The following is a 57,671-nucleotide window of genomic DNA, read 5'->3' as shown; positions in this document are numbered from 1 at the left end:
CGTACGAAGAGATTAGTATGAAATGGTTTAATACTAACATTATGGAGTAAAAGATATTAGAATTCGTGAAAGCGCCTTTTATTGGGCGCTCTCACTTTAAAAGGAGGAGGCTGGTCTCATGATTTTTTTACAAAACATCGTCGGCATTTTCAGTGAACATGGACTTGCCTTTTTAAAAGCTACATGGACAACAATCGCGATAACAGCTATTTCCTTGTTGTTTGCGTTGATTATTGGACTTATTTTTGCTAGTTTTAAGATTTCTTCAAACAAGATCCTGAATTGGATTGCTGATATTTACATAGGGGTTATTAGAGGAACGCCTCTCATTGTTCAAATTATGTTTCTATATTACGGCTTGGCCAATATTATTAACTTAGACAGCTTCACAGCGGGGGCATTGGCATTGGGAGTCCATTCCGGTGCTTACATTGCAGAAATTTTTAGAGGTTCCGTACAATCAATTGATCGTGGACAAATGGAAGCGGCAAGATCTTTAGGGATGCCTTATTCGCTTGCTATGAGGAGAATTATTTTCCCTCAAGCTTTCAAAAGATCTATTCCGTCCTTGGCAAATCAATTCATTATTGGCTTAAAAGATTCTTCTCTTGTAGCTTATATTGCGGTAACAGATTTATATAACACAGCCCTTGGAGTACAAGGAGAAAACTATATGCCATTTGAAACTTACTTTGTTGTTGGGATTTATTATTTAATCATCGTGCTTATTTTCACTTGGATTGCAAAACGACTTGAGCAGAAAATGGATGTTAGCAAGCCTAAGGAGGTTAGTATTGCATGATTGAAATTCGTAATCTTTCAAAATCCTATGGTAAGCTTGAAGTTTTAAAGAATATTAACTTAAGTATTAATGAGAAAGAAGTAGTTGTTTTGATTGGTGCAAGTGGTTCAGGTAAAAGTACGTTACTACGATGCCTAAATTATTTAGAAGTTGCACAAAGCGGTGAAATTATCATTGATTCTGATAAAATAGATATAGCTAAAACGGATTTAAACAAAGTAAGAGAAAAAGTGGGAATGGTGTTCCAGCACTTTAATCTTTTCCCACATAAAACAGTCATTGAGAATATTATCGAAGCGCCAATTTATGTTAGAAAAAAGTCAAAAAGTGAAGCAAGTGCAAAAGCAATGGAGTTACTTAAAAAGGTAGGCTTAGAGGATAAGGCTAACTTCTATCCAGAACAGTTATCGGGCGGGCAAAAGCAGAGGGTTGCAATTGCAAGAGCTTTAGCAATGGAACCAAAAGTAATGCTTTTTGATGAGCCAACTTCTGCTTTAGATCCAGAATTAGTTGGTGAAGTTCTTCAGGTTATGAAGGACCTCGCAAATGATGGGATGACAATGGTAATCGTAACACACGAAATGGGATTTGCGAAAGAAGTAGCAGATCGAGTCATCATGCTTGCAGACGGAAATATTATTGAAGAAGGACATCCAAGTGACATCTTTTCAAATCCAAAACATGAAAGAACACAAAGATTTCTGAATCAAATATTGTAATAATAGAAAATCTACCTTCAATTTTATTGGAAGGTAGATTTTTTCGCTTATTAGATATGTTATGCAAACTGTACTATTAAAGGGAATTTCTTTAGTAGCCAGTGCCTCTTATTCTTGAAGGACAATCCTTTGTATTTAGTTAAAAAAACTTAGGATGGTTTGGGCAAGGAGAAAAATGTTTAATGCAATGATAACTAAAGCAATGATCCATGCAACAAAAGTTGTAATTCTATGATTGACGAGATTACCCATAATTTTTTTCTTGCTTGTAAAAATAATTAAGGGTATTAAAGCAAAAGGAATACCAAAAGACAAGATAATTTGGCTGATGACAAGTGCAAGTGTTGAATCTACACCAATGGCAATAATAATGAGAGGAGGAATAATGGTAATTGTTCGTCTTATATAAATAGGAATCCGGCGATTAATGTATCCTTGCATAATAACATCACCTGACATCGTACCAACTGTTGAACTCGCAATTCCAGAAAATAATAACGCAATGCCAAATAAAATCGCTGAAAATGGTCCAATAATTTCACCTAAATAAGTAAATGCCATGTCTAGACTGGATATACTTAGCCCATTTTCGAAAAACAATGCTGCTGCGACAATGAGCATACTTGCATTTACTGTACCTGCAATGACCATTGCAATTAAAATATCGATGAATTCGAAGCGAAAAATGCTCTTCTTCTCAAGCTCATTACGGCCAATAATTCTTTTTTGTGTTAAGGAGGAATGAAGATAGATAGCATGTGGCATAACGGTTGCTCCTAAAATTCCTGCAGCTAACATTACACTGTCAACACCTTCAAATTTAGGTGTGAAGAGTCCATGTAAAACAGCATTTGCATTTGGATGGGCAAAAAATACTTGTAATCCAAAAGCAATAACAACGATAAATACCATCCCTGCTATTCCTGCCTCAAGTGTTCTGACACCACGACGTTGTAGTTCTAGAATAATGAAAGATCCTATTGCAGAGATGATGGCTGCAGTAAATAATGGTATCCCAAATAACAAGTACAAGCCTAATGCCGCCCCTATAAACTCAGCAAGATCTGTAGCAATTACAACGAGTTCTCCTTGAATCCACATTGCAATCGAAACAGGCTTAGGCATATTTTCTTTTGATATTTCAGGTAGATTTTTACCAGTAGCAATTCCCAATTTTGCAGATAATGATTGAATGAGGATCGCCATTAAATTTGAAAAAAGGACAACCCAAAGGAGTAAATAGCCATAATCAGACCCAGCACTAATATTTGTAGCAAAATTCCCAGGATCGATATAAGCAACACCAGCTATAAAGGCGGGTCCGAGAAACATCCAAAATCTCCCTAACCTAGTTGGAGAAGAAGTGGCCTCTTCAAATTCCTTATACTCTGCATTGACGCGTTTTCCCCCGCTTTTATTCATAAACAACACCTCCAATTTTTCTATAGGGAATAAAAGTTTCCTTAAGGAAAATATATGCGCATTTTTTCATTTTGTCTATACATTTAGAAAATAAAAAAAGAATTACCTATTCTAATTGAGTGGTAATTCTTCCCTATATCCGTTTATTCGTTTTATGCATCCTTAAGGCGAATGAATGATCATACAAGAGAAAATTTCTTATTAAATGCAGATGGTTACGAAAAGGTTACTATAAAAAATTGCAATGAAGGGAGAGCCTACGATGGAGGATTTTCGAAGAGAGGTTGGTATTAAGGCATCCCTTTTATTATGATTAAATTGCTGTAAAACATGTGCTTTTTATAAAATAAAACTGACAATGATACCAGAAAGAATACTTACAAGTGTAGCACCATATAAAAGTTTCAACCCAAAACGGGCAACGACATTCCCTTGCTGTTCATTCAGCCCTTTGACTGCCCCAGCAATAATACCGATGGATGAGAAGTTGGCGAATGAAACTAGAAATACAGAAAGAATGCCCATTGTTCGTTCACTAAATTGGTAATCCCCACCGGATAAATCCAACATCGCGACAAATTCATTCGTCACCAGTTTAGTTGCCATTATTGCTCCTGCATCAACCGCCTCTGATAAAGGAATTCCCATTATGAAGGCAATTGGAGCAAAAAGATAGCCTAGTAAACGTTGAAAGGAAATAGTGAATAATAACTCAAATACATTATTGAATGCTGCTACTAAAGCAATAAACCCAATCAACATGACCCCAACGATAATGGCAACCTTAAAACCATCAAGGATATACTCACCAATCATTTCGAAAAATGATTGTTTTTCCGTTGCTTGTATTTCTAGAATATCTTCATTTGGTTTTACCTCATAGGGATTAACTATAGAAGCTATAATAAAACCGCCGAATAAATTTAAAACTAGGGCTGTGACAACATATTTTGGATCCAGCATTGTCATATACGCACCAACTATAGACATGGATACAGTTGACATTGCTGAAGCACAAAGCGTATAGAGACGTTGTTTTGAAAGCATCCCCAGTTGTTTTTTTAGCGTGATAAAAACCTCAGATTGTCCCACCATCAACGAGGCAACCGCATTATAAGATTCCAGCTTCCCCATTCCATTCACTTTACTTAATAAATATCCAATCCCCCTCATGATGAATGGCAGAATCTTTAAATATTGAAGGATCCCAATTAATACGGAAATAAACACAATTGGTAGTAATACGGTTAAAAAGAATGGTGCTTCTCCCTCATTGGCAATGCCACCAAATACAAAGGTAACGCCTTCAGCTGCATATTCGAGCAACTTGTTAAAAATAGCTGCAATCCCCTTGATGATGATTAAGCCGAATTCTGTATTTAATAGTAATAGTGATAAAAGGATTTGGATGACAATCATCGTGATAATGGGTTTGAATTTTATTTTTTTACGATTCGAACTTACTACCCAAGCCAAAAATAATACAACAAGAATACCCAAGATAGAAATAACATATTGCATATATGTAACCTCCTGATGAATTTAAACAATATGTGCAAGCTTCCAGTATAGTTATCGCTAGAATTTGTAATTGTTATCGATATTTTGCCCAAGAACCTTAAATTTATATTAATAAAAATTTATTTTGCTTTTCTTCATTTCCGATTTATACCCAATACTAAAAAACCCTTGTCACCATTAGAAATGACAAGGGTATAAATTACTTTTTTAATTTAACTATAAGATCATTACTTCACTTCGAAAGGATGTGAAACTTTTATCTTTGTATAGCAGGCGTCTTGCGTCTTTTTATTGTAGTAGTATTTTCTTGACCTGCATTTTTAGGGACCATGAAGAAAATTGAAAGAAGTGCTAATACTCCAAAAATAACGTTAGTAATAATACCCCAAGTTGCACCGACATCGACATTATTTGCTGACATGACGCTATAAACGGTAGCGGAAATGGCGACACCAAACGAACTTCCTAGTGAACTTGCCATTTTATAAATACCAGCAGCTTCTCCTACTTTATTAGATGGTGCATTTGAAACCGAAGTATCCGTAGATGGAGTTGCATATATCCCTAAACCAAGACCAAATAACGCGTAACCGATAAAGACAGCAATTGTATATGGTAAATCCGGTAAGAATGTAAAGCCCATTATTGCTACACCAATTGTCGTAATAACTGTTCCCCATAGCATTGGTTTTTTGGCTCCAACTTTTTGTAAGATTTTCTCTCCAACCCGAATCATGGCTAAAACAGCCACTAAGTAACCAAGGGATAACATACCTGCTTGGAAGGAGCTAAAGCCTCTTCCCATTTGTACATACGTATTAGCGACAACCATTGTACCTGCAATGGCATTTAGTAAGAAGTTCGAGAATGTTGCACCAGCATAGGGTTTGTTTTTAAATAAAGAGAAATCGATGAGTACAACATCTTTACTTTTCTCCACTTTAATGAAGACAATAACGCCAACGATTACCACGGCAGCTAAAATAGCAGATGTAAGACTTGTCCAACCTAAATCTGAGCCAAAACTAATTAAAACGTTTAAAGCAAGCATTACTACAATAAAAATCATTAACCCAGCATAATCAAATTTGAATTTTCCTGAGGTTTCAGCTCTACTTTCAGGAGCTTCTTTAATTAAAAATAAACCTATAATAGCTATAATAATGGAGAAAATGAAAATCCATCTCCAACCTAAGTATGTTGCAATTAAACCACCAGCAAATGAACATACACCAGACCCACCCCAAGAACCAATAGACCAGTAACTTAATGCACGTTGACGATCTGCTCCTTCATAATAAGTTTTGACTAAAGCAATGGTTGCAGGCATAATACAGGCTGCTGATAAACCCTGTAAAATACGGCCTATAATTAGAAGAGTTGCTCCATTTGCTATGACTAAACATAAAGATCCAATGATACTCAATATAAAACCTATATTGGTAATCCTTTTACGACCTACCTTATCAGCTAAACCTCCCATCGCCACAATAAATAGACCTGAGAATAATGCTGATAAACTGATTGCAATGTTTAACGTGCCAAGGGAAATACCTAAATCTTCTTGAACAGCAGGGACAATATTTACCAATGATTGCGCGAATAACCAGAATGTAATAACACCAAATACGATCCCTGTTATTAATTTGTTTGTACCTTTATAAGTATTTTCCATTGTGCTGCCTCCTGATTAAGACTCGAATAACTTACTATTCCTTAGAAAGATTACTTTTATAACAATTAATGATTAACAATGACTGGTGTTTTTCCATTTTGTTGATAATTTAAAAAAGCCCCCTTTTTAAAAGGAGACTTTGTTTGTATATTTTGTTTTGCCAGCACATGAATTCCATCAACTGAATTGAGTTAGAAAAATGCTTTTCGTATTTCAAAAAAGTGAATAGCATTGGCAGATAAATATGAATAGAACGACCATTCTCCGGCAATTGTTTCATCAAAGATTTCTAGGGAAGGGTAACTTAAACGTGTTATATAGTCTATTATTTCTTTATCAATTCCGTGCTGACTATTATATTCCCACCACATCTTATATAATGCACCGTGATCTTTATCAAAAATAAATTTTTTAATTTGATACTCTCCGCGAGGAATCCCTTTTATTGTAAGCCGTATTTCTTTCATTAACTTTTGAAGAAATGTATCTTCTATTGATAAAAATGGATTGGTAATGGTCGTGTTCATTAGGACTAGCTGATAGCCTAATTCGTTTTCTGTCATGATATATAATGGTCCACTAGCGATGATATTACCGCGTAATCTGTTGAGAAAAGATATAGCAAAAAATGTTGGTCGTTTACCGTTAAAATAGTGGAACATTTCCATTCCTTCTAATGGGATGCTATTAATATCTAAGCTCTTTTCATGGGTTTCTGTGTTAATCCAAAACCCGAGCATTTCAATTTGATCTGAAACACTAAATGAATCGTTAAAAACTAAAGCCCCACGAAAGAAGGTACCGTTAGTATAACGAGTATTCCCCGAAATAGTATTCCAAGAAATTAAATGAAGTGGTTTCTCTATATAATTATGTTTTAAAAATCGCTTTAATTTCTCGGTCTTTTCTTTAATAAAACCCTTAGCTAAATCAAAGTTTGTATCACCAAGTTCCTTATAATCAACTACTTCATGTGTATTAGCTTGAAATGCAATAAAATCCATATGATCACTTTGATGTAATACCCAATTATATTGACTATTAATTGTAGAACTTTTAAAAGAGAAGGGTAAAAAAAGTCCTATTCGAAGGTTTGGAATATTCGATTTTAGCATTTTGTATATTTTAAGATAAAACGTTTCAAACTCCTTGTTATTAGAGGTATTGTCTAAAACATCAGTGACCATAATGCACCAAGATTCAACATAATTATATCCAAATAATATGACGCAATGCTTAATGAACCTGTGGAGCTTTTCTAAATAAGCATCTTCTTCTTGGGCAATCTGATTATATCTAACTTGTACATATAAAGATAAATGATGGGACTTTAAAAATTCAATAGCCTCATCTGAATTATAGTAAGGAGAAGTAGTGGGAATTAACTCATCTGTTTCTACTTCAGGAGCAATCGATCTCCCAGACAATAGTTTATGTATCCCAATATATTTGATCTGTAACTCGTCTTTAGCTAGTAAAATTTGATTTCTTATACTTTCTTTTTGTAATTCTCTTAGCTCACCGACCATTAATACATTATCGGGGTGATTTAACTTCTGCCTTTTTGGAGATTGAATATCGATGGTAATGGATTCAAAATTGGTTTCTACATCACTAATTGTTTTTGAATCTTCCCCTTTTTCCATTAAAAGTCTTAGTTTTATTAAAATATCAGGTGAACTCAAGAATGTTTCCTTATCATCTAAAAGATAATCCTCGACTAAATTCACTTGCTCTTTTGCATTTTTCTCGCGATATGAAAAGGGAGTTTCCCCATATACCTCTTTAAATAAGTTTGTAAATGATTTTGCATTAGGGAACCCATTTTTTAATGCGATATAAGTAATGGAATCTTTCGTATATATTAAATCTTGTAAACTGTGTTTTAGTCTGACATTCATGATATATCGGGTAAAGCCAATTCCTAATTGTTTTTTAAAGTAACGGGAAAAGTAACTAAAGGATAAATAGAACCTATTTGCTACTTCTTCTAGGGTAAGTGGTTCATCATAATGTTGCTCGATGAATGAAATAATGGCTTTTAGTCGACTATCCTCCATATCTATATCAACTTCAGTTGTTTCATTATCTTTAAATCGTCTAATTAAGATAAGTAAAATTTTTGAAACTCTTTCACTCATCTCTAGTTTATAACCTTCTTCTTTACGAAAATGGATGATTGATATTTCGGCAAGAAGCTTTCGTAACTCTGTAATTGTATTTTCTTTGCCACGGCTTATTTCAGGTGAAAATAAATTGAATTTATAAAAACGATATTCGGGATAAAAGTGGGAAAGAAAAGAATCGGGGATACTTATTTTCAACACAGTATTTTTCGTAATACCGCGAATTTCATAAGGCTGGTTGCGGTTGATTACAAATAAGTGATCTTCACTTAACTGATGCAAGGATTGATCTGTCTCTATAGCTAGTTGACCATTCAAAACAAGGAGTATTTCAAGGCCAGAGTATATGGTAGGAGATGAGTATTCTATATTTTGGATGAGTAGTTGAATATCACTTATTGACGACATAATATATCCCTCCTAACTTTAGTTTAACTACCTGAAGTCACAATTATTACTATAATAAATTAAAAAAGAAAAATGTCGAAGGCACAAACATAGTAAAATAATAGATAGCTATTGATTTTCAAAATGTGGTACTCATTTTAAGCTTTTTATAAAAGGGATGTATATATACTTTTATCGAAGAGCTGTCTATCTTTTTATAAGGACGTGAAGGAATGTCTGCCTTGAAGAAGTATTTCAAGATTAATTTATTAACACAAATGACTTTACTAATTATTGTCGTGATTCTTACTACTGCTATATTGGTGGGTGTACTTTTTTCTTTCATGTTAGATGACCTTGTAGAAAAATACATGGGAGAGCAAGCCTTGATCGTTGCGGAACTTGCTGCACAAAATGAGGAAATTATTCAAGCTTTTGAAGATGAAAATCCTTCTGTAGTCATTCAAAGAATTTCGGAGCAGATTCAACGAACGACAAATGCTGATTATGTTACGATTGCAAATCGACAAAGCATTCGATACTCCCACCCGAATCCTGAAAATATTGGAAAACCAACTGCTACAAGTAATAAACCCGTATTTGAACAGGGAAAACCTATTATATATAGTGGGAACGGAATATCAGGTCCCGCGATTAAAGCAAAGGCCCCGATCTTTAATAAGCAAGGGGAAATTATAGGTGTTTCCTCGGTAGGATTCTTGAATAATAATGTTGAAAAGGAAATAGAAAATTATCGGAATAAACTATTTCAACTAGCTATTATTCCATTGTTCATAGGGCTAATTGGAGCTATTTTAATTGCCAGACGGCTAAAAAAATTGACATTCGGTTTAGAGCCTGAAGAAATTTCCTTTATGTTTAAAGAAAAAGAGGCAACGCTTGAATCGATTCCTGATGCGACAATTACAGTGAATAGAGATAAAAAAATTACGTCAATGAATAAACGGGCTAGGGAATTATTTAACAATGAATCGTTAATGATTGATTCTGTTATTACAGATCTGAGATTGAACTATTATATCGATGAAGTCATTAAATCCAACCACTCTCAAACAAATAAAAAATTACTAATTAGTAAAAACCTTTACGTACTAGATGCCTCGCCTATATCTGGTTTTGAACGAGTCAAAGGTGTTGTTTTGACAATTCGCCCACTGTCAGAAATTAAGCAGCTGACAAATGAATTCTCCAAAATTAGTGAATTTACAGAGGATATGCGTGCACAAAATCATGAATTTTTAAACAAGTTAAATACAATTTACGGTTTATTAACACTCAAGGAATATGATCGTGCATTAAAAATTGTTTCTAATGAGGTAAGTGAACGACAGGATATTATTTCATTTTTAATCACATAAGTGAAAGATCCATTAATTGCTGCATGTTTATTAGGAAAAGTGAATCGTGCAAAAGAGTTACATGTACAGCTTACAATTGACCAAGATAGTCGATTAGATTCTGTATTCGACGAAGCAAAATCGAACCATTTTGTACCATTGATTGGAAATGTAATTGAAAATGCGGTAGAAGCTGCGAGAATACATAGTGGTAAAAATGCCCATGTTAAGGTATCGTTTACAGATTTAGGGAAGGACATTATTTTTGATATTGAAGATAATGGTCAGGGGATTCCTGTTGAATTAGAGGAGCTTATTTTTCAAACAGGTTTTACATCAAAAAAAGGTGATAATCACGGATTAGGTTTAGCCATTGTAAAAAATGCGCTGGAAGTCTTAAATGGTCAAATTTATATAGATACAAGTGAGCTTGGGGGAGCAAGATTTACGATTGTTATTCCGCAAGAAAGTTGGGCTCATATAGATGAAGGGAGGAGTAAAAATGACGAATGATGCGACAATTAATGTAATCATTGTTGAGGATGATTTGGAAGCGGTCAACATATATAAACACTTTACAAATGAATTAGAAGGATTTCATGTAATTGCTACGGCAAGTTCTGGCTCTCAGACTTTGCAACTACTAGATATGACCCAACCACATTTAATCTTATTGGACGTTTTTTTACCGGATATGAATGGGATTGAGCTCTTACGAGAAATTCGTAAAAAATATCGTGGAATTGATGTCATTATGATTACAGCAGCTAACGATACAGAGACAGTAAGTGGGGCAATTCGCGGTGGAGCATTTGGATACCTTATTAAACCAATTATTATTGATAAACTAATTGAAACGTTAAATAGATTTAAATCTGTCAGAGAAAAATTGCATAGAAATGATGTCATGAATCAGGAGCATGTCGACCAATTATTTCAATCCAACCAAAAGGACTTCCCTGGCGAGGCCAAGAAAAAAGAGCTATATCCAAAAGGAATTGATAAACATACATTAAAATTGGTAAGAGATCACATTCAGGTATTAGAAAATAGCGTAAGTGCAGATGAATTAAGTCAAATAGTGGGTATCAGTTATTCAACGATGCGACGTTATTTAGAATATCTTGTTTCCTTAAATGTAATGGAAGTGGAAAATGGTTACGGTAATGTCGGAAGACCTGAAAGAAAGTATAAGCGCATTAAATAAGTAGTAAGAGCAGAGCAAATATTAAGTGTATATTCTAAAAGGAAAAGGTTGTCTAGATTGTTTTACTTCTGGACAGCCTTTTTCTATTTTGCGTGGAAAATATGAAAAAAATGATAGTAATAAAAATAATAGATAATACATTCAAAAATATCTCCCTTTATCGAAAAAGTGCTAATATTTCAAAATAAACGTTTAAGCGTTTTCAAAATGAATATTTTGGGATTTCAGAAATAGGAGGGGTATGTATGTTATCATTTTTAGGATTTGCTATGGTAGCGGTATTCATGTATTTAATTATGGCAAAGCGTTTATCTGCTTTAGTAGCCATCATGTTTATACCGATTTTATTCGCTATATTTGGAGGCTTTTTCACAGAATTAGGTCCTATGATGGAAGAGGGCGTAAGGAATGTCGCGATGACAGCAATCATGATTATGTTTGCTATTCTATACTTTGGGATTATGATTGATACGGGATTATTTGATCCATTAATTAGGAAAATTCTACAGTTTGTAAAGGGAGACCCTTTAAAAATCGTTATGGGGACAGCTGTTTTATCGATGATGGTTGCTCTAGATGGGGACGGTACAACGACATACATAATTACAGTTTCGTCATTATTGCCTTTATATAAGCGATTAGGGATGAATCGTTTAGTGTTGGCAACAACAGCAATGCTTTCTATGGGTGTTATGAATATGACGCCTTGGGGAGGAGCATCTGCAATGGCCATGGCTTCTCTTGGCTTGGATTCTTCAGAAGTGTTTATCCCAATGATTCCAGTTATGGGGTTCGGACTTATTTGGGTACTTGTAGCGGCATATCTTTTAGGTAAGATGGAACGCAAGCGTATCGGAGTTATTGAGCTTAAAGATTCTGAAACTGCAAAATTAGATGAAAGTCTAACAGGAACACTGGAATATAAACGACCTAAATTGGTTTGGTTTAACTTAGCTTTAACAGTTACATTAATGGTTTGCTTAATTTTAGACTTTATGTCATTAGGTGTTTTATTTATGCTTGCATTGGGTATTGCCCTTTTAGTCAATTATCCAAACTTAAAATTACAGCAGGAACGATTACTTTCACACTCTAGAAATGCTTTAGCAGTCGTTTCAATTGTTATCGCTGCTGGGATCTTCTCTGGTATTATGACGGGAACAGGAATGATTGACGCAATGTCGGAAACATTAGTTGCTATTATTCCGCCAGCACTAGGGCCTTATATGGCAATTATAGTTGCATTTGTAAGTGCACCGTTCACATTTTTCATGTCGAATAATGCGTTTTACTTTGGGATTCTTCCGATTTTGGCACAAACGGCCGAAGCTTACGGCATTACTGCAGCAGAAATTGGACGTGCAGCACTAATCGGGCAACCTGTACACGTATTAAGTCCGCTAGTAGCTGCTGCCCATTTAATGATTGGGTTAGTCGGCACTGAATTTGGTGAATTACAACGTTTTGCAATGAAATGGGCTTTCGGAACAGTAACGGTTATGACGATTGCCGCCTTAATCTTAGGTGTTATCTCAATTGGATAAACATCAATTTGTATGATAAGACTATACTCAATAGGTCTCATAATTAACTTTGAAAATATGCTGGGGCAAGACTAAAAAACGCCATTTTTCTTTAATAGAAGAATGGCGTTTTTTGTCGTAAATAGAGTCGTGAAAAATTGCTATAATCTATAACTTTAATAATGAAATAGATTAAGTGTTTTGCCAAAGCAGGTTAAGAGTGCAGGTGCTCGATCATGGGAGTGAGACATAGGCAATAGTGTTTTCGCTCCCCACACAAGCCGCAAGACCACATCAAAACAAGTCTTGGGGGCCAACAAAACGTTAGTCATATTGGAATGTGGCATTTTGCGTCCAGATTCTTGTATAAGGTCCAATCACTTATAATTTGATCTTCTAATCTATCTTGAATACTTGCGCGGGTTACAGGGGGGGAGGCCCCAGTTTCTGGAGAATAGCAAAACCTTCCTATTACCATGAGGACACCGACTTCTTATAAGATGGATGGCTCCACAATCAAAGTTAATGATTTACACATCCCGTTTTATCAGATTGGAATTACCAACATATAAAAATTAAAGTCCTCTCACCCTGATTAGAGGGGGAGTAAGGAGTATCCAGGCAAAATAACTGGAAAAGAAAAGTAAATAAAAGAGCTGTTTACAAAACCGTCTACTTGTTCACAAAACCGTATACTTGTTTACCTAACCGTATACTTGTTTACAAGTATGTTTACTTAATTGTTTACAAGTAAACAAAAAGTAAACAATTTGTCTACAAAACTGTTTACTTGTAAACAAACCTGTACACATCCAGTGATACCAACATGTAAACGGATTTGTTGTTAAAGATTACAGAAATGTTTACAAAAAGTTGTAGTTTACGTAATGTTTACATTTATATTAATTTGGGTAAAAGTAATTGAAGAATCTAGTATTCTCTTATAACCTTTAATTAGTAATAACAGATTTACAGAACGACCATAAAAAATGAAAAGGGATGATTCGATGATTATTTCTAGAACTGCTGCTGTAGATGTTGGAAATGACTCTGTTAAAGCGATTTTTGGAGAATTAGATTATGAATTAAATATTCCTAATATTGTGGCAATTGATACTGAAGATCGCCCGGTAATCGGAATTGAGGAACTTGATAATAAAAATCCCCTGGATGGGATTCATATCAAGGTGCACTCACCTGCACTGAAAGATAATAATACAATTTACCGTATTGGTAATTTAGCAACAAAGAGTAGTAATGCAACGGAATTAGATCCGGGAAGTGAAAAGTCAGAAGAAGATCAACCATTAGTAATGCTTTTTGCAACTTTGGCATTGGATGCGGTTAGGGATGAAAATAAAACCACGTTCCCGCGAGTAAAAAATGTAATTGATGCAAATTACACACTTGGTACAGGCCTTCCCCTTCGTGAAGTAAAGGAAGGAAAGGACGCTGGATACCGATCAAAATTGGTTGGTTCTGTCCACCAAGTTGAGTTCCTCGTTACACCAAAATATCAAGGTTTAAAAGTGAATATTAAATTTAACGAAGTAAAAGTTTATCCTGAAGGGTTTGCAGCTTATATTAACCTTGTAATGGACAATCAACTCAAAATCATTAATAAGGATTTAATCGATAAAAGAATTATCATTCAGGATATTGGTGGATTATCAACAGATATCGCTGTCATTAAGAACCGTAATGTTGATGATGATAAGGCACAAGGTTTTAATCTTGGAGTATCAGAGTCATTAGAAGCGATAAGGGAAGAGATTAGATCAAAACATGGCATTGAACTAGACAGTCGACGTGATGTTGTAGAAATTATTACGAGAAAAAATGACCGAAATCATATTATGGTTAAAGGTAGTCGTACAAGTGTCCATGATATTACGGATCGCATCCTCCTTGAATTAGCAAAAAAACAATACCGCTTACTACGCAATGTATGGCAAAAAAACTCGCAAACGGAGATCTGTTACTTTGTTGGTGGAGGAGCTAACGTTTTAAAAGAATATCTTAAAACATTAAATAATAATCTAGATGGTTACAATATCGATTTCTTTGAAGATGAGAAAGAGAGTATTTGGATGATGGCTAATGCTTATTACAAACTCATTACTGATTTTGTTAGAAAAACAGAAAAAACAGAGAAATCTAAACCAGTTCAAGAACCTGTGAAAAATTAAATAAGGTGATCATATGAAAAGCTCAGCTTCTAATGAAATTAAGAGGGGGCAAGCCATTTCTTTTCGTGTCCCTTCTGATACACCTGATCACCTTGTAAAGCATTTACAAAAGCTGAAGGAATCAGAAAGAAGGAATTTTTCAAGCAAAATTGCCGAATTTGTGATGCGAGGGGTCAGTCAATCCTTTTCAACAGAAAGGGAAACAATTACCGTTCCTCTGCCACACAAATTAAGCAAAGCACAAAGGGATTGGTTAAAGCATGAGCATTCAGAGGCCTTATTAGGAGCTATTTTATATCAACTACTAATGGACCCAGTTCGTGCAACATCCTTGCTTGCATCTTTAAACAGCAATTCAATAGACATTAACGAAGCCTTGTATTTGCAAGAAGATATTCCTAATAAAGAGTTTCCTATGGAGGAAGTATCGGAAGTAGACGATTATCTACAATCTGTAGAGGAAACAGCTGTAACCGAGGATACAGATTTCTTAGAAGATGATTTAGACTCTTTTGATTGGGCCCAAGCTACACAAAACCAAATAATTGACGCTGAAGAGGAACCTGAGCCCACTATTATGGAAGATGATTTAGATAATCTGTTGGGGGATTTCCTTAAAAAAATGAATAAGTAAAAACGTATCATTTAAGAGTAATGGACACTCCATTACTCTTTTTTTAATATTACGTGACTCCTGCATTAGAGGCCTAAAATTATGTACTAATGGCAGAGGAGAGCAATCAGATAAGCAAATAATAGTTCACCTTAAAATAAGGCTTCTAAGTACGTCAAAGGGCAAAATTTGAGCTGCTATATGGTTTAAGTGGCTCAAGGAATTAGAGGAGTAGGAGTATTACACTTTTTAGTAAGACAGAGTTAACCTATGAATGACACAAAGGTTGTGTATGTATTTTGGGATTTATAGCGGTATAGGTCAATGAATTCTCATTAATATATCCAATTTACAAAAGGTATCCCAATTTTGTCATAATTGTTACTCATAAACTATGTTATTCATAAATATTATAAAAAGTATGAATATAATATTAAAGAAGTTAATCCTACTGATGATAACTCAGATGAAGATCTAAGATAGTTGAAAGAAGTAAATAAGTTAATAAAAAGGGATTTATTTGGAAATTGGGTTACCAAATAAATCCCTATATCATTGTAAAAAAATATTTACTTACACACATTATTCTGGAAAGTGGAATGCATATATGAAGTTGATAAATTCATCAAAAGGAAGAGAAGATTCTCCTTCTCGTTCGCCGTTTCCAGCAACACTAGTTTGTATATCTTTGCCCCAAATTTGTAGACTGTCATTATTAGGGTTATAAAAATAAACACGAACTTTACCGGTAGGGTCTGGTACGATTCTTTGAATAAGAACTGCGTGAGCCCCAAGCACTTGACCGGAACGGTTATAAATGGTAATTCCAGCGGGCTGAGGAAGTCCCTGATTAATTTCCGGATTATGAATTGGATGATAATAACGTTGGAAATTCGCTATAAAGTTGAAGTCATTATAGACATCTGAAAAACCGGTCCATATTCCTTTTTTATGAAAGGTAGGGTTGATCCATTTATGTGGATCTACACCACGACCATCAGCAGCTTTTAACATTTCGAAGTAAATAGAGTCTAGGTGTGGAACTAACAATAAAGAAATTGCATCAATATGAACTTCATCTTCAAGGGGAACAGGTGACAGCGTTTCAGAGGAGATCGGTCTACCTTCAAAATGAATAGTCACATTTGCAGTCTTTAAAAATTCATTAAGCATTTTTACTAACATAACAGGCTCTTTCTGAGACCAAAAACTTAGTGCTCTTGTCGATTGGCATGTAGGGTTAAAACCTTGACCAATTCCTAACGGCGTGCCTAGAATATTAATCATTTCTGAAACAATTAAAGACCTTATGGCTTGTGTATTCGTTAAGTTATAAGCAGTGACAAGTCTAATTTCAATCTTTTCGTGAATTGGGGTTTTAATCATTTCCTCAATTTCTTTTATGAGTTCACTTGTGAAAATATCCCTCTGCAAGAAACGGAGTAATCCATAAATGCTTCTGCGCGTTTTTTTCGTAACTGAAGTAGTAATGAGTGAAGATATAAAGGGTAGATTTGACTGTAAATTTTCCTTAGCTTTTTCGTCCTCGGCAAGCATGTGCTTTAGCAAGTGTGGCCGTTCTTCATTAATAAAGTGTAAAAAAATGACGTGAAATATAGAAACAAGCCCTGTATTTACCATAGAGGAACGCAATTGTTCAGCTTCTTTAATAAGTATTGAATCGCTACAAGTTTTGATTTTTATTGCATAATTTTCTTCAGTACCCGTGGCTAGATTAGATGGTGAATAAACCGCCTTTTCATAATCCTTTAATCTAGAGTCAGCCTCTTTAAGCCCACTAGCTAATTTTCTTGCACTTGCTATGAGTTTTAAAATTTTATTTGTCACAATGGGCCTTTGAACAGCCAGATTATCAACCTCACGATAGAGGTTTTCAAATACCCGGGATGAAAAACAATGCTCTGAAATAAATCTTAAAACCTCAGACGCCTGTTCATCTTTATAAAGTTGAGTTACCCGGTTTTCCTCTGTTTCTTTCATTAGAAGCAAATCAATGTTTAAAGCTAACACTTTCGTTAAAAACTCAGTTGCCTGAAGTGCTGTCATATCTGGATGTTCATATTCTCCTTTGGCGATCGCAAGTATCCTAAGTTCACTTAATACTTCTGCCACCGCTGTAGCACCTCCAGCTTGGAGAGTACCTCTAACAAGTGGAGGATTGAGCTTATTAACATCTTCCCACGGTTTACCTACAAATAATCCTGCTTTGTCAAAGAGATGAGCATATCCATAAATTTTTTCCAAACCAAAAGGCTCTTTAAGAAGGGATGAGGCTTCATCCAATACAACTTGTTGAAATAATTTTTTACTCATAAAGGGAGCTTGCCATAACTGTTGAAAGGCTTTTTGAAATGCATTCTCTGAAGATAATAAGTAAAGTCCCATATGTCCATCCTCCTTTCACCATAATTCCTTCTACACTTTTATTATGGAGTCTAATCAACAAATTAATAACAAAATTGTTTAATTTTAGTATATGGAGTTTGCATATTTTTTTTTCGGACATTTAACTTGAGGAAATAAAGATTTCTATTGTTAGAATATTTAAAATTTTAAATAATGTACCATGAAATCAATATTATTTCAAATATATAATAGCTTAATTAGTAAAAAAAAAGACCACGAATAATATCGGGTCTTTTGTATCGTTCTCGTATTAAAAATGTATGAGCGGCGTAGCTAATTTATTTATTCCCAAACGTAATTTTTTCCCCAACTATCTTTAGCCAAAGTCTCAACCGTTTCAACTAGCTTATCTTCTACCATAAATGTATCACCTTGTTCGTATGGATTGTAGTGGTAAGCGTACATTCTTGCTACAAACTCATGGAACGGTAGGGAAGATTCACCCTCCAATTCACCAAAGCCTGAAACACTAGCCTTGATACCTTGCCCCCAATTTTGAGTACTGTCATTGTTCGGGTTATAGAAATAAATTCGAATATCATTATTTGGATCTTTATCAATTCTTTGAATTGAAACAGCGTGAAGACCAAGTAATTCACCATGAACATTTGTAATAAAAATACCCACTGGATTTGGATAAATTAACTGATATCCTTCATTATAATCTGGGTGATGTGTTGCATAGAATAGTTTTACAAACGCTGAATAATTGGAAACTTGTAATGTAAACGGATCGATTGCATTAATAAAACCACTTGGAATCCATTCACCGTAAAATTCGCGGTTAACCCATTTATGTCCATCTTCTCCACGTAGAAGAGTACGTTTCATCATTTCGTTATAAATTTTATCAAGGTGTGGCACCAGAAGCACAGAAATCGGATCTAAGTCTTGATTGATTTCATTAGCAACCCCACCAATTAAAAGTGTAGAATTAATTGTTTCGCCTTCAAATGTCATTTCAATACCATTATCGCGCGCTGCACTATTAATGAAACTTAATAGTCTTTCAATATCATATTGTGACCAAAGTGAAATTGCTCTAGCTGATTGGCATATTGGGTTTGTACCTTGTCCAACACCAAGCGGTTGGCCAAGAACGCTTATTAATCCCGCAACAAGAACACCATTAATACTAATTCCACTCTGCTCATCTACAAATTTTGATAAAGCTTTGCGTACCTCAGCATGGACTGGAAGCTCAAATAATTGGCGAATACCTGGGATCACAGGTTCAATATTTAACACTCCTCGATCTAGCATTTTGCCAAGTCCATAGATTGATTGTCTTGTCTCAGGGTAAATCGAGATTTGAATCATATCATGAATTAGTTTGTTATGATCATTAAAACCAGAAATTCCCTTTTCCGTCAAAGCAAGTGCAGTTGGAATAATTTCATGATTTTTGCGATTAAGGAAGCGAATTAGAACTGCATGATAAGGTGAAACAAGTCCTGTTTCTTTCATAGAGTCAGCAAAAATTTTTGCTTCAGCTATTAACTCTTCCTCACTTGCTTGCTCGAGTCTTAGTCTGTATTCACGTTGATCGGAAGTTTCTAGACTAAGTGGTGTTGGTGCATTTGTAGCACGTCCAAATTTTTCAAGGATCCCAACAGTATTATCATCAATTCCAGAATTCTTCAATTGCTCAGATGTTTGAATCATATCCAAAACTCTGTTTGTAGTAATAGGACGTTGAACAGTTAGTCGTTCAATTTCTTGTACCATTTGATCAGCTACTGCTTTAAATGAAAGTTCTTGTCCAAGATAGCTTAATAGATTAAATGCTCGAATCTCATGATCTTCCGGCTCATTTGATTCATCTTGTGTTTCAATAAGAGTTAATAAGTCAAGATTTAAAGCCAGTACTTCATTTAAGAATTTACTTGCATCTTCAGCGGTAAATTCCTCATGTTTATATGTTTCTTTTGCGATAGCAAGTATACGCATTTCACTTAATAGTTCGATAATTGAATAGATGGTTTTAACTCTTAATGAACCACCTACAAATTGTGGTTGTAATTTTGTTAAGTCTTCCCATTCTCCATCTTTAAATACCCCAGCTTGATCAAACAAATGAGCGTATTTAAAAATAATTGATACTCCTTCACTAGTAGCAGCAAGATCCGTTGCAAAATGGAAAATGTCTGTTTGATATAGGCTTTTTGCGAAAGGTTTTGCTTGTTCTAATGTTTTTAGTGCAGATTCAAATTTATTTTCTAAAAGAGTGATTTGCTTATTAGCAGTTTTTCTCTTTGAACTAGTACTTGTCGTTCTTCTACGAGTTGTAGTACTTGTCTTTCTGTCCTTTGTTGCAGTACTCATTCTTCCATTCACTCCTTATACGTAGAAATTATGTTTTTCATATTTTACTAGAAGATCTCTCAATACTTCGCTATCCTCACCTAGGAAATAGATAGAGCCGTAGTGATTACCAAAACCTACTCGTTCAGAAACTTTCGATGTAGTAGGAATAAACATATTATGTTTTAGGAAATAAGGGTGTTCTTTTAACTCAGTAGGTATTTCTAAACGTGAAATTACATTCACTTTTGGGTAAATCATTAAGTTACCAGAGTGCCCTTTTGCAGAAACGACTTCTTCAGGGAAAAATTTATTTAATACTTCTTCAGGCGTTTCAGGGTCACAGCATAGTACTTGTGCTTGATAAGGGCTGAAGCCATAAACTCTTTCGATATGCTCAAAAATATGGCCACCAGGAATACGATTTGCTACCTCGCCGAAGTATAAAGTTCCTTCAGGTGTCACGAAAAACTCTGGGTGTAAAAGTCCGTATTTCACTTCAAAGCCTTCTACTAGCTTTTCAATTGCCTCTTTAATTTGAGGTCTCCATTTTTCAAGTGACGGAGAAGCTGGAACAAAGTTAGAGTGTCCAAGCTTTACATATTCTGTAATGTTTAGGAATTTTACTTTACCGTTATGGATAAAAGCCTCACATGAAAACTCTTGACCTTCTAGATGGCTTTCCATTAGTAAAGGAAATTCAGAATCGTCTATTTGCTCAATTTCTTCTGGTTTTTTAATCATATAATGACCTACTGTACCAGCTTTATCGAATGGTTTAACGTGAATTGGCTCAAAAGTTTCTCCCTCGAGCTTCATAAATGCTTGGTTAATTCGTTTGAAGAAACGGTAAATATCCTCTTTATTATAAGCTTCTTCAAAGACCCCTACTCGAAGTCCTGCTAAATGTGCTCTACGCTTCATTAAGCCTTTATCTCTCAATAGAAGGGATTTATTAAATACTTTAGGATCATCCCATATTAATGAATTAATCATGCCAGCCCATTCTACTGTTTCTTCATAAATCGGGACAGCAACTGATACATTTAATTCTTTTAATATTTCATAAAGCTCAAATGATTGTTCAATTGGAACATCAAATGTCCATGGAATTAATTTGATATTATTTTTTTCTGCAAAAGTAGTAAATTCAGGTGGACCAACAACAACAAATGGACGATCCAACTTATCGATTGCTTCAATTGCTTGTAGACTCCACCCTAGCAGTACTGTTGTTTTTTCTTGATTCTCTCTCATCTCTACAATTCTCCCAGCCTTTGAAATATTTTTATAATTGTTAAAACTTTTAGTAAAATGAATCTTGCAAACAACTTTATTTTACTAAAAATAATAATAATTCAAATTGTTTCGACAAAAATAGAGATTTTTCTCACGATTTTTAACAAATGAAATATTTTCTTTATATTATCTTAATGTTTAAAAATTACCTACGGTGGTAATATAAGGGGGCAATATTCTGATTTTATTGACAAAGGTTAGAAATAATTATGCGAAGGGGTTAATTTCATTGTTGATGCAAAAGGGAGAAAGTTTAAAGGCAAGCTTAATTGAAGAAGTGTATACTACTAGCAATTGGTTTAATAGGCTAAGAGAATATTTTCCAGAGAGGGAAATGAAGTCTAAACAACATTTCGAACTACTTTTTCAAGAAAAACAGGCAACGTATCAATTAATGGAAGGACCAGACTTTATCGTTGTTTATTTTGAACAACAGGATTATATTTTCATCGATTATATTTTAGTAACAGGTGGTCGAGGAAAAGGTGTTGGTACTAAGGTCCTTAGCGAAATAAAAAGTAAGGGGAAAGCAATTATTTTAGAAGTAGAGCCAATTTCTCCTTTAGATCCTGATTCTGAAAAAAGAATTAGGTTTTATCAACGACATGATTTTTTAAGAATGGATAGTATCAATTATGAGAGAATCCATATGATAACGAATGAGTTAAATGTAATGGATATTTACTGCTGGTCGCCAGCGGGTGTTTCAGAAGAATGGGTGCTGGAACAAATGAAAGAAATTTATACTGAAGTTCATGCGTTTAAGACGTACGAAGTATATGGGAAAGAACCTCAACCTGCATCTGAAGTTCTAAAGTTAAAAGAAGAAGCAGCTATTCAATAATTTAGGTGGTCTATGGCCTCTGGAAAGTGACTGAACCAATTCATTTTAATGGGGAATTATAGTTTCCATACAGATTGGGAAAACTTTTCAAAAAGGAGGTCAAAAAGAAGTGAAAAAGTACTTTTTAATGTTCCTGTTAATGTCATCACTTTTCGGGTTAGTAGGTTGTGGGAATGATGAAGCACCTCGAGAAGACGAAGATGTTGAAGATGTTGAAGAGGAAGATGAAATTGGCGACGATGAAGTTGATGATGAGTAGATCATTGTCCAAATTTAAAGGCTGTATTTTGTGAAGTTTAAAATCCAATTAAAGAACTGTGTTTTCTATGTTTTAGTATCAGACTAGAAAGCACAGTTTTTATTCTATTTACATATAACGCGAATGGTTCAAAGGATTTTTTAAGTCTTTATACTAAATTCCCTTATAGATATTAGGTTATAGCTATATTTTGATTATTTCTATTAACCAAAAGTAAAAAATAGTAAAATGTGATGTATAATAATGCTGATAAATAGTTCTTTTTAAGTACATTAAACTTATTACTAAATATCTAGAAAGGAGTTTTGTATGTCCAACTTAGACATTACATATATTAGTGAATTAAAAATAGGACAAGTAATACCAAGCGATATTTATTTTAATAAAACTTTGCTAATAAAGGCTGGAACTAAAATAGATGATGCACTACTTCAAAATCTCCATAACTGGGGAATAACAAGGCTTAGTAGTCTTTATACGAAAAATGAAACTCCTGAAGTTTCTAAGCCACAGATTAAAAAAAAGGAAAAGATCTTCTACTCAAAAGAGTTATTTGATATTAAAAAGTTATTTTATGAAAGTTTGCAATATGTCGTTAGTGAAACACGATATGGTTTAATATTGAATGGTGATGCACAAATAACATGGCTTGAAAATTTATTTATCTCTTCTTTATTAAATAGTCAAGTTTCAATCGCATTATTATCTCTAAAGAAGAAAGACCCATATAGTTATTTCCATTCCTTCGATGTCTTCTTACTTGGTTCACTTCTTGCAGAGATGTCTGGTATCCGTGATATTCGTTCATTTGCTATTGGGTGTTTGCTTCATGATATTGGAAAACTTCAAATTAGTAATGAGTTATTACAAAAAGAAGGTAAGCTATCAAAAGCAGAATTTGATGAAATTCAAAAGCATCCACTTTACGGTGTGGATTTTATGGAGGAAAACAACCTTTCTAGCTCCTATAGGGATTTAGTTAAATCCCACCATGAACGTCTAGACGGTACAGGTTATCCAGAAGGATTAACAGAAAGCTTCCTTTCAGAAGAGGTAAGATTACTGGCGGTAGTCGATACCTATTCTGCACTGACATTACAACGCTCGTACAGAGGGGCATTTTCATCTATTAAAGCTTTTGAGTTATTGTTAGGTAAACATCATAAGTACGATAAAAAGTTTGTTATTAATTTAATGGAATTAGTTAATATTTATCCGACTGATAGTATTGTAAGATTATCAAATGGGAAAAAGGCAAAAATTAAATCAGTACATGAAAACCAGCCGTATTTCCCGTTCTTAGAGGAAATTGGAACTAAGAGAATTTATCAATTACCATTGAACTTTTCAGTAACGATTAGCCGCTTTATTGAGTGGGATCAAGTCAGTGACCTAGAAGCAGATGATGATCTTAATAAAAAGGAGATATATTGGAGCTACTTTATTAACCATATCTCTGCTGGAAATATGGAGGAAGCGATGAATTACTATCGCTTAATAACCGAGGGTATGGAATTAAATAATATATTTATTGATGTTATCATACGAATGATCAAAGAAATTGAAACAAAAAGAGTTGAAGGTGAACTCTCAACTGGTGAAGAACACGACGCTTTCCTGAAAATTAAAGATATATTAGTTGAAACATTTAATAAATAATTCTTCACGACTCATTGCTTGTATAAATGCTTTGGGTCTTTTTTTATTAAAAAATATATCTGTCATCCATGGAGAGGTTATTTATATGATGGAAATCCAATAAACATGAAGACCAAAAACTCCGGCATAAATAAAAAATGCACCAACTAATAACATTAGAAAAAGTGTTTGAAATCTAGGCTTACTTTTTTTATAAACAAAAAAGGAAATAAACATTAAGGAAATAGATAACAAAAGTTTTACTAAAAGGAATAGTACAGAACTATTCTCCCATAATTCCTCCATGAGTGGATTCAATTCTTCAATTATATTGTGTAGCAAGCCGTAGCTAGTAATAACCCCATCAAACAAATTTAGAATAGCAACAAGAACGCTAAATAGTATAATCAAACTTTTATTTTTCATTGTCCCACCATAAGAAATTAGAATAATCCAATCATTTACCTTTTTGGTAGTTTTTAATCATATGAAATAAATAAATAGGGGTGGGGTTGAAAAAGATTGAATTACAATATGACATTTGAAAGGGTTTGTTACATCTTTACCATTTCAATTACAAATTTTACAAATGACGAAAAGGTGACACTAAATAGGTGTTAAAACGTCTATATAGTATGTTCATAAATAATTTATTAAGAATACATGTATTCAAATAGGTAAATGTAACTAAAATAAATGGAGTAAAGGCCTATTAGTACATAAGGAGCGTTTTGGAAAATAAAAAATAAAGGTGTCAATATGAAAAACATCATTCTTAAAAAGTTAGAAGAAATAGAAGAGAAGTTTCAAGTAAAAATTCTGTACGCTGCGGAATGTGGAAGCCGTGCTTGGGGAGTTCACTCGAAGGAGAGTGATTATGATGTACGTTTTATTTATATACATCAACCAGATTATTATCTCTCTATTGACCCCCAAGGAGTGGGTTCAAAAAGAGATGTAATCGAATTACCAATTAGTGAAAACTTAGATATCAATGGTTGGGAAATTACTAAAGCCTTACGTCTATTTAGAAAAAGTAACCCGTCCTTATTTGAGTGGTTGAATAGTAGCATCATTTACTATCAAAAGTATTCATTTGTAAACCTTATACGTGCTTTAGAATGTGAAGTGTTTGAGCCAGTAACTATGTTAACTCATTATTTGAACATGGCTAAAAGAAATTATGAGAAGTATTTGCAAGGTTCAGAAGTGCAAACAAAATTATACTTAAATGTATTAAGGCCGATCCTAGCGTGTAAATGGATTGTAGAATATGGGAAAGTTCCACCAATAAGGTTTAATGAATTATTAGATCGGATTATCCCTGAGAGTTTGCTGAAATTGGAAATTAATTTTTTACTAAGAAGGAAAATGTCTGGAGAAGGATCTAATATACAACCATCCATAAAAATAATTAACAATTTTTTAAAAGAAGAAATTAACTGTCTAGAACTTTATATTAAAACACTTTCAAGTAAAAATGGAAACCCTACTGAAAAACTAAATGCCTTATATAGAGCCACTCTGAAAGAGGTATGGAATTACGATTTGAAAAAAAGCTAAACATCCCACTAAAAATCATAAGTGGGATGTTTTAATTCTTCGTTAAGTTCCAAATGTGCACCAGACAATTTCGAACTAATGCACTTGATGTTCTTCTTTTAGTTCAGTAATAGCAACTTCAGATCTCTCTTCTAGAGAACGTCTTAAGTGAACTGTTGCTGTTTTTCCATCATCATGAAGCTTATCAATCCAAACTGAAACGCCATTATAACTTACTTCATATTCTGCTGGAGATGCGACAATCTCTTGGGCGCGTTGAAACTCCATCCCTTTGCCCTCCTATTTACGTTTATTCTTAGCAACAAGGTTTCTAAGTTCTGTTAATTCTTGGGAAATTTCTTCTTCTACTTTATTAGGAGCAATTTTTTGGTTTTTTGGTGTTTGAGGTAATGTATTTTTATTATTGCTATGACTTTTATTATCGTCTCTTCCCATATTTTATTCTCCTTTCAAGATGGTTCCGTCTTAATATGGCATAGAAGCAGGTTTTTTATCACGAAAAATACATAGTATAAATGTAGTATTTCTTCTTTTTTTGGTGATTTGTGGGGGTCGTGGGGTAAGTAATATTTTGGATAATATTCATATAGTTTTCGTTTAAACTCACCATATCTATTGCATACTTCCTTTAGGAGGAGATTCAGGTGAGTTTAGCAAATGTATTAACAATTATTGGATTCTTTTTTTGGGCAATTATTTTTGCAATTTTAGTCATAATTGGAATATATCTATATCTTATCGATCGTAATCAGAAGCAACATCCTGTACTACGGAATTATCCAGTCATTGGACGGGTTCGCTATTTACTAGAAACGATTGGTCCAGAATTGCGCCAGTATTTTTTTAATAATGACCTTGAAGGAAAGCCAATATCTCGAAATGACTATCAACATATAGTTAAAAAGTCAAAATATAAACGAGATGTCATTGGATATGGTTCAGTCAAAGATTTTGAAGAAGCAGGTTTTTATATTAGGAACTCCATGTTTCCAAAACTTGCAGAAGAATTAACGATGGATCGTAATGAACTCGTCACAACAAATCGTTATCTACTCATAAAGGAACCTTTATTTACACAAAGAAAAGAAAAATTAGAGGCAAATAAGTCTGTTGCTTATTTGTTGGATGACCGAGATGCAATTGTGATTGGTAAGAATACAAGAAATCCGTTTATTGTAAAAGGGCAAATTGGTATGTCTGCCATGAGTTATGGATCCCTTGGTGAAAGAGCTATTACAACGCTTTCGAAAGGGTTAGGAATGGCCAAAGGAACTTGGATGAATACGGGAGAAGGTGGTCTTTCTGAATACCATTTAAAAGGCGGAGTAGACATTATCATGCAGATTGGCCCTGGATTATTCGGAGTGAGGGATTACGAAGGGAACTTTAGTTGGGATGCGTTGAAGGAAAAGAGTGAGATTCCTCAAATTAAAGCATTCGAATTAAAACTTGCACAAGGAGCAAAAATTCGTGGTGGCCATATAGATGCAGAGAAAGTGACAGAGGAAATTGCCAAAATACGAATGGTAGAGCCTTTTAAATCAATAGATAGCCCCAATCGTTTTCGTGAATTCCAGGACTTCCCATCAATGTTCGAATTTATCGAGCAGATTCGAGAACACACAGGTAAACCTGTTGGGATGAAAATTGTAATAGGTAGTAGTAAGGAAGCAGATGACTTAGCCAAACATATTAAGGATTCTGGTAAGGGACCAGACTTTATTACATTAGATGGTGGCGAAGGAGGTACAGGAGCTTCTTACCAGGAGCTAGCTGATAGCGTAGGATTACCTATCAAATCAGCACTACCACTTTTGGACAATGCATTAAGGAAGCATGGCGTACGTGATCAAGTTAAAATTATAGCGTCTGGAAAATTATATTCACCAGATCGAATTGCCATTGCACTATCTATGGGGGCGGATCTCGTCAATATTGCAAGAGGGTTTATGATCACTGTAGGCTGTATTCAAGCATTAAAATGCCATTCCAATGGATGTCCTGTTGGTGTTGCTACAACAGATCCTGATTTGCAAAAAGCTCTTGTAATTGATGAGAAAAAATATCGAACAGCTAATTATGTAATATCAATGCGGGAGGGATTATACCGAATCGCTGCAGCTGCTGGTTTAGATTCTCCTGCTCATTTTAAAGCCGAACATGTTGTGTATAAGGATGAAAAAGGGAAAGTATGGTCTCTTGAAGAAATTTATCAATCCATAGTTTCAAATGGCTAATAGAACATTAGTAAGGGGACGTCTGAAAATACATAGACGCCCCCTTTATAATATTTAACGTTGGAAATATTCTTTAAAAGGGAATTTCCACTTACAAAACAGTATCAAATTTATGCCTTTTTAATTATATTAAAATTATCATTCAATAAAGCCCAATTTTGTGGGAATGGATAGCCTAAAGCCCAATAACTAATCCCACGAAGTTTGTATTCCTTGGCCATATCAAACTTAGCTTGTGCGCTTCTTGCATCTTCAAACCACACTTCATGCCCTTGACCTTGCTCATTAATATAGCGGAAAAATGGAGATTCTGCTGTTTTATTATATTGAATAGTAGCCCCATACCTAGTAGCGCGGCGGATTGCTTCCTGTGGGCTAAATGTTTCTGCATACTGTCCTTGTTGATGAGGCAGACGCCAATCACGAGCATAAATTTGGAATCCCAAATAGATCTTCTCAGCAGGCATGACGGATAAAGCATATTCCACAACTCTTCTCATTTGATTGATTGGAGAAATTGCCTGAGGTGAAGCTCCTCTCCATCCCCATTCATAGGTCATCAATATTACAAAATCAACAATTCGACCATGTGCCTCATAGTCATGTGCTGTATAAAGCAGTCCTTCTAGTTCACTACCATACTTAGGGGCAACTGCAGTTGACACAAAATAACCCTCATTATGGAATCGTTCTACCGCAAGCTTAAGAAATTCATTGTAATTTTCTCGATCCTCAGGTGGAACATATTCAAAGTCAATATTTATTCCCTTATATCCTTTTTCCTCCATTATTTTAATGCAGTTTGTAATAAGGTTTTCGCGATTCTCAGCACTAGAAAGTACAGCATGAGCTAAGTTTGTTCCAGCCGATGTGGAGGATAAATTAGTGATCACCATCATAGGAACGGCCCTTTTGTCTACTGCCGCAGCAATCATCAGGTCATCATCAAAAGGTTCTAAGCTTCCATCCTCCTTAATGAGATAAGCAAAGGGACTGAAATAGGTGAGTAAATGGCCAATTGCATTAACTGACTCAGCAGCTGCTTCATCCTCTTGATAAGTATAAGCGTTCACTTCAATCATCGGTTTTGGGTGTGGAACTACTAATTGCAAACCAGGATAAATCATATTTGGGTTTTGAATATGATTTTCACTCATAAGGGATTGTGCTGTAACTCCATAAAGGGAGGCTATTTGCCATAGTGATTCTCCAGGTTGAACCATATGAATGATGGGTGGAATGAATAGTACTGCTCCTGGAGATAAAAGGTTAGGGTTTGAAATATTGTTAGCTTGTAAGACGGCATTTACGGATACACTAAACTGCCGTGCAATTGACCAAATTGTATCGACGCGTTTTACAGTGTACATGGAACCTGGTACAGGAATAACAATTGATTGCCCAAGCAATAATTGATTTGGATTCGGTAACTGATTAACTTGTTGTATAGCATTTACGTTTATATGATAACGCATTGCAATTTCCCAAAGTGTTTCACCGCTGCTAACAACATGGATAAGCAAAAAATACCTCCTTTGAATATGGTTATTACTGTAATATATGTGAAGTCCATTAAGATAATCCATTAAAATCATATGGGGAGGTTTTAGGCTTCCTTCGTACACTTCAAAAAAAGTATTATAATTAAACGTAGCTTAAACCATTAAGGAGTTTTTAGAAGATGAAATTAAGAGAGCAAATTGAAAAATACATACCGTATAATGCCCAGGAAATAAAGGAGCAAGAAGTGATTTTACGATATATGGACAAATTTGATAATTTACTAACAAGGGATAATGAATTTGCCCACTTTACCGCTTCCGCTTGGATTGTGAATGAAGAAAGAACAAAGGTGCTTATGATTTATCATAATATTTATCAATCATGGTCTTGGACTGGGGGGCATGCAGATGGTGATGGGGATTTACTTCATGTGGCTTTAAAAGAAGTAAACGAAGAAACAGGTTTAACAAACATTAAGCCTCTATCTGAAGAAATCTATTCTATTGAAATTTTAGGCGTCCCTGCCCATGAAAAAAAGGGGAAGCATGTGGCAACCCATGTGCATTTAAATGTAACATATTTAATTGAGGCAAATGAATCTGAATTGACGAAGATTAAACCAGATGAAAACAGTGATATCAAGTGGTGGGGATTAGAAGAGGCAATTGAGGCGAGTACCGAACCAGAAATGCGCGTTGTTTATCGAAAGCTTAATAACAAATTAAAGGGCTTCTAAATTTCTGAAGAACTATGCATTCAAGAAGTCTTTTTAATTTCAAAATCATAAATTTCTTATTCTTAGACAACCTATTGTAGATGAATAAGGAAGGTGTGATAGTAATGCTTAGCAACTATGAAGTTGGAGATGTTGTTTATGTTTTTATTCGAAATCCACACATTCAGGATGTAGCAAATATTCAAGAAGCAGCAGTTGTAAAGGATCCTGAAAACCCGGAACAATTAGCTGTTTTTGTATATGAAACGTATTATCCATTAACATCTGATATGGCAATCTATTCAAGTCAATCTGAGGCAGAAGAAGCTTATCGTCAATTTTTTGGAGAAGACACAGCATGAAAGGTCCATTTATACCGCAGCTTGTTTACTTCGAACCTACAGCTTTAGATTATCCACTTGGAGTAGAATTAAAGAATAAATTTGAGGATTTGGGGATTGAAATACGTTATACAACTTCCCATAATCAAGTTCGAAATCTCCCTGGAGACAATGATTTTCAGAAATACCGAATAGCGAAATCTACTCTAGTAGTAGGTATCCGAAAAACACTTAAGTTTGATACATCAAAGCCTTCAGCAGAGTATGCTATTCCATTTGCTACAGGGTGTATGGGGCACTGCCATTATTGTTATTTGCAAACTACAATGGGGAGTAAACCTTATATTCGCACATACGTGAATGTTGAAGATATACTTGACGCGGCTGATCAATATATGGCAGAACGTGCGCCAGAAATTACACGTTTTGAAGCTTCGTGTACATCAGATATTGTAGGTATTGACCATTTAACACATACGTTAAAAAGGGCAATTGAACATTTTGGTCAATCTGAATATGGAAGATTACGCTTTGTAACAAAGTTTCATCATGTGGATCATTTACTAGATGCAAAACATAATGGGAAAACAAGATTCCGTTTTAGTGTCAATGCTGATTATGTCATTAAACACTTTGAACCTGGAACATCTCCCCTTGCAAAACGAATTGAAGCAGCTGGGAAAGTGGCAAGGGCTGGGTATCCACTAGGATTTATCGTGGCACCTATTTATCTCCACACGGGATGGCAAGAAGGATATTATCATATGTTTGAACGCCTAGATGCGGAATTGCCACAAGATGCGCGGGACGATATCACCTTTGAATTCATCCAACATAGATTTACTAAGCCTGCAAAAAGGGTAATAGAAAAGAACTACCCGATGACGAAGTTAGAATTGGATGAAACCGCAAGACGTTATAAATGGGGAAAGTATGGTATAGGGAAATATATTTATCAAAAAGATGAAGAGGAAGAAATTAAAGAACATCTGTATCGGTATATGGAGAAGTTTTTTCCAAAGGCAAAATTGGAGTACTTTACATGAAAAAATGAGCACATCAACAAATTCGTTGATATGCTCATTTCATTATTTAGTCTTTTTCATAATAAAACTCATATGTCTGCCGCTTTTTTTATCTTGGCGATAGGAGAATCCATCAGAACTTAAAAACGTACAAGTTTGATCAATTGTAATATTCTCAGAAGGAACGCCGGCTAGTTCACATTGTTTTTTTACGGTTTGTTGATTATCAATGTGATATTTGCTTGTTTCGTTATTAAAATACATGAAATCATCTGCATAGCCTAAATCTCGAAACTTAACGAAAACATCCTCATCCACTTCAAACTTTTCTTGGCTTAGAGCTCTTCCAAGATGAATATGGAAATATCTCGGGTCACAATGCTCAACTTCTTTTAATTGCTGGAAGACTTTTAGAGTAATTTCTTTTACTGTACCTTGCCATCCTGAATGAATCACTCCAATTAGACCTTTCTGTTCATGATAGAAAATAACCGGAACGCAATCAGCAGTAAAAGTACATAGCAGTATATCTGGTTCGTACGTAAATAAAGCATCAGTATTTAAAATGGCATTTTCTGTACTCTTAGCCCCACGCCCTTTATCGGCAAGGGTCACATGATGTACATTAGCGCTATGGGTTTGATTTGCACAAACAAATGAATCTAACCCACAATTTAAAGATTTAGCAAGTCTTTGGCGATTTTCTAAAACCTGTTCCACACTTTCACACACATGAAGAGCCATGTTGTTTTGTTCAAATTCATTGTTCTCTTTCAAAGTAATGCCTGCAATATATTGTTCATTGTCAAAATAGATGTTTGTCTTCAAGTTCATCACCTCTTGGTTACTATATTATAGGAATCAGGTAGTAAGTGATAGTCATTGATTCTTTAATAAGTTTATTAATATGGCTCTTTACAGTGTGTTGCATTAGCATTTTGGCTAAAGTAATAAAAGAAAAACACCTTCAAATTTTTGAAGGTGTTTCTTTTTTATCTTGAAGCGGCTTCGCTAGCAGCGATTAGCCCTATTGTTTTATTTTTTTTCCAAATACTATCCCAGTATTTTAAAGGGACGACTGTTGGACCAACTGCTGGGGAAATTTCTACAGTAATGCCTGGTTTTTTATAAGTAGAGATAAAGTAGTCTGTAGACACACCAGATGCTGTTCTGCCAGTTGGAGGCATAATGGCATATCCAGTAACGCTATTAATTTTTTTAGCTAAAGTGCGATCTCTTTTTAAGTTTGTGGAGTTTTGGAAGTTAAAATAATATAACACTTGTCCTGAGCTGTGATAAGAAATATAAGAGTTAAATGGGTGTTTCGCCATAAAATCTCTTAATGCACGAGCTTCTGGTTCGGAAAAGGCTTTTGGACCCTTATAAAACTCATAAGAAGGGCGATTAATTGTTACTAGTTCCTGCCATCCAACACTAAAGTTTCGATTCAAGTCAACGCCACGAATATTAGCTTTCCAACGATTATAGTTTGTACTACCATTATTCAGTTTCTTTGTGGTTGCTGTAGCATTAGTACGAGATTGTACAAGGGTAACTGCATCAGGATTCATCATAGGAACAAACCAAATGCTAACTTTATCTAGTACAGACCGAACATTGTAAGAAGAAAAGGTTGTGCCCTTTAGATAATTCATTGTATATTCATCAATCATTTCTAGTAACACGTTTGTTGTCATATGTTCCCGTGCATGCATCGAACCATCCATTAAGATTTCCTTCGAGCCTTTACCAACCTTTAATGCATAAATTGGTCTCCCTTGAACGGATGCTCCGATTTTTACAAGCTCCGTAAATTCCGGATACATATATGAAAATACCTTCAAATAGTATTCCATTTCTTTATGACTAATATTTTTATTTGGTATAACTTGGTTTGTATGTGCGAAGTGATTTAAAGATACATAAACACGTTTTCCAAATAGCTCAACAACTCCACGTCCACCACTCACCATATGTAATTGTACTGACTTTCCTTTTGCGATCGTACCAAGAACATTTCCTTTACGATCTTTAAACTGCGTATCTCTTTCAGCAATAATCGTTCTCGGAAAACTTCCTTGAAGATGCTTTTCAAAGTTTGAGTTTTCTGTTGTCGAAGTTAGAGAGTCTTTAGGAATATAGTATGCTTTTTTATTTGCAACGATAATGAAATAGTTTGTTGTAATACGAGTAGGTGTTAAAATTATACCTTTTTCTAGCGTTCCCGCTTTGACAAAGCCATTAGGTGTAGAGAAATAATATTCAGTAAATTTTGTAGTTTTCCCATTGCCATTTTTATAGGGAGGAATAGTAGTCTCTGTTTGTTCGGGTTCGATTACTTCATCCTCTACGGGTTCTAATTTTACCTCTATGTTACTTGGCTTTTCCTCTGCATTAGTATTTTGAGGATCAGTTTGACTAGTTTCCGTTGAAGCAACTGGCCCTTCATTTATACCATTTGATGTAGGCACTGTTGGCTCTTTAGTAGATTCTTCATTAGTTAAAACATCTGAAGGGATTACTTCAGTTGTTGGGTTATGTTCAGAGGAATTTGAAGAGTCTACTTCATTTGCAGAAGCAATAGGAAGTTGAAAAATAACTAGAAGGAATGCTAGAAAGATTGTAAGACTGCTCTTCTGTAATGTCAAATGTTGTCATCTCCTTTTCTATTAAACTGTAACCTCTCTCTTTATTTGTACTATCTCTTTTTTTGCTTTAGATTTTACGATTTTGATTGAGGTTTTTCCATTTAATAATAAACGAGTCCCTAATAAATTTGTATTAAGTTTATATTAAGAGTTGCTATTAAAAATAGGATGAGTTTAATTTAAGAGACATGCTTGGGGAGTTGGTTTTATGGGAAAATATAGAAATAGTACCTTTTAAGAGTGCTAATTGGACTTCAAGTGGTAGGAGAAACAATTACCATTCGCGTCTTTATTACAAGTTTTACAATATAGAAATCTATAAAAACCTTAATTTAATAGTGTTTCAGTAATGTGCAATTTGTATTGTAATATTTTTGTTATCTTACAGCCAAATTTTACGTGATGAATTTCGTAAATAAAGCTACTAATATTGTATTATAACAAGCAGGAAGGATGACATGAATGTTTAAAAACATGAAAAAAGGCGTTATCGCTTCGGTTTTATCAGTTTCTTTATTAGTACCAGTAACTGCTTTAGCAGCTAATTCATATACAGTAGTAAAAGGCGATTCACTATGGAAAATTGCAGTTAAGACACAAACAGGTGTTCAAGAATTAATTGATGCCAACCCACAGCTATCAAACCCAAATGTAATTTATCCAGGACAAGAAATTAAAGTACCTGAACAAGAAGGACAAGCCATTGAGCAAGAGGTCATCCGACTTGTTAACGTGGAAAGAGCAAATGCGGGTCTTCCTGCATTAAAATATGATTGGGAGCTTGCTAGAGTAGCAGAACATAAATCCCAAGATATGGCCGATAAAAATTATTTCAGTCATACAAGTCCAACATATGGTTCACCATTTAATATGATGAAAAACTACGGTATCAACTACCGTTCTGCTGGTGAAAACATTGCACAAGGTCAAAAAACTGCAGCGCAAGTTGTAGATGCTTGGATGAACAGTGAAGGTCACAGAGCAAATATCCTAAATAAAAACTATACTCATATTGGGGTAGGATATGTTGCGAACGGAAACTATTGGACACAGATGTTTATTCAGAAATAATTGAATAATAAGAAAAGAACCGTATCTTAAAGATATGGTTCTTTTTAGTTAGAATTTTATATTTCCTTTAGAATTCCTTTGATTAACTCTACAAAGTTTGTTCTTACTTTAGCTGCTACTTCGATTACTTCATCATGACTTAAAGGCTGATCTAAAATACCGGCTGCCATATTTGTTAAGCACGAAATACCTAGAACTTTCATGCCACCATGTGTTGCTACAATTGCCTCAGGAACAGTCGACATCCCTACAGCATCTGCTCCAAAAGTACGAATCATCCGGATTTCAGCTGGCGTTTCGTAAGTTGGTCCACTCCACCATGCATAAACGCCTTCTTGAAGGTTCATATTTAATCCATTTGCTACTTTTGTGGCAATTCCGCGAAGTCCCTTATTATAGACCTGAGTCATGTCTGGGAAGCGTGTACCTAATTCATCGTTATTCGGCCCGATTAAAGGATTATTCGCTACTAAATTAATATGGTCAGTTATAAGCATTAAATCGCCAGGATTAAAATTCGTATTTACTGCACCACACGCATTTGTAATGATTAAATTTTCAATACCAAGTGCTTTCATTACGCGCACTGGAAATGTTACTTCATCTAATGTAAAACCTTCGTAATAATGGAAGCGGCCCTTCATTGCTGCTACAATTTTGCCATTTAGTTCCCCAATAACGAGTTCATTCGCATGTCCAATTGCCCCAGATTTAGCAAAGTGCGGAATCTCCGTGTATGGAATTTTAACTGAGTTTTCAATTTCATCAGCAAGTGATCCTAAGCCTGAACCTAGAATCAACCCTATAACAGGTTGAAGATTTGTTTTGCTTTGAATGAAGTTTTTAGCTTCATTGATATCTTGAATGTTATGCATAAAAAGTTCCTCCTAGTAAAATTTAAAGTAAGTAGTTTTTATTATTATGATTTATTGCATCTTTTTCCCACCATTAGAGGAAGTTTTATTTATACTTGTCGCTTATTTTGGTTACAGAAAAAGAGTGCCAAATGGAAAACATTTTGCCAATAAAGTTTATCGAAAGGCACTTCTTGTGTAAAGAAAAACCCTCTAATTAAGAAGTGCTCCTATTTTTTAATAAAATAGAAGCACTAAGACTATTTTTGATTTAATTTACTATGCTTTTGACCATAAACAAAATAGATGACAATTCCTATAATAAACCAAATTCCACAAGCAATCCATGTATGAACGGAAAGTTGAGTAATCATAAATATACAAGCAATGAATGATATTATTGGTAATACTGGGAAAAGGGGAACCTTAAATCCACCAGATTGAATTTCTTTATTCTTTCTTAGGAAGACAATTCCAATTGAAACAATGGTAAATGCAATAAGTGTACCCATATTCACTAATTCAGCTAGTGCACCCAGCGGAACTAACCCTGCACAAAAGGCAACAATAATTGCAAAGACCCAAGTATTTTTAACTGGTGTTTTGTACTTAGGATGAATATCATATAAGAACTTTGGTAGTAGACCATCTCTACCTAAAGCATATAAAAGTCTTGTTCCACCGAAGATCATTACTAAAATTACTGTCATCATTCCTGTTACTGCACCTAAAGAAATTATACCTGCAATCCAGTCTTGGTTAATTACTTGTAAAGCATAACTTACAGGGTTACTAACATTTAAGTTTGTATACGGCACAACCCCAGTTAATACTAAAGATACTGCTACATAAAGCAATGTACAGACTAGTAACGAACCAATTATTCCTATTGGTAAGTTTCTTTGGGGGTTTTTTACTTCTTCCGCAGCGGAAGATACCGCATCAAAACCAAGATAAGCAAAAAATACAAGTGCTGCACCAGTTATAACCCCATCAAAACCAAAAGGCATAAATGGTTGCCAATTTCCCGGTTTTACAAAAAATACGCCAACTACAATAAACAATAGGATTACGCCGACCTTAACAAACACCATAATCTTATTTATTCTTGTTGTTTCTTGGACACCACGAGTTAACAACCATGAAATAATTAGTATAATCAGTACTGCTGGTAGATTAACGAATGTACCTTCAGAAGGATTAAATGGTCCTGATAGAGCTTGGGGTATTATGATATTGAATCCTTCTAATAGTGAAACAAAATAGGCTGACCAACCGGTTGCTACAGAAGCTACCGCTAAACCGTATTCTAATACTAAAGCCCACCCAACAAACCAGGCTATTAACTCACCAAAAACAATATATCCGTATGTATATGCACTTCCGGTCACAGGTACTGCTGAAGAAAACTCAGAATAGCACATTGCCGCTAATGCACAGACAAATGCTGCAATAATAAATGAAAAGATAATTGCAGGACCTGAGTGAATAGCAGCCACTGTACCAGGAAGAATAAATATACCAGTTCCAACAATAGCGCCAACACCAAGCATCATTAGATCGAAACCACCTAATGTTTTCTTGAGTTGACCGCTACCACTTTTATTGCTTAAAAGCTCATCTACATTTTTTTTTCTAAAAAATTTACTCAAAATATACACCTATTCTTTTTGAAATATGAGAAAATTCTACTATGATTAGTATGTGTAGGTCAATTAAATACTAAACGGTATGTCGAAATTTCTCGAAATATTGATTATTTTATAATAGTTTAAGATAAAATGTTCACTATTATTTAATAATTTAATTGTTTATTCAAAAATTTCCTCCCTTGCTTTGGAGGAGCATGGTTTTCTCCTCATGTAGCTAAGAATTAGTCTCAAGCTTCTGGAGTCCCTTATTAAATTTAAATACAGAAAGTTCCTATTAAAATGAAAATAAAGTAAACCAGGCGTGCAAGTTTAATGGCACGCCTGGTTTTATTTAATTAATTTCGGAATGTATGAATTAAGTTATTGTTGTTGTTTCCTCTAGCAAATACATCAGTGCGGTTTGGCCCCCATGAAACAGCAGCTGGAGCACTTGTTAAATTGCCATTAAGTGTTTCCCAATTACTCCAACGAGAGCCATTCCATGTTCTTCTGATTAGGCGATTGTTGTTTCCTCTAGCAAATACCTCTAAAAGATTATTTCGTCTTGAAGATGCAGTTGGAGCACTTGTTAAGTTTCCACCAAGGTTTTCCCAATCACTCCACGAGTTTCCGTCCCACCATTTATGAATTAAATTATTGTTTTGCCCTCTCGCAAAGACATCAATTCGGTTTGGACCCCAAGATACTGCAGCTGGTTCCGAGTTTAGGTTACCGCCAAGGTCCTCCCAATCTTCCCAACGCGTGCCATTCCATGATTTTTTATAAAGGCGATTATTATTTCCACGAACAAATACATCTAAGCGATTTGAACGACGCGATGAAGCAGAAGGCCCACTTGTTAAAACACCACCTAGGTTTTCCCAATCGTTCCACCTGCTACCGTCCCACCATTTATGATACAGTGCATTGTCTGTACCTCTTACGAAGACATCAATACGATTTGGCCCCCAAGAAACAGCACCAGGAGCTGATGTTAAGACACCGCCAAGGCTTTCCCAATTACTCCATCTACTACCGTCCCACCAAATATGGTAAAGAGCGTTATCAGTTCCTCTAGCAAAAACATCTAAACGATTTGCTTGCCATGATGATACAGTCGGAGCACTTGTTAAAACACCTCCAAGATCTTCCCAGTTAGACCAACCTTCGCCTGGGCGGTTGGGGCCAGGAGCAGGAGCGGGTTGCTCGCCCTTAAGTATTTGTATTGTAAGTTCAATAACTCTAGTTAATATACGATCCACTGTACTTGTTGGGAGATTCAAGGATTGAATAAATAAGTTAAACCAAGGATTTTCTCTTTGGAATTGACTATAAATTTGATTTGCTGGTCGGTTAATGTTGGACTGATTTCGTGTAAAGTTAACAACAGAGAAGAAAAGAGATTCAATTAGCTGACGGTTCATTCCTGCCTGTTCTAGCTGTGTATACAAATTACTATGCTCTGAGCGAATTGTTTGAATAATTTGTTGAACACTTTGTCTCTCTTGCGGTGTTCTTTGGACGATTGGTTGTTGGTATTGTTGTTGTTGTGGAACATATTGCTGAACGTATTGGGGATGGCTTGGCTGAACGTAGTAATTCATAGGCACTTGAACAAAGTAATATGGGTATCCACCATATCCATTTCCATATCCATACATAACGTTTTAGAATCCTCCATTTTTTGATTAGTGTATGCAAGGTACTTTGAAGAGGTTATTCTAAATGTTTTGCTGTCTTTCTTTTTGTTGGAATAGCCAAGATTTTTTAGGTCTTTCTAGCGGAGTGATGTTAATAATGAAGTAACAAATAATTAATACTAAAATAACGAGGGAGTAAACAAGCGTATCTCTTGGATGATCGTGTTCAACGATAATTAATCGAACCATTGCAGTGATTCCAATATAGAGAAAGTACCGAAGAGGAAAGTGATAATCTTCATTAAAGTACTTTACAATCATCGTAATAAATTCGAAATATAAAAAGAAAATGAGGATGTTCTCGAGGAAAAGTTTATAATCCGTACTCCCATATGTGATTAAAACTTCAAAGAACACTATGGTCTCCTTAATAAGTAGAAAAGAAAGAATGACAGATAAGATAGTTAAACAGACATTTAAATACCACTGTAAAACCTTAGGAATCACTTTTATCGATAGTGATAATGGTTTTTTTCCTTTTTCCATCCCACACCTCCGCTAAAATAATAACTAATCCTATGAAGAATGCATACAAATAATGATTTGATTTAACAATCATATGAAAAATAGGAATAAGTAAGAGAAAATATTACATAACTCATCCGAATTTTTTTATAAATTTAAGAAGTGGTATTTCCTAGGTAATAATGTTCATATGTTATGAAGTTAAGTTTAGTATAAAAGGTACAATTACTTTTAGTTTAAATGCTTTTTTCTCAGTTATGTAATTACTATCTATTTTAGAATCCTTTATGATATGGTTTGAATTGTGATATTCTGACATTTATAAATGGTTTTATTTAAGGAGTAAATATGAGGGATTTGGAAATTTATTTTAATAAAAAAACATACTACATTATTGTAACTTTGGTCATTGCTGTGATGTTTTCAGGTGTTGTAGCATACAACCCCTTGGTAGATGAAGATGCAGTACATCCACTTAGTGAGTATGGGTTTGGTTTTCAATTACATAAAATTTTCTTTGTACTGTTTTCAGTAAGCTTATTAATCTATCCAAAGTATCCAACACACTTGCACCGAATAATTTTAATCTCTTTAGCATTTATTTTTTGCTATCTATTATTCTTCTTATATCCTAATACTTGGTCCACCTTTATATTTTTATGCTTTATTCCAGCTATTTCGATTCTATTTTTCGATAAAAAATTGTTTTACTTCTCCTTAATCTTGAATAGTATGTTAATTGTCTTTACATTTAGCTATATTCTATTAATTGACCAAGGAAATTTTTATCCATATATCAAACTGGACTTGTTTGGGAATTTCATTAACTTTCTAACGAGCCAAGTCATTATCTACTTCATCTATTATTTAACACAAAATCGAATTGAAAAAATGCAATTGTATTATGAAGAAATAAAACAAGCAGAGCGCTTAAAGACTGCAGGTCAGTTAGCAGCAGCTGTTGCACATGAAATTCGAAATCCTCTTACGGTAGTGAAAGGGTTCTTACAACTTTACGAACAAGAAGCTACCATAGATGGCCAAAAAACAACTAACTACTCTTTATTAATCGATGAACTAGATGCAGCAGAACAAGTGATTTCGCAGTTTCTTACTTTATCGAAACCTTCAAAGAATCCTACAGTGGAGTTGGTGGAGGTTAAAGAATCACTACAAAGTGTATCAGAGTTGCTTTATTCATATGGGCTTCAGAGAGGCATTAAGATTGACCTTATAGCAGAAAACAACCATCTTATTAAAATTAACAGAATCGAGTTTAAACAACTGTTAGTTAATTTAATAAAGAATGCTATAGAAGCATCAAAAGATGATGATATTATCCTTGTAAGTTTAAATCGAGTTCGAGACTCTGTTGAAATAAAAATTATCGATCAAGGACAAGGGATGTCTAAAGAAGAAATAGAATCCCTTGGAACGCCCTTCTATTCGTTAAAAAGTAAAGGAACAGGCTTAGGAATGATGATTTGTTTTAATATAGTGGCGAAATATAAAGGGGAAATTAATTTCCAAAGTTTTAAAGGGCAAGGAACGAGTGTAACTATTAGTTTTCCGGTGGTCAAAAGTTAAAGATACTAAGACAAATTTTAATCTACTCGCTTATAGTGAGTAGATTTGTTATTTTTATAGCTTAGTAGAGCTGATTATCTAATTATTATACTGATGCATTTGTATAATAATTGACTTCAATATAGTTGATCACAAGTTATTTATATATACGAATCTAACTATTCTAAAAATATTAATAAATCAGACTAGACTAAATAGGTAGAATGTTTTAAAATACAGTAGGAAAATAGAGAGGATATTAGTATTTCGTTATATTTCTGAATATTTAGATTTCCTATTGAAGTTTCCTAATCTATTATTTATAATTATCTGAAATATCTAATATTTATTTGAGATTAAACATTCGGGGGTAAAAATTATGGCACAAAAAGGTTCATTAAAGAGATTTTCATCGATCTTTTTAGCATCATCATTAATCGTAGGTGCATTAGCAGGTTGTAGCAGTTCAGAAGGAGGTACTTCTCCGGCAAGTGGGGGCGCTTCTGAAGGCGAAAGTAGTGAAGTAATTAAAATTGGAGCAAACTTAGAACTTTCTGGTGCAGTAGCTTCATACGGTTCGTCAATTGCTACTGGAGCTGAGTTAGCTGTAGAAGATATCAATGCGGCAGGCGGAATTGATGGTAAAAAAATCGAACTTATTAAAGTAGACAATAAATCAGAAAACTCAGAAGCAACGGCAGCAGCTATTAAATTAGCAACACAAGATAAAGTTGCAGCAATGATCGGTCCAGCAACTTCAGGTAACATGCTAGCGACGGTTCAAATTTCGAACGATAATAAAATTCCAGTTGTTGGAGCTGCAGCAACAGCACCAAACGTAACTGAAAATGAAGATGGTTCAATTAATGATTATGCATTCCGTACATGCTTTATTGACCCATTCCAAGGGATTGTTGCAGCAAACTTTGCAACAGGGGAACTAGGAGCTAAAAATGTAGCAATTTATGCTGACAACTCTTCAGATTATGCTAAAGGTCTAGCTGCTTCGTTCAAAGAGCAAATCGAAGCTAATGGTGGGAAAGTTGTAGCTGAAGAAGCTTATGTTGCAAAAGATACAGACTTTAAATCAACATTAACTCGTCTAAAATCAGCAGGTGCAGAATTTATTTTCATCCCTGGTTACTATGAAGAAGTAGGTTTAATTGTTAAACAAGCTCGTGAATTAGGCATTGATGTACCACTTATGGGTGCTGATGGTTGGGATTCTCCAACATTAGTTGAATTAGCTGGGGCAGAAGCGTTAAATAACACATTTATTACAAACCATTATTCTTCTAATGATCCAGATGAGAAAATTCAAAGTTTCGTAGAAGCATTTAAAGCGAAACATAACGAAGCGCCAAACGCATTCCATGCTCTTGGTTACGATACTGTTTTCTATATTAAAGATGCAATTGAGAGAGCAGGTTCTACTGATGGTGAAGCAATTCAAAAGGCTTTAGCTGAAACAACAGACTTAAACTTAATAACAGGTACATTCTCAGTTGATGAAAAACACAACCCAGTAAAAACAGCAACAGTTCTAGAATTCGTAGACGGCAATCAAACGTTCAACTCTAAAGTTAATCCTTAAAAAATTATTAACCAAAAGGGGGGCAAGCCGGCCTCCCTTTTTTACCTTTTTTCATTACTTTTAGAGAAAATAATATTTTACAAGAATAAGATAGACGTATTAACTTCATTCAACAGAAGTCTTCCATTTTTATAAGTAGAGAGTAGAAGACATAAAGAATTAAGATTCATTGAAGTTTTAAACCTTGACCTTTACAAATACACCAAAACGTATTTGATTAAAAGGAATAACGCAACAGTCTTGCAATATAGTAGTAGATAATAAGACTTTTAGTAAAGGAGTGAGAGTTTATGGAATGGTTGCAACAACTAGTAAATGGTATTTCCCTTGGTAGTATTTATGCATTAATTGCATTGGGTTATACAATGGTTTACGGAATTATCAAGCTAATTAACTTCGCACATGGTGATGTATTTATGCTTGGTGCGTTTATAGGATTTTATGCCATTGCACGATGGGATATGGGCTTCTTCCCAGCCTTAATCATCTCAATGGTTGTTTGTGCAATAATTGGTGTCATTATTGAACGAGTGGCATACAAACGGTTAAGAAATGCAACACGTATTGCTGCTTTAATTACAGCTATTGGGGTTTCATTATTGATTGAGTATACGGTGATTTTCTTCCGTGGAGCATCGCCAGAAGCGTATCCAGGAGTTTTACCGAATAAATCTATTTCCATATTAGGAGCAAATATTAGCACACAATCGATTTTCATTTTGGGTGTTACGATTGTTTTAATGATCTTATTACAATTTATTGTTCACAAAACAAAAATTGGTAAGGCAATGCGTGCTGTATCCCATGACGCAGATGCTGCTAGATTAATGGGAATTAACGTAGATAATACCATCTCTGCTACGTTTGCGATTGGTTCTGCTCTAGCGGGTGCCGCAGGTGTTATTTTCGGTGTGTATTATACAAAAATCGATCCATTAATGGGTGTATTACCAGGATTGAAGGCATTCGTTGCTGCTGTATTAGGTGGTATTGGCAGTATTCCAGGAGCCATGGTTGGTGGACTTGTTTTAGGTGTTGTTGAAACGGTTGTTAGTGCGTTAGGTTATTCATTATGGCGCGATGCTGCAGCATTTGTCATTTTAATTTTAATTTTAATCTTGAAACCATCGGGTATTTTCGGTAAGAACGCCCGTGAGAAAGTGTAGGTGACTGGTATATGAAAAAGTCTAAGAGTTTTTGGGGCTATTGTCTGTTAGCACTAGTAATCTATGCAGTTGTACAACTATCAATCTCGATGCAATTACTCGATCTATATTATCAAAATATGCTGATCACAATGTGTATTAACATTATGTTAGCGGTTAGTTTACATATCGTAATAGGTATCACTGGTCAATTTTCGATTGGGCATGCAGGATTTTTAGCAGTAGGTGCTTACCTAAGTGCAGTTGCAACAATGAAACTAGGGTTACCGTTTCCAATTGCAATTTTAATAGGAGCAGTAGTTGCTGCATTAGCTGGTTTATTAGTCGGAATTCCAACATTACGACTTAAAGGGGATTACCTAGCAATTGCAACATTAGGTTTTGCGGAGATTATTCGTATTGTCTTTCTAAATGTTGATTATGTTGGTGGAGCTGCTGGGATGGTTGTTAATCATATGTCAACTTGGACATATGCATTTATTGGTGTAGTCATTACCATTTTAGTGATTTCCAACTTTACAAATTCTCGTCATGGCCGAGGGTGTATTGCAATTCGTGAAGATGAAATTGCTGCAGATGCCATGGGAATTAACACGACTTATTATAAAGTTATTGCATTCGCAATTGGTTCGTTCTTTGCAGGACTTGCAGGAGCAATTTATGCTCACAACTTTTATATCATTCAACCAACAACTTTTGGATTCTTAAAATCCTTCGATATTTTAATTTATGTCGTTTTAGGGGGCTTAGGTAGCCTTTCAGGATCAGTTCTTGCGGCTATACTATTAACAGTGGTTTCAACTTATTTGGCTAACTTCCCTGAGACTCGTATGATTATTTATTCTTTAGTTTTAATTATAGTTATGCTTTATCGTCCAACGGGGTTAATGGGGACAAAGGAAATTACAGATTTATTCAAGATTGGGAAAAAGGGAGGTTCTAAAGCATGACCAATAACCTTCTTATAAAAGCTGAAAATGTAGGAATTCAATTTGGCGGATTAAAGGCAGTTCAAAACGTCAATATGTACTTGAATAAAGGAGAACTGATTGGCTTAATCGGGCCTAATGGGGCAGGAAAAACAACAACTTTTAATATGTTAACAGGTGTATATCAACCAACTGAAGGGGCTATTACGTTTGATGGTAAAAAAATTAATGGGCTTAAACCATATCAAGTAACAAAACTAGGTATTAGCCGTACATTCCAAAATATTCGTTTATTTAAGGACCTTTCAGTACTTGATAATGTTAAAGTGGCAAACCATAATTTAGCTAAGCATTCAATTGTTTCATCTATATTTCGTCTTCCTAGTCACTTTTCTGGGGAGAAGAAGATGGAAGAAGAGTCGTTAGCTTTTCTTAAAATATTTGGCCTTGATGTTTATAAAGATGAATTAGCAAAAAATTTACCATATGGGATGCAAAGACGTCTAGAAATTGCACGTGCATTAGCTGCAAACCCTAAATTACTGTTGTTAGATGAACCAGCAGCAGGAATGAATCCACAAGAAACACATGACTTAATGGAGCTTATTGCATTCATTCGTAAAGAATTTGGTTTAACGATTTTATTAATTGAACATGACATGCACCTAGTCATGGGTATTTGTGAACGCATCTATGTACTAGATCATGGTCAATTAATTGCGGATGGTACGCCTACTGAAATACGTAATAATCCAAAGGTTATTGAAGCATACCTTGGTGAGGAGGTTGTTGATTAAGATGCTAAAAGTGAATAACATCGATGTCTTTTATGGCAATATCCATGCATTGAAAGACGTCTCCTTAGAGGTTAATGAAGGGGAAATTGTTACGTTAATTGGTGCTAATGGGGCTGGGAAATCAACACTATTAAAAACGCTTTCTGGCCTGTTAAAACCAAAGAATGGGGATATTTTATACCTAACACAATCAATCGCCGGAAAACAAGCGCAATCCATAGTGAAAAGTGGTATTTCTCATGTTCCAGAAGGTCGCCGAGTATTTGCCAATATGTCGGTTGAGGAAAATCTAGAATTGGGAGCCTACTTACGGAACGATCGTGATGGTATAAAAAAAGATATAGAATATATTTATGAACTCTTTCCTAGATTGGATGAAAGAAAGAAGCAACTCTCAGGGACTTTGTCTGGTGGGGAGCAACAGATGTTAGCTATGGGTCGTGCGTTAATGGCAAAGCCGAAACTGTTATTAATGGATGAACCATCAATGGGATTGGCGCCATTAGTAGTTAAGAAGATTTTTGAAATTATAAAGACGGTAAATGAACAAGGGACAACTGTATTATTAGTAGAACAAAATGCAAATATGGCACTTTCTATTGCAAATCGTGCGTATGTGTTAGAAACAGGTAAAATTGTTTTATCTGGTACAGCGAAAGAACTTCAAGAAAGCGAACAAGTAAAAGCAGCTTACCTTGGTGGTTTATAAAAAAGCGAGGAGTCAAAATATGGCTCCACGCTTTTTAATTAGGATTAATAAGTCTTTTTACTTTAGATAAACTTGCAAAGAGTAAATTGAATTATTTACTTTTTGGTTTATAGTCAAGTAGCTTAAATAATTCTGCTTTTTCTTTTTCAGTTAAGTCTCGCCACTTACCAACCTTTAAATTACCTAGATGAATATTCATAATGCGGATGCGTTGTAGACGTTTGACTGAATAGCCAAGAGCAGAACACATACGGCGAATTTGGCGATTTAGTCCTTGTTCCAAAATAATTTTAAATACATGAGAAGATATTTTCTCTACCTTACACGGCAAAGTTGTTGTATCCAAAATTTTAACACCTGATGACATTCGCTTTAAAAATTGGTCAGTAATTGGCTTGTCTACCTTAACGATATATTCCTTTTCGTGGTGATTTTCTGCACGTAGTATTTCGTTTACAATATCACCATCATTTGTGAGAAGTAATAAGCCTTCTGATTCTTTATCTAGGCGTCCAATATGAAAAATACGCTTTGAATGGCCAACAAAGTCAACAACATTTCCTTCTATATGTTTTTCGGTAGTGCTTGTAATTCCAACCGGTTTATTTAAAGCAATATACACAAGTTCTTCTTCTTTTTTTACTGGTTTGCCATCTACACAAACAACATCACCTTCGTTTACTTGACTTCCAATTGAGGCTAATTCACCATTAATGGTAATTCGCCCTTCTTCAATCCACTTGTCCGCTCCACGTCGGGAAACAATTCCAGTTTCACTTAAATATTTATTAATTCGCATAAATACTCCTATCTTTTTAATGTCTTTAGTATATAGTAAAGTGTCGTTTTGGAAGAAAGAAAAAATAAGTATTTTATTATTATTTGTATGAGTGCAAAATAGGCTATTACTCTAAGTTTTATCGTTCCTTTATGATTTCTAAACTAGTTTTAATGAAATAAGTGAAATTCATATTACCTATTTTATTACATTTAATAAGACATAACCATTTCGATCGGTGATGTTAAGATCTGACCGGATACATATGGTTCCTAAAATGCACAATTTTTTGTCGAAAAGTTTTCTATTAATCTATGGTAAAAAACTAGATTTGTTAGTTATATTTTGGAAATCCAATTCATATTTTAATACAAATACCTTTTTCATAACTTGGGGCAATTTGAGTGTTGAAGGTATTGGATATGACTAATCGGTGAAAAGGAGAGGCTTAACACATGTCAGTATTAACATTGTCTTATGCATTCCCAAATACAGAAGGTGCAGTAGTAAACTTTAAAGAACGTTATGATAACTATATTGGTGGGGAATGGACACCACCAGTAAAAGGACAATATTTCGACAACGTAACTCCTGTAACAGGAAAAGTGTTTACAAAAGTTGCACGTTCAACAGAAGAAGATATAGAGTTAGCGTTAGATGCAGCTCATGCTGCTAAAGAATCTTGGGGTAAAACATCTGCTGCTGAAAGAGCAGTTATTTTAAATAAAATTGCAGATCGTATCGAAGAAAATTTAGAAAAGCTAGCAGTTGCTGAAACGTGGGAAAATGGTAAGGCGGTACGTGAAACATTAAATGCCGATTTACCGTTAGCGATTGATCATTTCCGTTATTTTGCAGGTGCTGTACGTGGACAAGAAGGAAGCATCAGTCAAATTGATAATGATACAGTAGCTTATCACTTCCATGAACCAATTGGGGTAGTAGGGCAAATTATTCCTTGGAACTTCCCATTATTAATGGCAGTTTGGAAATTAGCTCCTGCTTTAGCGGCGGGTAACTGTGTTGTATTAAAACCTGCTGAACAAACACCAACTTCTATTTTAGTTCTAATGGAATTAATTGAAGATCTGTTACCACCAGGTGTCGTGAATGTCGTAAATGGCTTTGGTTTAGAAGCAGGTAAACCTTTAGCGTCAAATCCGCGTATCGGAAAAATTGCGTTTACGGGTGAAACTACAACTGGTCGATTAATTATGCAATATGCTTCTCAAAACATTATTCCAGTAACACTAGAATTAGGTGGTAAGTCGCCTAACATCTTCTTTGAAGATATTATGGACGCTGACGATGAATTTTTAGATAAAGCAATTGAAGGCTTTGTATTATTTGCGTTAAACCAAGGGGAAGTTTGTACATGCCCTTCTCGTGCGCTTATTCAAGAATCAATTTACGAAAAGTTTATTGAACGCGCATTAAAGCGTGTAGAAGCAATTAAAACAGGAAACCCACTTGACCCAACGACAATGATGGGTGCTCAAGCTTCATCAGAACAAATGGAGAAAATTTTATCGTATTTAGAAATTGGAAAACAAGAGGGCGCAGAATGCTTAATCGGCGGAGAACGAAATAGCCTAGAAGGTGATCTTTCAGACGGATATTACATTAAACCAACTGTATTTAAAGGTCACAATAAAATGCGTATTTTCCAAGAGGAAATTTTCGGTCCTGTTGTTGCAGTAACAACTTTTAAAACAAAAGAAGAAGCGCTTGAAATTGCAAACGATACACTTTACGGATTAGGTGCAGGTGTATGGACGCGTGATATGAATACAGCATATCGTTTCGGTCGTGAAATTGAAGCGGGCCGAGTTTGGACAAACTGTTACCACCAATATCCTGCCCATGCTGCATTTGGTGGTTATAAAATGTCAGGTGTCGGACGCGAAAACCACAAAATGATGTTAGAACATTATCAACAAACTAAGAACCTTTTAGTAAGTTATAATCCAAACAAATTAGGCTTCTTCTAATTTAAAAGGAGGCTTGCAAGTGGTTGAAAGAGTAGTTGCTACGGATGCCGCTCTTACACTCATTCAGCAATTAAAAGATAAACATGGACCAGTTATGTTTCATCAATCAGGTGGTTGTTGTGATGGTTCATCTCCTATGTGTTATCCGGAAGGGGACTTACTTATTGGAGATGCGGATATCCTTTTAGGTGAAATTGGGGGTGCTAAGTTTTATATGCACAAAAGCCAATTCGACTATTGGAAACACACGCAACTAATTATTGATGTGGTGGACGGTCGCGGAGGAATGTTTTCATTAGAAGGTGTTGAAGGGAAGCGCTTTTTAACACGTTCAAGAGTGTTTACTTCTGAAGAAAGAGAAGAATTAAAAATTCCATAAAAAATAATTACTCTAAAGGTAGGAAGTTAAAGCCTTTAGGGTAATTTTTTTTTGATATCGCTCTTTGTTAAGATTTGTAGTTTATTTTTTGAAACTAAAGATTTCTTTAACCGTAAAAGAGAGTAGGAGTGATGAAAAATGAATGAGGAACAATTTTCAAAGCAGTTCCAAGAGAATTATGATCGTGTAATTAATTATATGGGTCATGGGTCTGACCAACATTTAGTCATGTCTTTAGCAAGTAAATACACAATAAATAAAAAGCAATTTAGTGGTGTTATGTTAAGAAAGGTAATGGAGATTATTAATGAGGAAAAGTCATTCTCGTTGCAGCTTGAATCAGCCTTGAGCTACAAATTAGCATCTTACTTAATGGAAGAAAAAGATATACATATAGCAATAAAGCAAATAAATAATCATGACAGTCTATTGGCAGATGTGAAATTCAAACAATCATCTTTCCGTATATTAGGTGCGCTATTTTTACAAGAGGATTCTCTTGAACATGCAAGAAGAGCTAAAAGTTTATTCGAAGAAATGAATCGTCGCCAACCTTTTTTAACTTCAAAAGAAGATATCCCCTATGTTGTTGTGCAAACTAGTGTTCAAGAAGATTCAATAGGTCAACGTGCAGAAACAATACAGCGTTATTATTTAGAATTGAAGAAACACCAATTTATTATAGGAAATCACTTACAAGCGTTAAGTCAAATTATGACGATTTATAGTACAGAATATAATGCATTACTAGTTCAATATACCGTACAACTAAGGAAAGAATTAAATAAACAAAATATTAAGGTGAAAAGAGTACATTATCCTTTTATCGGTATTTTAGCCTTGGCTGCGACAGATGATTTTAAAATTGAGGAAATATGTATATTATATCAACAGTTAATAGAACAAAAGGCTTTTCGTTATGCAAAGGAATACGCATTAATTATTGCTATACAAAAAATCGTTAATGATTTATTAAACGTACAGAATTTAGTAGATTTAACACCTCTAACAAGATTAAGCCAAATGAGTGAAATTGCTGAATTTGTTTTAGAATTCACTAGTCTAATTCCAAGTGGTGTATCAGTTATCATAGACTTCTTAAATTGATGCTAGTGAAATAAATAATTACAAAACATACAAAATTCCCTAGGCGATGTTAAAATAAAAGAAGTGTTACGAAGGTATCCGTTTCCGAAAAGAAACAATACTATGATGAATAGCAAGTAAGTAAAGCGTCAGTTACTTTACTAAGTTTAAATTAATGATTGTTGAAAAGACTATATGTTTTTTTGATTATTAAAATGAAGGGTGACATCATGATGAATAATGCATTACCTATGAGCAATTCCCGTTCATACCAAACACATCTAGTTTTACCGCCAGATACAAACCATCATCATTCTATTTTTGGTGGAAAAGTTTTAGCATATATCGATGAAATGGCGGCTATTACTGCAATGAAGCATGCAAAAGAACAAGTTGTAACAGCATCATTTGATTCAGTTGACTTTGTTTCACCGGCATATGTAGGGGATATTTTAGAACTAGAAGCAATGGTTACATCAACTGGGCGTACTTCAATGGAAGTATATGTTCGTGTAATATCGCGGAATATTAAAACGGGTGAAAAAAAGTTAACGACAGAATCTTTCGTCACAATGGTAGCGATTGGCGAAGACGGAAAGCCGGTTGTAGTACCAGCAGTATATCCTGAAACAGAAGATGAAAAACGGTTATTTGAAACGGGTGGAGCGAGGCAAGAATTAAGAAAAGCCAAACGAGCGAATGCAAAAGAACGTCGTAAAATCCAAGAACCATAAGGATATATACATAGTTCATGCAAGAGTATTTTTTATAGAAAGAAGTTATGCAAATGCAAAAAGATAGAATGAAATTTGTCATTCCGACAATGGTTATTGTCGCAGTAGGTGCGATATTTATGTTAGTAAAATATTATTCAGAAGTACCTACATCCCATAAGGTGCTAATAGTTATTAGTGCTACGCTTTTTTCAGGTATTCTTTCCCACGGGATGTTTGCGAACAATGTAGATGATGTGGATCCTAAAGATGGACCGGTTAAAAAAATACAAAAGTCGAAAAGTAAAAAGGCATAGAATTACCTAGAGTGATATGAAAAACTTCACTCTTTTTTTGTCGAATTTCATATTTATTGAAACTTTTAATCATGGTACCCGTATAAAAGGTAAGAAAAAATTATAAGGAAGGCTGACATATATGGATAATAAATGGGCTAAAGTTATCGTTCATGCAAGTGCATTTTTTGCTCCTGTACTAGTACCAATAGCATTTTTTCTATTGAGCTCTGATGAAGAGGTGAAACGCATATCAATTCAAGCGTTGCTATTTCAAGCGGTCATGTGGCTACTAATAGGGATTTCAACAGTACTAAGTTTTATCATCATTGGCATTCCATTCTTAATTATCTTTGGCCTAATGACAATTATTGTACCAATCATAGGAATTGTGAAAGCTCTTAATGATTCTTATTGGAATTATCCAATTGTAGGTCGTTGGGTATAAGCAATTATTTAAATACATTAGCTGTTACAATTTAGTGGTTATTTTTGGATAAAATGAGAAATACTAAACCGACAAGGCGTTGTTTAAAACGTACTGTCGGTTTTTTATATAGCCTTACGTTTAAAATTTGAAATGTACCATAATGTTTCGAAATATTTTTTTAAAATATATGTTTTTTCTTTGCATTTTTATTTTGACCTTAATATAATAAAGTCAAAGTTAGTCAAAGTCAGTGTTTAACTTCAAAGATACAATGAGGGATAATCTTAAATTTAGAACGACACTCATCACTGATAATTCCACGTTCGTATGTCTAGTGACAAGACTAACCACGCGCGCGGATTAAACCTCCGACTGATTTATGTGATTTTTAAAGAAAATTACTCTCTTATGAGAGGGTGATATCTAAGCTACATCTTTTAGATACGAAATTCGCAAATACGTCAGAGCGATTTGACTTGAGGTGAGGTGTAAAAAAGTGGGAAATATATCTGACATCATTGAAGGTTATTTAAAGCAGATTATCGAATTAGGTGGTCAAGGGCATATTGAAATTAAACGTAGTGAATTGGCAGATAAGTTCCAATGTGTACCCTCACAAATAAATTATGTTATTAATACTCGGTTTACAGCCGAAAGAGGATACTTAGTTGAAAGTAAACGTGGAGGCGGGGGATATATTCGAATATTGCGTGTAAAAGCAAATTCGAGAATAGATTTACTAGAGGATATGATCAAGCAAATTGAACAGGGTGCTACCCAATCAATGGCAGAAGATATTGTATTCCGTTTGATTGATGAAGAAGTCATTACAAAACGGGAAGCAAAATTAATCTTAGCTGCGATTGATCGATCCACAATTCGTCTTCAACTTCCAACAAGAGACGAGCTAAGATCCATCATCTTAAAAGCAATGTTAACAACATTAAAATATGATTAATAAAAAGAGGTGAGGGTCATGATTTGTGAGCACTGTAAGCAACGCCATGCAACAGTAACAGTCACACAAGTAGTAAATGGCCAAAAAAGCGAAAGGCATTATTGCGAGGTGTGTGCATCGCAGTTTCATCCATTTAATTTAGATTTCCATAAAGATGAACAAGTACCTATTCATCAACTGGTTTCAAACTGGTTTGGCCTTCCAATATGGAAAACAGGAACGCAAGAAAAGCAAACACAAAATACACAACAAGTCACAACTTGTCCAAGTTGTGGATTTACATTTAGAAAGTTTTTGAATGAAGGTAAGCTAGGTTGTCCACAATGTTATGAAACATTCAGTAATCAGTTACCGCAAGTGTTAGCAAAAATTCAATCAAGCACAAAACATATTGGAAAAGTACCTGGAAATACAAAGCAAAGTAACGAAAGAATTAAAAAACAAATAGAGATAATCCGCGAACAGCTAAAAGTGGCAATCGTGGAAGAGCGGTTTGAAGATGCTGCTAGATTGCGTGATGAAGTTAAAGAACTGGAACGCAAGCTTGAAAGTGGTGGTGTTGATCAATCATGAATATAGAAGACTTTTTAAAAAGCGAAGCACCAAGTTGGATGAAGGTAAAGGGAACTGATGGTGATATTGTCATAAGTACCCGCATACGATTGGCTAGAAATTTAGATGGTTTTCGTTTTCCGCTAAGCTTTTCTGAGAAAGAGGCAAAGGAAGTTGATGAAGCCGTAACAAAGGCCGTATTAAATATTAGTGAAAAAATTTTTTCTCATTTCACAATTAAAGAAATGCCTGCGTTACAAAGACAGGTTTTAGTTGAGAAACACCTTATTAGCCCACTATTAGCAAAAAAGGAAAATTCGTCATCCGTGTTAATTTCAGACGATGAATCCATTAGTATCATGGTTAATGAAGAGGACCATTTACGAATACAATGTCTATCACCTGGAATGCAACTTTTAGAAACGTATAACTTAGCATATAAATTAGATAATGAACTAGAAAATCATTTACCATATGCATTTAACAATACACTAGGATATCTAACTAGCTGTCCAACTAATGTTGGAACAGGGCTCCGCGCATCAGTCATGATGCATCTACCTGCACTTACAATGTCAAAGCAAATAAAAGTTATAACTCAGATGTTAACGAGATTAGGAATGGTTGTAAGGGGTATATATGGAGAAGGTAGTGAAAATTTAGGGAACTTTTATCAAATTTCAAACCAAGTAACTCTAGGTAAATCTGAAGAGGAAATTATTGAAGATTTACAAAACGCGGTTGTACAAATTATCCGAAATGAACGTGCATCCCGAGAATCTCTACTGAACAAGGCGCCACTTGTACTCGAAGATCGCTTTAATCGGTCTCTGGGTACTTTAAAATATGCTCATATTATGACAAGTGAAGAAGCGGCAGCATGTTTATCGAATGTTCGATTAGGCGTTGATTTGGGCATCATCAAGAGTATTCCTTTACATGTTTTAAATGAATGTATGATTTTGATTCAACCTGGTTTTGTGCAACAGTATGCTGGTACAACATTGCATCCAAACGAACGAGATTTATTCCGAGCAAAAATGTTGCGAGAGAAACTAAATTCAAAAACCAATAAATTTAATAACAAAGGAGAGGAAAAATATGATGTTTAACCGTTTTACTCAACGAGCACAAAAAGTATTGCAATTAGCCCAAGAAGAAGCAATTCGCTGGAAGCATGAATCAATTGGTACAGAACATATTTTACTTGGACTTATTCGTGAAGGTGGCGGGATTGCAGCGAAAGCGTTAGAAGCAATCGATGTTAGCCCACAAATTATCGAATCTGGAATCGAAGAGCTAGTTGGAAAAGGGTCAAAAGACGTTGGACCAATTGTGCACTATACACCAAGAGCTAAAAAAGTCATTGAATTATCTGTAGATGAGTCTCGTAAGCTTGGCCATGCTTATATCGGTACTGAGCATATTTTATTGGCTCTAATTCGTGAAGGTGAAGGAGTAGCTGCCCGTGTCCTTTCAAATGCAGGGGTAAGTTTAAACAAAGCACGTCAACAAGTGCTGTTACTACTTGGCAATAATGATACAGCTCAAAGTGGCCAAAATGTAACTCAATCAGTAAATACGCCTACTTTAGATGGCTTGGCACGTGACTTAACAGCAATTGCTCGTGAAGGTTCATTAGACCCAGTAATTGGCCGAAGTAAAGAAATTACTCGAGTAATTGAAGTGCTATCTCGTCGTACGAAAAATAACCCTGTATTAATCGGAGAACCAGGTGTTGGTAAAACAGCGATTGCAGAAGGTTTAGCCCAGCAAATCGTCAACAATGAAGTGCCAGAAACTTTACGCGATAAACGTGTTATGACACTTGATATGGGGACAGTTGTTGCAGGTACAAAATATCGTGGAGAATTCGAAGATCGTTTGAAAAAGGTAATGGATGAAATTCGTCAAGCGGGTAATGTTATTTTATTCATCGATGAACTTCACACATTAATTGGTGCTGGTGGCGCTGAGGGGGCAATTGATGCTTCTAATATTTTAAAACCTTCATTAGCACGCGGTGAATTACAATGTATCGGTGCTACAACACTTGATGAGTACCGTAAATATATCGAAAAAGATGCCGCATTAGAGCGTCGTTTCCAACCAATTCAAGTAGATGAACCATCTGTAGATGAAACAATCCAAATTATTAACGGATTACGTGACCGCTATGAGGCGCATCACCGTGTAAAAATTACAGATGAAGCAGTTGAAGCAGCTGCAAAACTATCAGACCGTTATATTTCTGACCGCTTCCTACCAGATAAAGCAATCGACTTAATTGATGAAGCAGGTTCAAAAGTACGTTTACGTTCATTCACAGTTCCACCAAACTTAAAAGCGCTTGAAGATAAGTTAGAAGGTGTTCGTTCGGAGAAAAATGCTGCAGTATCAAGTCAAGAATTTGAAAAAGCAGCGGCCCTACGCGACACGGAACAGAAAATTAAAGATGAACTAGACCAAACAAAGAAGACTTGGAAGGAAAAGCAAGGGAAAGAAGAGTCTAAAGTTACCGTTGAAGATATAGCAGAAGTCGTTTCAATGTGGACTGGGATTCCTGTTTCTAAAATTGCTCAAGAAGAGTCAGCTAAACTTCTAAACCTTGAAGGCGAATTACACAAACGTGTTGTAGGTCAAGGCGAAGCGGTTGAAGCAATTTCTCGTGCAATTCGTCGAGCTCGTGCAGGGTTAAAGGATCCGAAACGTCCTATTGGCTCATTCATCTTCTTAGGTCCTACGGGAGTAGGTAAAACTGAGCTTGCACGTGCACTTGCTGAAGTAATGTTTGGCGATGAAGATGCAATGATTCGAATTGATATGTCAGAGTACATGGAAAAACACTCAACTTCACGTTTAGTTGGTTCACCTCCTGGATATGTAGGATTTGATGATGGCGGTCAATTAACTGAAAAAGTACGTCGCAAACCATACTCTGTTGTGTTATTCGATGAAATTGAAAAAGCACATCCAGATGTGTTCAACATTTTATTACAAGTATTAGATGACGGTCGTTTAACAGATTCAAAAGGCCGTTCAGTTGATTTCCGTAATACAGTTGTCATTATGACATCAAACGTTGGTGCAGATGCATTAAAATATCAAAAGAACTTAGGCTTCAGTGTGGGCGACTCATCTAGCAAGTATAAAGATATGAAGGGTACAATGCTAGAAGAATTGAAAAAGGCATTCCGCCCAGAGTTCTTAAACCGTATTGATGAAATGATTGTCTTCCACTCATTAGAAAAAGAACAACTAAAAGAAATCATTTCATTAATGGCTAATTCATTAACGAAACGATTAAAAGAACAAAATATTGAGCTGGAACTGACAGATGCTGCTCTTGAAAAAATTGCTGAAGAAGGTTATGACCCACAATATGGTGCTCGCCCACTACGTCGTGCATTACAGAAACATGTGGAAGATCGCCTCTCTGAAGAATTATTGAAGGGGAATGTAGCAACTGGTCAACAAGTTACATTTGATTATGTTGATGGAGAATTTGTTGTACGTCCTAAGGACCCAGTGAATGTTTAACAAAAAGGACTCGTATATTACGAGTCCTTTCAGACTGTAGACAAACTCGAAATTTCGAGTTTGCCTACAGTCTTTTTTCTTTTAAAATAAAAGTAATAGTTTTTGAAATAGAGTTAGTTGA

The 57,671-nt window shown here is 34.9% G+C and carries 52 protein-coding genes (1 of these 52 running past the window's edge); 34 read left to right on the top strand and 18 right to left on the bottom strand.

Going from position 1 to position 57,671, the window contains the following annotated elements; genetic code table 11:
* The 3 genes from JOD29_RS13490 to JOD29_RS13480 form a co-directional block, all read left to right on the top strand.
* Positions 1-50 carry the 3' end of a transporter substrate-binding domain-containing protein gene (locus JOD29_RS13490; RefSeq protein ID WP_124765671.1) on the top strand. The gene continues 754 nt to the left of window position 1, outside the view, so the window shows 50 of its 804 coding nt (coding positions 755-804); its start codon lies off the left edge, out of view; it ends in the stop codon at positions 48-50.
* Between the two features lie 68 nt (positions 51-118).
* A complete protein-coding gene (locus JOD29_RS13485) occupies positions 119-802 on the top strand; it encodes an amino acid ABC transporter permease (protein WP_124765669.1) in 684 nt (227 codons plus the stop codon).
* Positions 799-1,521, top strand: coding sequence for an amino acid ABC transporter ATP-binding protein (locus tag JOD29_RS13480; protein ID WP_124765667.1), 723 nt, complete (start codon positions 799-801; stop codon positions 1,519-1,521). The genes JOD29_RS13485 and JOD29_RS13480 overlap by 4 nt, the downstream gene beginning before the upstream one ends.
* Positions 1,522-1,656: 135 nt before the next feature.
* Here the strand turns inward: JOD29_RS13480 and JOD29_RS13475 are convergent, their stop codons facing one another.
* From JOD29_RS13475 to JOD29_RS13460, 4 genes are all read right to left on the bottom strand, one after another.
* A complete protein-coding gene (locus JOD29_RS13475) occupies positions 1,657-2,943 on the bottom strand; it encodes an Nramp family divalent metal transporter (protein ID WP_124765665.1) in 1,287 nt (428 codons plus the stop codon).
* 339 nt (positions 2,944-3,282) lie between these two features.
* Positions 3,283-4,464 carry a NupC/NupG family nucleoside CNT transporter gene (locus JOD29_RS13470; RefSeq protein WP_124765663.1) on the bottom strand — a complete coding sequence of 394 codons (1,182 nt, stop codon included), beginning with the start codon at positions 4,462-4,464 and terminating at the stop codon, positions 3,283-3,285.
* A 256-nt stretch (positions 4,465-4,720) separates the two neighbouring features.
* The gene (locus tag JOD29_RS13465; RefSeq protein WP_124765661.1) at positions 4,721-6,139 is read right to left on the bottom strand and encodes an MFS transporter; all 1,419 of its coding nucleotides are present in this window, start codon (positions 6,137-6,139) and stop codon (positions 4,721-4,723) included.
* Positions 6,140-6,330: 191 nt separating this feature from the next.
* Positions 6,331-8,673 (bottom strand): helix-turn-helix domain-containing protein, encoded by a 2,343-nt coding sequence (locus tag JOD29_RS13460; protein WP_124765659.1) that lies wholly within the window; start codon positions 8,671-8,673, stop codon positions 6,331-6,333.
* A gap of 257 nt (positions 8,674-8,930) precedes the next feature.
* Here JOD29_RS13460 and JOD29_RS13455 point away from each other — a divergent pair, with 257 nt between their 5' ends.
* The 6 genes from JOD29_RS13455 to JOD29_RS13435 all read left to right on the top strand — a co-directional run bounded on the left by JOD29_RS13455 (position 8,931) and on the right by JOD29_RS13435 (position 15,563).
* A complete protein-coding gene (locus JOD29_RS13455; RefSeq protein ID WP_239585719.1) occupies positions 8,931-10,031 on the top strand; it encodes a Spo0B domain-containing protein in 1,101 nt (366 codons plus the stop codon).
* The gene (locus JOD29_RS20465; protein ID WP_240033611.1) at positions 10,032-10,523 is read left to right on the top strand and encodes a sensor histidine kinase; all 492 of its coding nucleotides are present in this window, start codon (positions 10,032-10,034) and stop codon (positions 10,521-10,523) included. It begins immediately after the preceding gene.
* Positions 10,513-11,217: a response regulator gene (locus tag JOD29_RS13450; protein ID WP_124765657.1), complete on the top strand. Its 705-nt coding sequence runs from the start codon at positions 10,513-10,515 to the stop codon at positions 11,215-11,217. The genes JOD29_RS20465 and JOD29_RS13450 overlap by 11 nt, the downstream gene beginning before the upstream one ends.
* Before the next feature lie 245 nt (positions 11,218-11,462).
* On the top strand, positions 11,463-12,761 hold the full coding sequence (locus tag JOD29_RS13445; protein WP_124765655.1) for a CitMHS family transporter: 1,299 nt from the start codon (positions 11,463-11,465) through the stop codon (positions 12,759-12,761).
* A gap of 986 nt (positions 12,762-13,747) precedes the next feature.
* Positions 13,748-14,929 (top strand): ParM/StbA family protein, encoded by a 1,182-nt coding sequence (locus JOD29_RS13440; RefSeq protein WP_124765653.1) that lies wholly within the window; start codon positions 13,748-13,750, stop codon positions 14,927-14,929.
* 13 nt (positions 14,930-14,942) lie between these two features.
* Positions 14,943-15,563, top strand: coding sequence for a hypothetical protein (locus JOD29_RS13435; RefSeq protein WP_124765651.1), 621 nt, complete (start codon positions 14,943-14,945; stop codon positions 15,561-15,563).
* Positions 15,564-16,124: 561 nt separating this feature from the next.
* On the opposite strand, the gene JOD29_RS13430 is transcribed toward JOD29_RS13435, so the two are convergent.
* From JOD29_RS13430 to JOD29_RS13420, 3 genes are all read right to left on the bottom strand, one after another.
* Positions 16,125-17,948, bottom strand: a complete 1,824-nt coding sequence (locus JOD29_RS13430; RefSeq protein WP_124765649.1) for a hypothetical protein — start codon at positions 17,946-17,948, stop codon at positions 16,125-16,127.
* A gap of 303 nt (positions 17,949-18,251) precedes the next feature.
* Positions 18,252-20,294 carry a hypothetical protein gene (locus tag JOD29_RS13425; protein ID WP_239585718.1) on the bottom strand — a complete coding sequence of 681 codons (2,043 nt, stop codon included), beginning with the start codon at positions 20,292-20,294 and terminating at the stop codon, positions 18,252-18,254.
* 15 nt (positions 20,295-20,309) lie between these two features.
* Positions 20,310-21,530 (bottom strand): ATP-grasp domain-containing protein, encoded by a 1,221-nt coding sequence (locus JOD29_RS13420; protein ID WP_124765647.1) that lies wholly within the window; start codon positions 21,528-21,530, stop codon positions 20,310-20,312.
* 271 nt (positions 21,531-21,801) lie between these two features.
* Here JOD29_RS13420 and JOD29_RS13415 point away from each other — a divergent pair, with 271 nt between their 5' ends.
* The 3 genes from JOD29_RS13415 (at position 21,802) to JOD29_RS13405 (ending at position 24,334) form a co-directional block, all read left to right on the top strand.
* The gene (locus JOD29_RS13415; RefSeq protein ID WP_124765645.1) at positions 21,802-22,416 is read left to right on the top strand and encodes an N-acetyltransferase; all 615 of its coding nucleotides are present in this window, start codon (positions 21,802-21,804) and stop codon (positions 22,414-22,416) included.
* A 109-nt stretch (positions 22,417-22,525) separates the two neighbouring features.
* A complete protein-coding gene (locus tag JOD29_RS13410; RefSeq protein WP_158610574.1) occupies positions 22,526-22,675 on the top strand; it encodes a hypothetical protein in 150 nt (49 codons plus the stop codon).
* A 309-nt stretch (positions 22,676-22,984) separates the two neighbouring features.
* Complete coding sequence (locus JOD29_RS13405; RefSeq protein ID WP_124765643.1) at positions 22,985-24,334, top strand: HD-GYP domain-containing protein; 1,350 nt, start codon at positions 22,985-22,987, stop codon at positions 24,332-24,334.
* A gap of 81 nt (positions 24,335-24,415) precedes the next feature.
* Here JOD29_RS13405 and JOD29_RS13400 read toward each other — a convergent pair whose 3' ends face one another.
* A complete protein-coding gene (locus JOD29_RS13400; protein ID WP_124765641.1) occupies positions 24,416-24,739 on the bottom strand; it encodes a DUF5658 family protein in 324 nt (107 codons plus the stop codon).
* A 333-nt stretch (positions 24,740-25,072) separates the two neighbouring features.
* On the opposite strand from JOD29_RS13400, the gene JOD29_RS13395 reads away from it, so the two are divergent.
* Entirely contained in the window at positions 25,073-25,876 is an 804-nt protein-coding gene (locus JOD29_RS13395) for a nucleotidyltransferase domain-containing protein (protein ID WP_124765639.1), read from the top strand.
* 75 nt (positions 25,877-25,951) lie between these two features.
* On the opposite strand, the gene JOD29_RS13390 is transcribed toward JOD29_RS13395, so the two are convergent.
* Positions 25,952-26,143, bottom strand: coding sequence for an H-type small acid-soluble spore protein (locus JOD29_RS13390; RefSeq protein WP_124765637.1), 192 nt, complete (start codon positions 26,141-26,143; stop codon positions 25,952-25,954).
* A gap of 12 nt (positions 26,144-26,155) precedes the next feature.
* Positions 26,156-26,311: a YfhD family protein gene (locus JOD29_RS13385; RefSeq protein WP_124765635.1), complete on the bottom strand. Its 156-nt coding sequence runs from the start codon at positions 26,309-26,311 to the stop codon at positions 26,156-26,158.
* A gap of 209 nt (positions 26,312-26,520) precedes the next feature.
* On the opposite strand from JOD29_RS13385, the gene JOD29_RS13380 reads away from it, so the two are divergent.
* Positions 26,521-28,113, top strand: a complete 1,593-nt coding sequence (locus JOD29_RS13380; protein WP_124765633.1) for an FMN-binding glutamate synthase family protein — start codon at positions 26,521-26,523, stop codon at positions 28,111-28,113.
* Positions 28,114-28,223: 110 nt separating this feature from the next.
* Here the strand turns inward: JOD29_RS13380 and JOD29_RS13375 are convergent, their stop codons facing one another.
* Positions 28,224-29,636: a glycoside hydrolase family 18 protein gene (locus JOD29_RS13375; RefSeq protein WP_124765631.1), complete on the bottom strand. Its 1,413-nt coding sequence runs from the start codon at positions 29,634-29,636 to the stop codon at positions 28,224-28,226.
* A gap of 158 nt (positions 29,637-29,794) precedes the next feature.
* Between JOD29_RS13375 and JOD29_RS13370 the strand changes: the two genes are divergently transcribed.
* The 3 genes from JOD29_RS13370 (at position 29,795) to splB (ending at position 31,718) form a co-directional block, all read left to right on the top strand.
* Positions 29,795-30,352 carry an NUDIX hydrolase gene (locus JOD29_RS13370; RefSeq protein WP_124765629.1) on the top strand — a complete coding sequence of 186 codons (558 nt, stop codon included), beginning with the start codon at positions 29,795-29,797 and terminating at the stop codon, positions 30,350-30,352.
* Between the two features lie 104 nt (positions 30,353-30,456).
* Positions 30,457-30,693, top strand: coding sequence for a transcriptional regulator SplA domain-containing protein (locus JOD29_RS13365; protein WP_124765627.1), 237 nt, complete (start codon positions 30,457-30,459; stop codon positions 30,691-30,693).
* Positions 30,690-31,718, top strand: a complete 1,029-nt coding sequence (splB, locus tag JOD29_RS13360) for a spore photoproduct lyase (protein WP_124765625.1) — start codon at positions 30,690-30,692, stop codon at positions 31,716-31,718. Before JOD29_RS13365 ends, splB begins: the two co-directional genes overlap by 4 nt.
* A gap of 42 nt (positions 31,719-31,760) precedes the next feature.
* Here splB and pgeF read toward each other — a convergent pair whose 3' ends face one another.
* Entirely contained in the window at positions 31,761-32,525 is a 765-nt protein-coding gene (gene pgeF / locus JOD29_RS13355) for a peptidoglycan editing factor PgeF (protein WP_124765623.1), read from the bottom strand.
* A gap of 164 nt (positions 32,526-32,689) precedes the next feature.
* Positions 32,690-34,345: a M14 family zinc carboxypeptidase gene (locus JOD29_RS13350; protein WP_124765621.1), complete on the bottom strand. Its 1,656-nt coding sequence runs from the start codon at positions 34,343-34,345 to the stop codon at positions 32,690-32,692.
* A 462-nt stretch (positions 34,346-34,807) separates the two neighbouring features.
* On the opposite strand from JOD29_RS13350, the gene safA reads away from it, so the two are divergent.
* Positions 34,808-35,416, top strand: coding sequence for a SafA/ExsA family spore coat assembly protein (gene safA / locus JOD29_RS13345; RefSeq protein ID WP_124765619.1), 609 nt, complete (start codon positions 34,808-34,810; stop codon positions 35,414-35,416).
* A gap of 56 nt (positions 35,417-35,472) precedes the next feature.
* On the opposite strand, the gene JOD29_RS13340 is transcribed toward safA, so the two are convergent.
* The 4 genes from JOD29_RS13340 to psiE all read right to left on the bottom strand — a co-directional run bounded on the left by JOD29_RS13340 (position 35,473) and on the right by psiE (position 40,087).
* A complete protein-coding gene (locus JOD29_RS13340; RefSeq protein WP_124765617.1) occupies positions 35,473-36,291 on the bottom strand; it encodes a purine-nucleoside phosphorylase in 819 nt (272 codons plus the stop codon).
* Between the two features lie 239 nt (positions 36,292-36,530).
* A complete protein-coding gene (locus JOD29_RS13335; protein ID WP_124765615.1) occupies positions 36,531-37,922 on the bottom strand; it encodes a branched-chain amino acid transporter BcaP in 1,392 nt (463 codons plus the stop codon).
* A 335-nt stretch (positions 37,923-38,257) separates the two neighbouring features.
* Positions 38,258-39,562: a PLL family lectin gene (locus JOD29_RS13330; protein ID WP_205101684.1), complete on the bottom strand. Its 1,305-nt coding sequence runs from the start codon at positions 39,560-39,562 to the stop codon at positions 38,258-38,260.
* A 60-nt stretch (positions 39,563-39,622) separates the two neighbouring features.
* Complete coding sequence (gene psiE / locus JOD29_RS13325; protein ID WP_124765613.1) at positions 39,623-40,087, bottom strand: phosphate-starvation-inducible protein PsiE; 465 nt, start codon at positions 40,085-40,087, stop codon at positions 39,623-39,625.
* A gap of 327 nt (positions 40,088-40,414) precedes the next feature.
* Between psiE and JOD29_RS13320 the strand changes: the two genes are divergently transcribed.
* The 6 genes from JOD29_RS13320 to JOD29_RS13295 all read left to right on the top strand — a co-directional run bounded on the left by JOD29_RS13320 (position 40,415) and on the right by JOD29_RS13295 (position 46,827).
* Positions 40,415-41,653, top strand: a complete 1,239-nt coding sequence (locus JOD29_RS13320; protein WP_124765611.1) for a sensor histidine kinase — start codon at positions 40,415-40,417, stop codon at positions 41,651-41,653.
* Between the two features lie 358 nt (positions 41,654-42,011).
* Positions 42,012-43,226: an ABC transporter substrate-binding protein gene (locus JOD29_RS13315; protein WP_124765609.1), complete on the top strand. Its 1,215-nt coding sequence runs from the start codon at positions 42,012-42,014 to the stop codon at positions 43,224-43,226.
* Between the two features lie 290 nt (positions 43,227-43,516).
* A complete protein-coding gene (locus JOD29_RS13310) occupies positions 43,517-44,392 on the top strand; it encodes a branched-chain amino acid ABC transporter permease (protein ID WP_124765607.1) in 876 nt (291 codons plus the stop codon).
* Between the two features lie 11 nt (positions 44,393-44,403).
* Complete coding sequence (locus JOD29_RS13305; protein ID WP_124765605.1) at positions 44,404-45,342, top strand: branched-chain amino acid ABC transporter permease; 939 nt, start codon at positions 44,404-44,406, stop codon at positions 45,340-45,342.
* The gene (locus JOD29_RS13300) at positions 45,339-46,118 is read left to right on the top strand and encodes an ABC transporter ATP-binding protein (protein WP_124765603.1); all 780 of its coding nucleotides are present in this window, start codon (positions 45,339-45,341) and stop codon (positions 46,116-46,118) included. Before JOD29_RS13305 ends, JOD29_RS13300 begins: the two co-directional genes overlap by 4 nt.
* 1 nt (position 46,119) lies before the next feature.
* Positions 46,120-46,827, top strand: coding sequence for an ABC transporter ATP-binding protein (locus JOD29_RS13295; protein WP_124765601.1), 708 nt, complete (start codon positions 46,120-46,122; stop codon positions 46,825-46,827).
* Positions 46,828-46,918: 91 nt separating this feature from the next.
* On the opposite strand, the gene rluF is transcribed toward JOD29_RS13295, so the two are convergent.
* Positions 46,919-47,626 (bottom strand): 23S rRNA pseudouridine(2604) synthase RluF, encoded by a 708-nt coding sequence (gene rluF / locus JOD29_RS13290; RefSeq protein ID WP_124765599.1) that lies wholly within the window; start codon positions 47,624-47,626, stop codon positions 46,919-46,921.
* A gap of 449 nt (positions 47,627-48,075) precedes the next feature.
* Here rluF and adh point away from each other — a divergent pair, with 449 nt between their 5' ends.
* The 10 genes from adh to JOD29_RS13240 all read left to right on the top strand — a co-directional run bounded on the left by adh (position 48,076) and on the right by JOD29_RS13240 (position 57,550).
* Complete coding sequence (gene adh / locus JOD29_RS13285) at positions 48,076-49,596, top strand: aldehyde dehydrogenase (RefSeq protein ID WP_124765761.1); 1,521 nt, start codon at positions 48,076-48,078, stop codon at positions 49,594-49,596.
* A gap of 19 nt (positions 49,597-49,615) precedes the next feature.
* Positions 49,616-49,975, top strand: coding sequence for a DUF779 domain-containing protein (locus JOD29_RS13280; protein ID WP_124765597.1), 360 nt, complete (start codon positions 49,616-49,618; stop codon positions 49,973-49,975).
* Between the two features lie 138 nt (positions 49,976-50,113).
* Positions 50,114-51,082, top strand: coding sequence for a DUF4003 family protein (locus JOD29_RS13275; RefSeq protein WP_124765595.1), 969 nt, complete (start codon positions 50,114-50,116; stop codon positions 51,080-51,082).
* Positions 51,083-51,294: 212 nt separating this feature from the next.
* Entirely contained in the window at positions 51,295-51,795 is a 501-nt protein-coding gene (locus tag JOD29_RS13270; RefSeq protein ID WP_124765593.1) for an acyl-CoA thioesterase, read from the top strand.
* Between the two features lie 53 nt (positions 51,796-51,848).
* Positions 51,849-52,091: a hypothetical protein gene (locus tag JOD29_RS13265; protein WP_124765591.1), complete on the top strand. Its 243-nt coding sequence runs from the start codon at positions 51,849-51,851 to the stop codon at positions 52,089-52,091.
* A gap of 121 nt (positions 52,092-52,212) precedes the next feature.
* A complete protein-coding gene (locus JOD29_RS13260) occupies positions 52,213-52,518 on the top strand; it encodes a magnetosome magnetite crystal formation protein family (RefSeq protein ID WP_124765589.1) in 306 nt (101 codons plus the stop codon).
* A 478-nt stretch (positions 52,519-52,996) separates the two neighbouring features.
* The gene (locus JOD29_RS13255; protein ID WP_124765587.1) at positions 52,997-53,458 is read left to right on the top strand and encodes a CtsR family transcriptional regulator; all 462 of its coding nucleotides are present in this window, start codon (positions 52,997-52,999) and stop codon (positions 53,456-53,458) included.
* 18 nt (positions 53,459-53,476) lie between these two features.
* A complete protein-coding gene (locus JOD29_RS13250; protein WP_124765585.1) occupies positions 53,477-54,031 on the top strand; it encodes a nucleotide excision repair protein in 555 nt (184 codons plus the stop codon).
* Positions 54,028-55,122, top strand: a complete 1,095-nt coding sequence (locus JOD29_RS13245) for a protein-arginine kinase McsB (RefSeq protein ID WP_124765583.1) — start codon at positions 54,028-54,030, stop codon at positions 55,120-55,122. The genes JOD29_RS13250 and JOD29_RS13245 overlap by 4 nt, the downstream gene beginning before the upstream one ends.
* Complete coding sequence (locus tag JOD29_RS13240; protein ID WP_124765581.1) at positions 55,112-57,550, top strand: ATP-dependent Clp protease ATP-binding subunit; 2,439 nt, start codon at positions 55,112-55,114, stop codon at positions 57,548-57,550. Before JOD29_RS13245 ends, JOD29_RS13240 begins: the two co-directional genes overlap by 11 nt.
* The last annotated feature ends 121 nt before the right edge of the window (positions 57,551-57,671 follow it).

Origin of the sequence: Lysinibacillus composti (genome assembly GCF_016908465.1) — a bacterium.
GTDB lineage: Bacteria > Bacillota > Bacilli > Bacillales_A > Planococcaceae > Ureibacillus > Ureibacillus composti_A.
The sequence above is the reverse complement of the archived record's forward strand: the minus strand, read 5'-3'. Positions and strand labels throughout refer to the sequence as shown.

Bases quoted from the DNA above. Each gene is read 5' to 3' on its own strand.
- JOD29_RS13470 (WP_124765663.1), bottom strand. From the start codon at position 4,464: ATGCAATATGTTATTTCTATCTTGGGTATTCTTGTTGTATTATTTTTG.
- JOD29_RS13390 (WP_124765637.1), bottom strand. From the start codon at position 26,143: ATGGAGTTTCAACGCGCCCAAGAGATTGTCGCATCTCCAGCAGAATAT.
- JOD29_RS13260 (WP_124765589.1), top strand. From the start codon at position 52,213: ATGGATAATAAATGGGCTAAAGTTATCGTTCATGCAAGTGCATTTTTT.
- JOD29_RS13270 (WP_124765593.1), top strand. From the start codon at position 51,295: ATGAATAATGCATTACCTATGAGCAATTCCCGTTCATACCAAACACAT.
- JOD29_RS13465 (WP_124765661.1), bottom strand. From the start codon at position 6,139: ATGGAAAATACTTATAAAGGTACAAACAAATTAATAACAGGGATCGTA.
- JOD29_RS13425 (WP_239585718.1), bottom strand. From the start codon at position 20,294: ATGAGTACTGCAACAAAGGACAGAAAGACAAGTACTACAACTCGTAGA.
- splB (WP_124765625.1), top strand. From the start codon at position 30,690: ATGAAAGGTCCATTTATACCGCAGCTTGTTTACTTCGAACCTACAGCT.
- JOD29_RS13450 (WP_124765657.1), top strand. From the start codon at position 10,513: ATGACGAATGATGCGACAATTAATGTAATCATTGTTGAGGATGATTTG.
- JOD29_RS13460 (WP_124765659.1), bottom strand. From the start codon at position 8,673: ATGTCGTCAATAAGTGATATTCAACTACTCATCCAAAATATAGAATAC.
- JOD29_RS13440 (WP_124765653.1), top strand. From the start codon at position 13,748: ATGATTATTTCTAGAACTGCTGCTGTAGATGTTGGAAATGACTCTGTT.
- rluF (WP_124765599.1), bottom strand. From the start codon at position 47,626: ATGCGAATTAATAAATATTTAAGTGAAACTGGAATTGTTTCCCGACGT.
- JOD29_RS13405 (WP_124765643.1), top strand. From the start codon at position 22,985: ATGTCCAACTTAGACATTACATATATTAGTGAATTAAAAATAGGACAA.
- JOD29_RS13420 (WP_124765647.1), bottom strand. From the start codon at position 21,530: ATGAGAGAGAATCAAGAAAAAACAACAGTACTGCTAGGGTGGAGTCTA.
- JOD29_RS13275 (WP_124765595.1), top strand. From the start codon at position 50,114: ATGAATGAGGAACAATTTTCAAAGCAGTTCCAAGAGAATTATGATCGT.
- JOD29_RS13445 (WP_124765655.1), top strand. From the start codon at position 11,463: ATGTTATCATTTTTAGGATTTGCTATGGTAGCGGTATTCATGTATTTA.
- psiE (WP_124765613.1), bottom strand. From the start codon at position 40,087: ATGGAAAAAGGAAAAAAACCATTATCACTATCGATAAAAGTGATTCCT.
- JOD29_RS13300 (WP_124765603.1), top strand. From the start codon at position 45,339: ATGACCAATAACCTTCTTATAAAAGCTGAAAATGTAGGAATTCAATTT.
- JOD29_RS13265 (WP_124765591.1), top strand. From the start codon at position 51,849: ATGCAAAAAGATAGAATGAAATTTGTCATTCCGACAATGGTTATTGTC.
- JOD29_RS13435 (WP_124765651.1), top strand. From the start codon at position 14,943: ATGAAAAGCTCAGCTTCTAATGAAATTAAGAGGGGGCAAGCCATTTCT.
- JOD29_RS13430 (WP_124765649.1), bottom strand. From the start codon at position 17,948: ATGGGACTTTACTTATTATCTTCAGAGAATGCATTTCAAAAAGCCTTT.
- JOD29_RS13330 (WP_205101684.1), bottom strand. From the start codon at position 39,562: ATGTATGGATATGGAAATGGATATGGTGGATACCCATATTACTTTGTT.
- JOD29_RS13320 (WP_124765611.1), top strand. From the start codon at position 40,415: ATGAGGGATTTGGAAATTTATTTTAATAAAAAAACATACTACATTATT.
- JOD29_RS13250 (WP_124765585.1), top strand. From the start codon at position 53,477: ATGATTTGTGAGCACTGTAAGCAACGCCATGCAACAGTAACAGTCACA.
- JOD29_RS13370 (WP_124765629.1), top strand. From the start codon at position 29,795: ATGAAATTAAGAGAGCAAATTGAAAAATACATACCGTATAATGCCCAG.
- JOD29_RS13400 (WP_124765641.1), bottom strand. From the start codon at position 24,739: ATGAAAAATAAAAGTTTGATTATACTATTTAGCGTTCTTGTTGCTATT.
- JOD29_RS13455 (WP_239585719.1), top strand. From the start codon at position 8,931: ATGACTTTACTAATTATTGTCGTGATTCTTACTACTGCTATATTGGTG.
- JOD29_RS13245 (WP_124765583.1), top strand. From the start codon at position 54,028: ATGAATATAGAAGACTTTTTAAAAAGCGAAGCACCAAGTTGGATGAAG.
- JOD29_RS13395 (WP_124765639.1), top strand. From the start codon at position 25,073: ATGAAAAACATCATTCTTAAAAAGTTAGAAGAAATAGAAGAGAAGTTT.
- safA (WP_124765619.1), top strand. From the start codon at position 34,808: ATGTTTAAAAACATGAAAAAAGGCGTTATCGCTTCGGTTTTATCAGTT.
- JOD29_RS13295 (WP_124765601.1), top strand. From the start codon at position 46,120: ATGCTAAAAGTGAATAACATCGATGTCTTTTATGGCAATATCCATGCA.
- JOD29_RS13480 (WP_124765667.1), top strand. From the start codon at position 799: ATGATTGAAATTCGTAATCTTTCAAAATCCTATGGTAAGCTTGAAGTT.
- JOD29_RS13315 (WP_124765609.1), top strand. From the start codon at position 42,012: ATGGCACAAAAAGGTTCATTAAAGAGATTTTCATCGATCTTTTTAGCA.
- JOD29_RS13485 (WP_124765669.1), top strand. From the start codon at position 119: ATGATTTTTTTACAAAACATCGTCGGCATTTTCAGTGAACATGGACTT.
- JOD29_RS13340 (WP_124765617.1), bottom strand. From the start codon at position 36,291: ATGCATAACATTCAAGATATCAATGAAGCTAAAAACTTCATTCAAAGC.
- JOD29_RS13310 (WP_124765607.1), top strand. From the start codon at position 43,517: ATGGAATGGTTGCAACAACTAGTAAATGGTATTTCCCTTGGTAGTATT.
- JOD29_RS13475 (WP_124765665.1), bottom strand. From the start codon at position 2,943: ATGAATAAAAGCGGGGGAAAACGCGTCAATGCAGAGTATAAGGAATTT.
- JOD29_RS13240 (WP_124765581.1), top strand. From the start codon at position 55,112: ATGATGTTTAACCGTTTTACTCAACGAGCACAAAAAGTATTGCAATTA.
- JOD29_RS13385 (WP_124765635.1), bottom strand. From the start codon at position 26,311: ATGGGAAGAGACGATAATAAAAGTCATAGCAATAATAAAAATACATTA.
- JOD29_RS13365 (WP_124765627.1), top strand. From the start codon at position 30,457: ATGCTTAGCAACTATGAAGTTGGAGATGTTGTTTATGTTTTTATTCGA.
- JOD29_RS13305 (WP_124765605.1), top strand. From the start codon at position 44,404: ATGAAAAAGTCTAAGAGTTTTTGGGGCTATTGTCTGTTAGCACTAGTA.